The following is a 57671-nucleotide window of genomic DNA, read 5'->3' as shown; positions in this document are numbered from 1 at the left end:
GCTGCTGGATCGTATGGAAGTGATCCGTCTTTTTGGCTACACCGAAGACGAAAAGCTGAACATTGCCCGTCGTCACCTGCTGTCGAAGCAGATTGAACGTAACGCTCTGAAAGAGAGCGAACTGACCGTCGATGATAGCGCGATTATCGGCATCATTCGTTACTACACCCGTGAAGCGGGCGTGCGTAGCCTGGAGCGTGAAATTTCCAAGCTGTGTCGTAAAGCGGTTAAACAGCTGCTGCTCGATAAGTCGTTGAAGCACATTGAAATCACTGGCGACAACCTGCACGAATACCTCGGTGTTCAGCGCTACGACTATGGCCGCGCGGACAGCGAAAACCGCGTCGGACAGGTTACGGGTCTGGCATGGACGGAAGTAGGCGGCGATCTGCTGACCATTGAAACCGCCTGCGTACCGGGTAAAGGTAAGCTGACCTACACCGGCTCGCTGGGTGAAGTGATGCAGGAGTCCATTCAGGCTGCGCTGACCGTGGTGCGCGCCCGCGCGGAAAAACTGGGTATTAATCCGGACTTCTACGAAAAACGCGACATTCACGTTCACGTGCCGGAAGGGGCAACGCCGAAAGATGGCCCAAGCGCCGGTATCGCCATGTGTACCGCGCTGGTCTCTTGCCTGACCGGTAACCCGGTTCGTGCCGATGTGGCAATGACCGGCGAAATCACCCTGCGTGGCCAGGTATTGCCGATTGGCGGTTTGAAAGAGAAACTGCTGGCGGCACACCGCGGTGGCATTAAAACGGTTCTCATTCCGTACGAGAATAAGCGCGATCTGGAAGAGATTCCGGATAACGTTATCGCCGATCTGGATATCCATCCGGTGAAACGTATTGAGGAAGTTCTGACACTTGCGCTGCAGAATGAGCCTTCAGGAATGCAGGTTGTGACCGCAAAATAGTGACCTCGCGCAAAGAGCGTCAATAAAAAAAAGGTTGGTAAGCTATTTCGGGCTTGCCAGCCTTTTTTTGTATAGCTAATTTAGATTGCTGATTGGGCCAGCCATCAACAACGGGTGTTGTAAGGTCATGGCAGGCCTGATATAACTGCTGCGCGGTCGCGTTGTGAAGGATTCAGACGCGATATAAATTATAAAGAGAGGAAGAGAAGAGTGAATAAATCTCAACTGATTGACAAAATTGCTGCGGGTGCTGACATCTCCAAAGCTGCGGCTGGACGTGCGTTAGATGCTTTGATTGCTTCTGTTACCGAATCTCTGCAGGCTGGGGACGACGTAGCGCTGGTAGGTTTTGGTACTTTTGCTGTTAAAGAGCGTGCTGCCCGTACTGGCCGCAACCCTCAGACCGGTAAAGAGATCACCATCGCTGCTGCTAAAGTTCCGGGCTTCCGTGCCGGCAAAGCGCTGAAAGACGCGGTAAACTGATCGCTTTCTTACTTCAGGGAAGTTGAAAAGTACAAGGGCGCATCATTTGATGTGCCTTTTTTGTTTGTCCAGGCCTGATTTATGTGAGTTTATGCGAGTTGTGGGCTGACAATAGCCCCGGTTTCTTGTCACAATACGTCTTTACGCGCTGCGGTCAGGATTCCGCCAGCGTCAGGTCACCAGTCACCTACAGCGGAGTGTGGTTACACCATGATGGACAGCTTACGCACGGCTGCTAACAGTCTCGTGCTCAAGATTATTTTCGGTATCATTATCGTGTCGTTCATATTGACCGGCGTGAGCGGATACCTGATTGGCGGTAGTGCAAACTACGCCGCAAAAGTGAACGACCAGGAAATCAGCCGTGGGCAGTTTGAGAATGCATTTGCCGGTGAACGTAACCGCATGCAGCAACAGTTAGGCGATCGGTTCTCTGAACTGGCGGCGAACGAAGGGTACATGAAGAACCTGCGTCAGCAGACGCTGAACCGTCTTATCGACGAAGCCCTGCTTGATCAGTATGCCCGTGAGCTGGGTCTGAGCATCAGCGATGATCAGGTGAAGAATGCGATTTTCGCTACCCCTGCTTTCCAGAATAACGGCAAATTCGATAACACCCGTTATACCGCCATCGTTAATCAGATGGGGATGACGCCGGATCAATACGCTCAGGCACTGCGCAATCAGCTCACCACTCAGCAGCTTATTAACGCTGTTGTAGGCACCGACTTCATGCTTAAGGGCGAAGCGGACGAGCTGGCGACGCTGGTTGCTCAGCAGCGCGTCGTGCGCGAAGCCACTTTCGACGTTAACGCCCTGGCGGCTAAACAGCAGGCGAGCGACGAAGAGGTGAAAAGCTACTACGAGCAGAACAAAAACAACTTCACCGCCCCGGAACAGTTCCGCGTGAGCTACATCAAGCTGGATGCGGCTGCGATGCAGGAGAACGCCACCGATGCGGAGATCCAGTCTTACTACGATCAGCATCAGGATCAGTTCACTCAGCCACAGCGTAACCGTTACAGCGTGATTCAGACCAAAACGGAAGCCGACGCTAAAGCGGCGCTGGATGAGCTGAACAAAGGCACCGACTTTGCAACGGTCGCAAAAGAGAAGTCCACCGATATCATCTCTGCGAAAAACGGCGGTGACATGGGTTGGCTGGAAGAGGCGACCACCCCGGACGAGCTGAAAAATGCCGGCCTGAAAGAGAAAGGTCAACTTTCTGGCGTGATTAAATCTTCCGTCGGTTTCCTGGTGGCACGTCTGGATGATATTACCCCTGCGACAACCAAACCGCTGGCGGACGTCCATGATGAGATTGCGGCGAAAGTGAAGCAGGAGAAAGCGCTGGATGGCTTCTATGCGTTGCAGCAGAAAGTGAGCGATGCGGCCAGCAACGACAACGAATCCTTGGCGGGCGCTGAGCAGGCTGCGGGCGCGAAAGCTGTCACCACCGGTTGGTTTGATCGTGACAACCTGCCGGAGGAGCTGAACTTCAAGCCAGTGGCGGATGCTATCTTTAGCGGTGGTCTGGTGGGCGAAAACGGCACCCCGGGCAGCAACTCCGACATCATCACCGTGGACGGCGACCGCGCCTTTGTCCTGCGTGTGAGTGAACACAAGCCGGAGGCTGTTAAGCCGCTGGACGAGGTGAAAGATCAGATCGCTGCGCTGGTGAAACATAACAAAGCCGTGCAGCAGGCGAAGCTGGATGCTGAAAAGCTGCTGGCTGAGCTGAAAGCCGGTAAAGGTGATGAGGCGCTGAAAGCGGCTGGCCTGAGCTTTGGCGAGGCGAAGACCCTGAGTCGTACCGGTCAGGATCCGATCAGCCAGGCGGCATTTACCCTGAGCCAGCCTGCGAAAGACAAACCGAGCTTTGGTATCGCCAACGATATGCAGGGCAACGTAGTGATTGTGGCGCTGGATGAAGTCAAAGCGGGCACCATGCCGGAAGCGCAGAAGAAAGCGATGATTCAGGGTATCACCCAGAACAACGCCCAAATCGCTTTCGAAGCGTTGATGAGTAATCTGCGTAAAGAAGCCAAAATTAAGCTGGGCGATATCATTACTCAGCAGTAATTACGTCGCTGGTCGCAAACTTAAGCAACATACTGCAATACCAAAAGGCCGCTTTCGCGGCCTTTTCCATTTCTGCAATCTGCTGTTTGTGCCTGAAAAGCGGCCCGAATAAGGTAAAGGGGCTGTCAACAAACAAGGAGAAAACAGCATGAAACATGGAATCAAAGCCCTTTTCATCACGCTTGCCATCGTAACGGCGGGGTTGAGCCACAGCGCGCTGGCGGCACCCTCGGTCGCGAAAACGCCGGTCACGCAAAGCAAATCTGAGCCGTCGGTCTCCGTCACATCATCACCGCAGTCGAAAGCCGCCGCGAGCAGCAAAAACGGCGAAGAGGAAGGGGTGCGGGTCAGCATTAATTCTGCATCGGCAGAGGAGCTGGCAAAGGTGATGAATGGCGTGGGGATAAAAAAAGCCCAGGCGATCGTCAGTTACCGCGAAGAGTACGGTCCGTTTAAAACTCTGGACGATCTCCGGCAGGTTCCGGGTATGGGTGGGGCGCTGGTGGAACGTAATCTTGCGCACCTGATGCTGTAATAACTTGCACAGTGGTAAAAATTTGCCAGGATAAAGAGGTCGTACCAGTTATGACCTCTGAATCTTATAATTAACTACCCTGAAGGCTATTGCGCTATGCAGACCCAAATCAAAGTTCGCGGTTACCACCTTGATGTTTATCAACACGTTAATAACGCCCGTTATCTGGAGTTCCTCGAAGAGGCGCGCTGGGATGGACTGGAAAACAGCGACAGTTTTCAATGGATGACCGCGCACCGTATCGCTTTTGTGGTGGTGAACATCAATATCAACTATCGCCGGCCCGCAGTGCTCAGCGATCTACTCACCGTGACCAGCCAGCTACAGCAGTTGAACGGGAAAAGTGGGGTATTGAGCCAGGTGATCACCCTGGAGCCGGAAGGACAGGTGGTGGCAGATGCGTTGATTACCTTTGTCTGCATCGATCTGAAAACGCAGAAAGCGCTGCCGCTGGAGGGGGAGTTACGTGAGAAGCTGGAGCTGTTAATCAAATAACCCCGCTTCTGATGCCGGGCGAAGCATCTTTTCACCCGGCAGACCGCTCCGGTCAGCTAAGACCGGTTTTTTTCTTCAGAGCCGCCATCACCCCGGCTTTATCCGCCAGATAGTGATTCAGGCCATTAGCGCGCAGATTACACGCCGCACACTGGCCGCAGCCATCGCCTTTGATGCCGTTGTAGCAGGTGAGCGTTTCGTTACGCACCAGATCCAGCTTGCCCCAGTAGTCGGCCAGCGCCCAGGTTTCGGCTTTATCGAGCCACATTAGCGGCGTTTCGAAACGGATATCTTTAGCCATGCCGAGGTTCACAGCGTGGTTAAGGGCTTTAACAAACTCATCGCGGCAGTCCGGATAGCCCGAGAAGTCGGTTTCGCACACGCCGGTGATGATTGCCTCGGCTTTTACCTGGTAAGCATAGATGGCCGTCAGGGTCAGGAAGAGGATATTACGCCCCGGTACGAAGGTATTCGGGATCCCCTCGGCATCCGGTTCGTAGTCCGGTACCGGAATGCTGTCCCGGGTGAGGCTGCTCACCGCCAGTTCGTTGAGCAGAGTGACATCCAGCACCTTATGCGCCCGTGCGCCGAGTTTCACCGCCAGTTTCTGCGCGACCTCAATCTCTTCGCTATGGCGCTGGCCATAGTCAAAAGTCACACAATGGACTTCATCATATTGCTGCAGAGCCTGAACCAGACAGGTCGTGGAGTCCTGGCCTCCACTGAAGACGACAACGGCACGTTTCATTAATCTTCCCAACTTTGACGGTTAAAGACCTATGGTAGCGTCTGCCCGTGGCGGCGACCAGCTTCTTCACGTTTTCGGCGCCGGCAGCCAGGCCTCGGTAAAGTCAAACCAGCCGCGCGGATTCAGCCGGATACCATTTACCCCCGGCGGGGCGCTGATTTGATACTGATAGTTGAACAGCGGCGTCAGCACGGCACGCTTCATCAGGCGGGAGTAAACCTCTTTCAGCGCCAGATGGCGGGCAGAACCGTCGGGTTGGGTCTGAACGGCATCCAGGGTCGCCATCAGGTGCGCGAACTCCGGTGCGCTGAGCAGATAAGGCCACAGGGCATCACAGCGCAGCCACTGCTCCAGGGTGTATTCTGGCGCCTCGCCAATTAACCTGTCCCCCATCATGATATCCGCCTCCGCCAGGGCGGTGCAGCCGTCCCACGTTTTGGCATCATGAAACATCACTCTGAGCTGACACCCTTCCTGCGCCAGATAGCGTTTCAACTGTTCCGCCATGGTATGCAACTCCACCGGCAGGTGATAAAGCAGAGTGAGCGTTTCCGGCAGAACGGTCTCCTGTTCCCGCGTCCACTGCGGGATTGACCAGCCCGGCAGCAACTCTTGGGTCGGCGTGATGAGATTCTCGTCCAGCGGCAGCGTATGCAGCAGCGACGAGTGATGGATGATCTCGATCACCCGTCGGGCCTGCGCTTCGCTTAGGCGATCGCTCTGTTTCAGCGTGAGGTAGCAAAAACCGAGGCTGATGCTGTTACTGACCAGCCGCAGGCTGGCAAGCTCCTCCGGCTCACCGATGGCAATCTGCACCGGATGACGACAGCTGGTACCTAAATCCTGGTCAAAAAGCTGAGGCGTGATCCAGTATTCGATCGCTTTCAGCAGCGGATGCCCGAGGTGGTACTGCTCGTGGCTTTCCAGCCGGACCAGGTCAGGATCGAAGATTGCCAGGCGAAACGGCCCGCTCCCGGTCAGGGGCTGTTCAGGATGGGCAAGGTGGCTGCAATAGCTTGCCAGCCGGTGCGCCAGCCAGTAGTCGGGATGGTGTAATACAAAAGTCAGGCACTGAGGATGGGTGACCTCAATTTGCCTCACGCTGTTAAACAGCTTGCGCAGCGCGGGCAGGGTAAGCAGCTTCGCCAGCTGGCTCTGGAGCTGGGTTGCCTCGACTTTATCCCCGTTGTGCCAGTGCAGCGTGGAGCGAATGTAGAAATGCCAGCGCAGCCCGTCGGTCGAGATATCCCAGTGATGCGCCAGATCGCCCACGGGTTCGCTGCGGGTATCGTCGAACCGGGTCAGTCCGGAAAAGATCTGTCCCACGAGATGCTGTTCAGCGCGGCCCGGCAGAAAACCAGGCTGGAGCGGATCGAGTGGACGGTAATAGGGAATGCGCAGCGTCGGCGTATCATTCTGCCACTGCCCGCCCAGAAAAGGATGCAGCAGCGCGCGCAGCGCCTGGGGGGCCAGCTGTGCCAGCGCCAGGGCATTCTGCTGATGCCCGCTTTTCAGCGCCTCTTCCATCATCGCGTTACGTAACGATTCCGGCGTGACGTAAAAGCGTAGCTCACCGCGCTTTCCGCGTCCGGACTGCGCATGCCAGCTGAGCCAGCCCGCCTCCTGGGCCTGACGTAGCAGGGTGCGGACATGCCGTTCACTGCAAAAACAGCGGCTCGCCAGCTCTGCCACACTGACCTGCTGTGGCGCACCGGCAGAGGGCTGCCACAGTCGCTGGTACTGATTAAGTCGATTAAGCTGGCGCATCGTAAACCCGGAACAATAATGTCCATCTATTCAGTATTACTTCCGTATATACCAGGCAATACTGTTGCACAAGTTACCTCTTCACATTTTTGGAGTTCTCATGGCGCGGCTGGCGGCATTTGATATGGACGGCACCTTGTTAATGCCGGATCACCGTTTAGGCGATAGGACGCTGAGCGTGCTTAAGCGGCTGCGTGAGCGTGATATCACGCTCACCTTCGCCACGGGTCGTCATGTGCTGGAGATGCGCCACTTAATGGGGGCGCTCTCCCTCGACGCCTTTTTGATTACCGGCAACGGCACGCGCATTCACTCTCTGGAAGGGGATGTGCTTTATCGCCAGGATCTCGCCCCGGATGTGGCAGAACAGGTGCTGCACAGCACATGGGATACGCAGGCCAGCATCCACGTTTTTAACGATACCGGCTGGCTGACAGGCAAGGAAATCCCGGCGCTGCTCGAAGCGCACGTCTATAGCGGCTTCCAGTATCAGGTGACCGATCTGCGCCGTATTCCGGCCCATGCGGTGACGAAAATCTGTTTCTGCGGCGATCATGACGATCTGTGCCGCCTGCGCATTCAGCTCAACGAGGCGCTGGGCGGCCGCGCGCATCTCACCTTCTCGGCCATCGATTGTCTGGAGGTGCTGCCGGTAGGGTGCAACAAAGGCTCCGCGCTGGCGGTGCTGAGCGAACATCTGGGCCTGAGCCTGCAGGAGTGTATGGCGTTTGGCGATGCGATGAACGATCGCGAGATGCTGGGCAGCGTGGGGCGCGGCCTGATTATGGGCAATGCGATGCCGCAGCTGATCGCCGAGCTGGCGCATTTACCGGTTATTGGACACTGCCGCAACGAGGCCGTGTCCCATTTCTTAACCCATTGGCTGGATACACCTGATCTTCCTTATTCCCCCGAATAGTGAGACCCTTCCAGCAAGCCAGACAAGCGTCTGGCTTTTTTTATTTTACCAGCCGGGTGATTTCCGCAAGCCACGGCGCCACATCGCCAATATTCGCTTTTACCCATTCGGCGTTGTAATAGGTCTCCAGATAGCGCTCACCGCTGTCGCACAGCAGCGTCACGACAGAGCCGGTTTGCCCTGCCTCACGCATCCGCGCGGCCAGCTGTAACGCGCCCCACATATTGGTGCCGGTTGAGGCCCCCACCTTGCGGCCCAGCTGCGTTTCCAGCCAGAGGGCGGTGGCGACGCTCGCGGCATCCGGCACGCGGAGCATCTCGTCCACCACATCCGGAATAAACGATGGTTCGACGCGCGGGCGGCCAATCCCTTCTATTTTGCTCCCGACCGGGCTGCGCAGGGCAGGAGCGCGCTGCTGCCAGTAATCCAGGAATACGGAGTTCTGCGGATCCACCACCATAAGACGGGTATCGTATCCCTGGCAGCGAATATAGCGGCCAATGGTGGCCGAGGTGCCTCCGGTGCCAGCGCTCATCACGATATGGGCCGGTACCGGGTTAGGCTCATTCTGCATCTGGCGGAAGATACTGTCGGCAATGTTGTTATTGCCGCGCCAGTCGGTGGCCCGCTCCGCGAAGGTAAACTGGTCCATATAGTGGCCGTTCAGCTCCCGGGCCAGCATCTCTGAGGCGGCATAAATTTCACAGGCGCTTTCCACAAAGTGACAGCGACCACCGTAAAATTCGATCTGTTCGATTTTACGTTTCGCCGTACAGGATGGCATAACGGCGATAAACGGCAGGCCGAGCAGGCGGGCAAAATAGGCCTCAGAGACGGCGGTGGAACCGGAGGAGGATTCAATAATGGTGGTGCCTTCATTGATCCAGCCATTACACAGCCCATACAGGAACAGCGAGCGCGCCAGACGGTGCTTCAGGCTGCCGGTGGGGTGGGTACTTTCGTCTTTCAGATAGAGCTGGATACCCGGAAAACCGGGCAGGGCAAGGCGAATAAGGTGTGTATCCGCCGAGCGCTGATAATCGGCGTTAATTTCACTGATGGCATTTTTAACCCAGGTGCTATTCATCGAAGTTATCCATTTGTCATTGTGTGCCCAGCATAGCGAAAAGCACAGAAAAAATTGTTGCTATCTGGCCTTTAAAATAGAATGACAAGAGAAAAATTTTCTCTGCGGGGTGGTTATGCTAGATAAAATTGACCGTAAGCTGCTCTCCTTACTGCAAAGTGACTGCACCCTCTCTTTGCAGGCGCTGGCGGATGCCGTTAATCTGACCACCACGCCCTGCTGGAAACGCCTGAAACGACTGGAAGACGAAGGCATATTGCTGGGGCGTGTGGCGCTGCTCGATCCCGAAAAACTGGGGCTTGGCCTGACCGCGTTTGTGCTGATAAAAACGCAGCACCACAGCAGCGAATGGTACTGCGGATTCGTTAGCGTGGTTTCACAGATGCCGGAAGTGCTGGGCTTCTGGCGCATGGCGGGCGAATATGACTACCTGATGCGCGTACAGGTAGCAGACATGAAGCGCTATGATGACTTCTATAAACGGCTGGTCAACAGCGTGCCGGGTCTGACGAATGTCACCTCCAGCTTTGCGATGGAACAGATAAAATACACCACCGCCTTACCCATTGAATAACCCGGAATACAATCCTCAGGAAAAGACCGCGTGCGATTATTTGCTCAGTTAAGCTGGTACTTTCGCCGGGAGTGGCAACGCTACCTCGGTGCAGTCGCCCTGCTTATTATTATTGCCATTCTGCAGCTCATCCCACCAAAAGTGGTGGGCTACGTTGTGGATGGCGTTACGGAACAGCATTACACCACCGCACGGGTGATGATGTGGATCGGCACGCTGGTCCTGACGGCGGTGGTGGTCTACCTGCTGCGCTATGTCTGGCGCGTGCTGTTGTTCGGTGCGTCATACCAGCTTGCCGTCGAGCTGCGGGAAGATTTTTACCGCCAGCTCAGCCGCCAGCATCCGGAATTTTATCTGCGCCATCGCACCGGCGACCTGATTGCCCGCGCCACCAATGACGTGGATCGCGTAGTCTTTGCCGCCGGGGAAGGGGTATTAACCCTGGTGGACTCGCTGGTGATGGGCTGCGCGGTGCTGATCGTCATGTCGACCCAAATCAGCTGGCAGTTAACCCTGCTGGCGCTCCTGCCAATGCCCCTGATGGCCCTGGCGATCAAACGCTACGGCGATCAGCTTCACCAGCGCTTCAAGCTGGCGCAGGCGGCGTTCTCCACTCTTAACGACCGTACCCAGGAGAGCCTGACCAGTATCCGGATGATCAAAGCCTTTGGCCTGGAGGATCGTCAGTCGGCGCTGTTTGCCGCCGACGCGGCGGATACCGGGGCCAAAAACCTGCGCGTCGCCCGGATTGACGCCCGTTTTGATCCCACGATTTATATCGCCATCGGCACCGCTAACCTGCTGGCCATTGGCGGCGGAAGCTGGATGGTGATTAACGGCTCGCTGACGCTCGGACAGCTGACCAGCTTTGCCATGTATCTGGGGCTGATGATCTGGCCGATGCTGGCCCTGGCCTGGATGTTTAACATTGTCGAGCGCGGCAGCGCGGCCTACAGCCGGATCCGCGCCATGCTCGCCGAAGCGCCGGTGGTCAACGACGGTAGCGAGACGGTACCGAACGGACGCGGCGAGCTGAATGTCGCCGTCCGCGCCTTTAGCTATCCGCAAACGGAACAGGTCACGCTTGAAAACGTCCACTTTACGCTGCAACCGGGGCAGATGCTGGGCATCTGCGGCCCAACAGGCGCCGGCAAGAGCACCATTCTGTCGCTGATCCAGCGTCACTTCGATATTGCCCAGGGGGAGATCCGCTTCCACGACATTCCGCTGCCGCAGCTGCGGCTGGATAGCTGGCGCAGCCGCCTTGCGGTGGTGAGCCAGACGCCGTTCCTCTTCTCCGATACCGTCGCGAATAATATTGCGCTGGGTTGTCCGCACGCCACACGCGAGGAGATCGAGCACGTCGCGCGTCTCGCCAGCGTCCATGACGATATCCTGCGCCTGCCGCAGGGCTATGAAACCGAAGTGGGCGAACGCGGCGTAATGCTGTCGGGCGGGCAGAAGCAACGTATTTCCATCGCCCGTGCGCTGCTGCTGAATGCCGAAATTTTGATCCTCGACGATGCCCTTTCTGCCGTCGATGGTCGTACTGAACATCAGATCCTGCATAACCTGCGACAGTGGGGGGAGGGGCGCACGGTGATCATCAGCGCCCATCGTCTCTCGGCCCTGACCGAGGCGAGCGAAATTCTGGTGATGCAGCACGGGCACATTGCCCAGCGCGGGCAGCATGAGCAACTGGCGGAACAGCCGGGCTGGTATCGCGATATGTACCGTTATCAACAACTGGAAGCGGCGCTGGATGAGGTGCCGGAAACGGACGAGGAGGCCGCCGATGCGTAGTTTTTCCCAGCTGTGGCCTACCCTGAAGCGCCTGCTGGCCTATGGCTCGCCGTGGCGCAAACCGCTGTCGCTGGCGGTGATATTACTGTGGATTGCGGCGATAGCCGAAGTGACCGGCCCGCTGCTGATCAGCTATTTCATCGACAACATGGTGGCGAAAAACTATCTGCCGCTCGGTTTAGTTACCGGGCTGGCGGTGGCCTATGTCGGGCTACAGTTGCTGGCGGCGGGGCTGCACTACTCCCAGTCGCTGCTCTTTAACCAGGCCGCCGTGGGGGTGGTGCAGCAGTTGCGCACCGACGTGATGGACGCCGCGCTGCGCCAGCCGCTGAGCGCGTTCGATACCCAGCCTGTCGGGCAGATTATCTCCCGCGTGACTAACGATACGGAAGTGATCCGCGATCTCTATGTTACGGTGGTGGCGACGGTGCTGCGCAGCGCCGCGCTGGTCGGCGCTATGCTGGTGGCGATGTTCAGCCTGGAGTGGCGCATGGCGCTGGTGGCGATGGCGATTTTCCCGGCGGTGATGATTGTGATGATCATCTACCAGCGCTACAGCACACCGATTGTGCGCCGGGTGCGAACCTATCTGGCGGATATCAACGATGGCTTTAACGAGGTCATCAATGGCATGAGCGTGATTCAGCAGTTCCGTCAGCAGGCGCGCTTTGGCGAACGGATGGGCGAGGCCAGCCGCTCACACTACATGGCCCGCATGCAGACCCTGCGTCTGGACGGTTTCCTGCTGCGCCCGCTGTTAAGCCTCTTTTCGGCGCTGGTGCTGTGCGGGTTGCTGATGCAGTTTGGCTTTGCCGCCCGTGGCACCATCGAAGTGGGGGTGCTGTATGCCTTTATCAGCTATCTGGGCCGTCTTAATGAGCCGCTGATTGAACTCACCACCCAGCAGTCGATGTTGCAGCAGGCGGTGGTCGCCGGTGAGCGCGTTTTTGAGCTGATGGATCGCCCGCGCCAGGCCTATGGGGATGACGAGCGCGAACTGCAAAGCGGCGAGATTGAATTTGATCAGGTCTCCTTTGCCTATCGCGACGATCGCCTGGTATTGCAGGATATCAACCTGACGGTACCCTCCCGAAGCTTTGTCGCACTGGTGGGGCATACCGGCAGCGGTAAAAGTACCCTCGCCAGCCTGCTGATGGGCTACTATCCGCTCACCGAAGGTGAAATTCGTCTGGATGGGCGCCCGCTGTCGACCCTGAGCCACGCCGTGTTGCGTAAAGGGGTGGCGATGGTGCAGCAGGATCCGGTGGTTCTGGCCGACACCTTCTATGCCAACGTGACGCTGGGGCGGCCGTTTAGCGAAGAGCAGGTGTGGGACGTGCTGGAAAAGGTGCAGCTGGCGGAGCTGGCTCGCGGCCTGCACGACGGTATCCATACCCGGCTGGGCGAGCAGGGTAACAATCTGTCAGTCGGGCAAAAGCAGCTATTAGCGCTGGCCCGGGTGTTGATCGATACGCCGCAGGTGCTCATCCTCGATGAAGCCACCGCCAGCATCGATTCCGGCACCGAGCAGGCTATCCAGCATGCGCTGGCGGCGGTACGCGAACAGACCACCCTGGTGGTGATTGCCCACCGTTTGTCGACCATTGTTGAGGCAGATACCATTCTGGTGCTTCATCGCGGCCAGGCGGTTGAGCGCGGTACCCATAAGCAACTGCTTGAGGCGAAAGGGCGTTACTGGCAAATGTATCAACTGCAGCTCGCTGGCGAAGAGCTGGCCGCCAGTGCGCGGGAGGAGTCCCTCAGCGCCTGATGCACTAAAATCACGCAACCTGCCAGCCGCTGAATCGGTTGGTGCAAAAATGAAACGCGCCCTGCACTGTCATGGTGCGTTTTTTTTCGCCATCTTATCGTGATGCCTCGTATTCACGCCCTTTTCACTTTTGGCACACCCCTTGCAATACCTCCTTCGTTAGCTCGCCAAAACCGAATTCTGACTGGAGGGGATATATGAAGCTGGTTACCGTGGTAATCAAACCATTCAAGCTCGAAGACGTGCGTGAAGCGCTCTCTTCAATGGGTATTCAGGGGCTGACCGTCACCGAGGTGAAAGGCTTTGGTCGACAGAAGGGGCATGCAGAGCTCTACCGAGGCGCGGAATATAGCGTCAACTTTCTGCCAAAGGTGAAGATTGACGTGGCGATCGCCGACGATCAGCTGGAAGAAGTCATCGACGTGATTAGCAAAGCAGCCTACACCGGCAAAATTGGCGACGGCAAAATTTTCGTTGCTGAGCTGCAACGCGTTATTCGCATTCGTACAGGCGAAGCCGACGAAGCGGCACTGTAAAACAGCAGGCACACAGTGATAGGGATCGAGAAAATGAACACAACAACACTTAAAGCAGGTCTGGGGTCTCTGGCGCTGTTGCCGGGGCTGGCAATGGCTGCACCCGCGGTAGCAGACAAAGCCGATAACGCCTTTATGATGATTTGCACCGCGCTGGTGCTGTTTATGACCATTCCGGGGATCGCGCTCTTCTACGGCGGCCTGATCCGCGGCAAAAACGTCCTCTCCATGCTCACCCAGGTGACGGTGACCTTCGCGCTGGTTTGTGTGCTGTGGGTGGTTTATGGCTACTCGCTGGCCTTCGGGGAGGGCAACGCCTTCTTCGGCAGCTTTAACTGGGCGATGCTGAAAAATATCGAGCTGACCGCGGTAATGGGCAGCTTCTATCAGTACATCCACGTGGCGTTCCAGGGCTCTTTCGCCTGTATCACCGTCGGGCTGATTGTCGGGGCGCTGGCGGAACGTATCCGCTTCTCCGCCGTGCTGATCTTCGTGGTGGTGTGGCTCACGCTCTCCTACGTGCCGGTGGCGCATATGGTGTGGGGCGGCGGCCTGCTGGCCTCTCATGGCGCGCTGGACTTTGCGGGCGGTACCGTTGTGCATATCAACGCCGCGGTAGCGGGGCTGGTGGGAGCATACCTGATCGGCAAACGCGTCGGTTTTGGCAAAGAGGCCTTCAAACCGCACAACCTGCCGATGGTCTTTACCGGCACAGCTATCCTCTACTTCGGCTGGTTTGGCTTTAACGCCGGCTCAGCAAGCGCAGCAAACGAAATCGCGGCGCTGGCCTTCGTGAATACCGTTGTGGCGACAGCGGGCGCTATCCTCTCCTGGATCTTTGGCGAGTGGGCGGTACGCGGTAAGCCTTCGCTGCTGGGTGCCTGTTCCGGTGCCATTGCCGGTCTGGTGGGCATCACCCCGGCCTGTGGCTTCGTCGGTGTCGGTGGCGCGCTGATCATTGGTATCGTGGCGGGTCTGGCCGGTCTGTGGGGCGTAACGGCGCTGAAACGTGTTCTGCGTGTGGACGACCCGTGTGATGTCTTTGGCGTGCACGGCGTGTGCGGCATCATCGGCTGTATCATGACCGGTTTCTTCGCCTCAACGTCCCTTGGCGGCGTGGGTTATGCGGAAGGCGTGACCATGGGTCACCAGGTTCTGGTTCAGCTGGAAAGTATCGCCATCACGGTGGTCTGGTCGGGTGTGGTGGCCTTTATCGGCTACAAGCTGGCAGACATGACGGTGGGGCTGCGCGTACCGGAAGAGCAGGAGCGCGAAGGTCTGGACGTCAACAGCCACGGCGAGAACGCATACAACGCGTAAAATTAAAGTATTGCCCGGTGGTGCTACGCTTACCGGGCTTACGGATTGTGCTTTTGTAGGCCGGGTAAGGCGAAGCCGCCACCCGGTTTTTTCATTTCAGCCGCGGTTGCGCATCACCCCTTCCTGCACCGTAGAAGCGACCAGCACGCCATCCTGGGTATAAAACTCACCACGAACAAACCCGCGGGCGCTCGACGCCGAGGTACTCTCCACGCTGTACAGCAGCCACTCATTCATATTAAACGGACGGTGGAACCACATCGAATGGTCGATGGTGGCAACCTGCATCCCTTTCTCAAGGAAGCCCACACCGTGCGGTTGCAGGGCAACCGGCAGGAAGTTGAAGTCGGAGGCATAACCGAGCAGATATTGATGCACGCGGAAATCTTCCGGCATCGCGCCGTTCGCGCGGATCCAGACCTGACGGGCAGGCTCGGCGATATGGCCCTTCATTGGGTTGTGGAACTCAACCGGGCGGATCTCCAGTGGTTTATCGCAAAGAAACTTCTCTTTAACCTGTGGGGGCAGCAGGTGCGCCAGCGCGCGGGCAATGTCCGTCTCGGAACGCAACTCGTCGGGTGCGGGGGCAGGGGGCATCGCTTTCTGATGCTCATAGCCCGGCTCCGGTGCCTGGAATGAGGCGGTCATGTAAAAGATTGGCTTGCCGTTTTGCACCGCCGCCACGCGGCGGGCGCTGAAACTGGTGCCGTCGCGCAGGACTTCAACGTCATACACGATCGGTTTCTGGCTGTCGCCAGGGCGCAGAAAATAGCTGTGAAAGGAGTGCACAAAGCGCTCCTGAGGTACGGTCTCTTTAGCAGCGTAGAGGGCTTGTCCCACAACCTGGCCGCCGAAAACCTGGCGTAATCCCAGATCTTCGCTTTGTCCCCGAAAGAGTCCTTCTTCAATTTTTTCCAGGTTTAATAATGTCAGCAGATTGCTTAGTGCCTGACTCATAGTCGTCCTCAATTAACACGCCGTGGCGAAAGATACGCAGAGTATAACGCAGAAATGCAAGTGGTCCGATGGGTGCAATAATCTGAATAACAGGGGGATTCCAGGCATAAATAATTGATCTGTGCCACACTTAGTCTCGTTATCTTTATGTTAACCACTCATCTGGCGGTATCGATCCCGCTGGTGCATTGATGATAAGGAGAACTCAATGAAACTCGTGCACATGTTAAGTGGTTTAGCGGTAGCGGTTGCTCTCTCTGCCTGCGCGGACAAAAGCGCAGACATTCAGACGCCGGCGCCGAACCCTAACACTGCTGGCGTAGCGACGCAGCCGACCATTCAGCAGCCAAATGTCTCAGGTACAATCTGGATCCGCCAGAAGGTGGCTTTACCGCCGGATGCAGTGTTAACCGTTACTCTGTCTGATGCCTCGCTGGCGGATTCGCCATCGAAGGTTCTGGCGCAGCGGGCGACGCGTACCGAGGGTAAACAGGCGCCATTTAAATTTGAACTGCCGTTTAACCCGGCGGATGTTCAGCCTAACGCCCGCATCCTGCTGAGCGCAGCTATCACCATCGACGATAAGGTTGTCCTGATGACCGATATCGTTAAACCGGTGATCAACCAGGGCGGTACCAAAGCCGATCTGGTCCTGGTGCCGGTACAGCAGACCTCGCTGCCGCTGCAGCCTGGCGGCGGTGCGCCGACAACGGTGCCGTCAACGTCACCAACCCAGGTTAGTCCATCTACGGCTACGCCGGCGCCAACCCAGCTTTAATGCTTCATGCCCCTCTCGTCTGAGAGGGGCTATTCAATACCGCCAGCGATAACGCTGCATATCAATTTGCCCACTTCCCGACACCTGCACACCTTCGCTGAGTAAGGCCTGACGCTGGCGCTGTAAATCTGGCCCGGTTAAGGAGATCGCTCCGTGGCGGTTGACCACCCGATGCCAGGGCAGGGTGCTACCTTCAGGCAGCTTTCTCAGCACACCGCCTACCTGTCGCGCTGCACGGGGAGAACCCGCCAGCTGCGCCACCTCGCCATAGGTGGTGACCGTGCCTTCGGGAATCGAGGCCACTATCTGCCATACCCGCTGGGGAAAAGAGTCGTGCTCGTCCATTTTGTGCTCCTGTGTTAAGGGCATGATAAAGATTTACGGACAAGACAGGAAGAAAGTGCCCACTCTGTAAACGCTTTGCGCAATAAAACATCACCCGGACGCGGTTAACTTGCAATTGCTATCCCGTACAGTGATAATGCGCCAGCGCGTTGGTTAACAACGCTCTCAATGGGGGCTCTGTTGGTTCTCCCGCAACGCTACTCTGTTCACCAGGTCAGGTCCGGAAGGAAGCAGCCAGGGCAGACGACGTGTGTGCCGGGATGTAGCTGGCAGGGCCCCCACCCATTTCTGCTCTCCTCAGCATCGCTTCATATCCATTATCGCCATTATCCCCAATAACAGTACGCATATTATATATTTTTAAACTGACCTGTATATTTCGCAAATTGTCATCATACTGAAACATGGTTGTCATTATTCTGTCATAAATTTTCTGCAGGGTAAGTGTGACATTTTTATGATGTATAAGCAGAGAATATATATCTGGATAATAATGTTAACTTCGTGTATTAATTTAAGAAAAAATAGCCAGGGATGTAAAAACGATGACGACTGCAGTCCTGAATGTAAAAATTGACGAAGCGCTGAAAGAGAAACTTCGTCATTATGCCGAAGTGAATAATGAGAATCTCAGCGTTACCACTGAGAAGCTGTTGCAGATGGCATTTGCTGTAGCAGATGAGGCGGGAGTGACGGAGGAGGATATCGACAATCAGCATACGGAAGAAGAGAGTGTAGCTCCATTTACTCCTAAAGAAATCAAGGCACTAAGAAAAATTCTGAAGAAGAAAAAATGAAACAACATCAACAATCCACCGCCAGCAGCTACTCCGAAGCCTGCACGCTTCTGCGCTCTGGCTATGTCAAACATGTCCGCCTGGGCTGGGACGTTGGCAGTGATGAGTTCTTTCGAATTGCGTCTGACTGGTGTGATACCGGCGCAAAAATAAAGAAAGAAGGCGATAGTTTTGTTATTTCCCTGAAAGGTTTTCCTATTCCTGCTCAGCACTGACCTCCCATGCTGAAAATGTCTGACTGTAACAATTACAGTCAGACATTTTTAAATTGCCCGTTATGCGCGATTATTTGTGCGCCCGCTCACTTTTTTCCCGTAATTAATATCAACGTTGCAGTCGCCCACGGCGAAAAGGCGATTACACCAGGGGACGTTTTACGTTTTGCCCACCGTTAATCAGCGCCAGCCACAGCGGCTTGATCCGCACCAGGGCGTTTTCCAGCGCCATTGGCTCCAGAGAGAAGGGCATGCGCAGGTAGCGGTCAAACGCCCCGGAAAGCCCGAACCGCGTCCCGGTCCCCAGATGAATACCCGCCGCTTCGGCGCGGGTGGCGAGCTGAGTGGCCAGCATATCCGGCAGTTCCACCCAGTAGGATAAGCCCCCTTCCGGCACCTGGAAACGCCAGTCGGGAAAATGTTCCCGCAGTAGCGCGGCGCAGCCATCTCGCCGCTCACGCAGCATCTGCCGTCGGGCAGGTAAAAAGGTTTCGCCCTGCTCAATCAACCACAGGGTCGCCAGCTGTTCCAGCAGCGGCGAGCCGAGATCGAGCGTATCGCGCGTTTGCGCCAGCGTGGCGATGGTACGCGCCGGGGCGCGAACCCAGCCCAGACGCAGGCCGCCCCAGAAACTTTTTCCCGCCGAGCCGAGGGTAATGACATTGCCGTTCGGGCAGAAGGCAGCCAGCGGCGCTGGGGGAGGCGCATCGAACCAGAGATCCACCATGGTTTCATCGACGACCAGCAGAGTGCGGGCCCGGGCAGCCACGGCGGCGATAGCTTGCCGGCTCGTCGCATCCATGCAGCGGCCCGTGGGATTGTGGAAATCCGGCATCAGATAAGCCAGGCGCGGCGCGGTCTGGGCGAGGGTGGCGGCAAAGCCGTCAATATCCCAGCCGGTCTGCGGCAGCGAGACACCTACCGGGCGGCAGGATGCCCCCTGAATCGCCGCAATAGCCAGCGGGTAAGTGGGGTGATCCACCACTACCCGATCGCCTGGCCCGGTGAACATGCGCAGTACCAGCGCCAGCCCGCTGACGGCGCCGTTAACCACCATCACCTCTTCTGCCCGGGTCGGCAGGCCGCGCGCCGTATAGCGTGCGGCAATGGCTTCGCGCAGGGCCAGCAGTCCTAGCTGGTCATAGCCGGTTTGCGTCAGATGTGGCGTCATGGCGGTCAGGGCATGGGTATAGGCCTGATGGATCTCCGGCCCGGCTCCCAGCGCGGCGGTAGAGAGATCCAGCGCCGCACTGGCGTTGGCGCGGGTAGGGGGCGTGCGGCTGTTGGGCAGGATCACCCGTGAGCCGCTACCGTGTCGTCTTTCGAGGTAGCCCTCATCCCGCAGATGGGCAAGGGCGCTGCTGACGGTGGTCCGGCTGACTTCCAGCGTTAAAGCCAGCTCCCGCTCTCCCGGCAGGCGTGTATCCAGCGCCAGCCTGCCGTCCAGGATCAGCAGGCGCAGGGCATCGGCCAGCTGTCGCCACAGCGGGGTACGGGAGGGGCTCTCCTGCCAGTGACCCAGCAGACGCACTAATGATTGACTTCCAAATCGACGTGATGACACAGGCAGTCCACTTTTTGAAAACTGGTCATTAATCATAGGGCCATTTCAGGCAATGATAAAAGCAGAAACCATCGGAGAGCGATCATGTTACGTCGATTACTTCAGCTTTACGTCGGATTAAGCCTCTATGGCCTGTCAACGGCGATGTTTGTACGCGCGGATCTGGGGGCCGATCCGTGGAATGTTTTCCACCTGGGGGTGGCAAAACTGCTGGGAATGGATATTGGCACCGTCATTATTCTGACCGGTGTGCTGGTGCTCCTGCTGTGGATCCCACTGCGCCAGCGCCCGGGGCTCGGCACCATCAGCAACGTGATTGCCATCGGTCTGGCGGCCGATGTCGCGCTGGCGTTTATTCCGGCTATCGATTCGCTGATGGCCCGCTGCGTATTGCTGGTCAGCGCGGTTATCGTAAATGCGCTGGCGACCGGCATGTACATCGGGGCCGGATTTGGCGCCGGGCCGCGTGATGGCCTGATGACTGGTATCAACGCCCGCACCGGCTGGTCGGTTCGCAGCGTGCGCACGGCGATTGAGATTTCAGTTTTGCTGACTGGCTGCCTGCTGGGGGGCACTTTTGGTGTCGGTACCGTGCTCTATGCGTTAAGCATCGGCCCGCTGATCCAGATCTGTCTGCCATGGTTTCGTCAGAGACCGCGCCCGCTAGTCCCGCAGCCTGAGCGCGTTGTCTGATTTTGCGAAGCGCTCACATGCTTTACGCCAGGCGTTATGACAGAATAGGTACCTCTGTCACTGCAACGCGAAGCGCATGAAAGCCATAACGCTCTATGATGTTGCCCGCCTCGCGGGCGTCTCTTATCAAACCGTCTCTCGGGTCATTAATGATGCGGCCCACGTCTCGGCCCGGACCCGGGAGAAAGTGCTGCAGGCGATGGCCGAGCTGCACTATGTTCCCAATCGCGGCGCCCAGCAGTTGGCCGGTAAACGCACCCGCACCCTGGGGTTGATTACCACCGATCTGGCCCTGCATGCCCCCTCGCAGATTGCCTCAGCGGTGAAGACCCGCGCAGGCGAGCGCGGGGCGAGCGTGCTGATCTCGATGGTGGAAAATCCCCAGCAATGCATGGCGGCGCTGCAAGAGCTGCTGGCCCAGCGCGTGGAAGGGCTGCTGGTTAACGTGCCGCTCGAAGAGGCCCAGGCAGAAAGCCTGCAGGCGCAGGCCCTTCCGGTGCCGGTACTGTTTCTTGATGTCTCCCCTGATGCCCGGGTACACAGCCTGGTGTTTGATGCCGGGCAGGGGGCCACTCTGGGGGCGCAACATCTGCTGGCGCTGGGCCATCAGCGGATCGCCCTGCTTGGCGGGCCACAAAGTTCCGTCTCTGCCCGGGCGCGTCTTGCCGGCTGGTTGTCTGCCTTAGGCGAGGCGGGTCTGGAACCGTGTGCGGTCGCGGAGGGGGACTGGAGCGCGGCTTCAGGTTATGAAAAAGGCCATCAGCTGCTGGCGGGGGCGACCCTCCCGCAGGGGATCCTGGTGGCGAACGATCAGATGGCCCTTGGCGTGATGCGCGCCTGTGCCGAAAAAGGTATTGCTGTGCCGGGCCAGATCTCGGTGGTGGGGTTTGACGATACCACCGACAGCGCGTGGTTTACCCCGCCGCTGACCACGGTTCGTCAGGCGTTCCGTGAGGCGGGACTGTGCAGCGTGGAGTGGCTACTGGCGCAACAGGGGACGAGTGACGCAGCCCCGGCACAAACCCGGCTGCCGGTGACGCTTGTCGAGCGCCACTCCACCGCCCGGGAAGAGATCCCGCAGGGAAGTGAGGATCTGGCCCGCCAGCTTAAATCGCTGGCGCTGCTGGCCGAACAGCTGGCGCGTCGTTAACGCTTTTGTGATCGCCATCGCTTCATGACGCTCTCCCCCTTTACCCTGGCAACCTGACAGGGCATTGTAGCCATAAATTGTGAGCGCTTCGCAAAGAGGTAACTATGTCCCATCCTGCTTCGCTGACCCTCAGCACACTACTTGCCCGTCGTGACTGGGAGAATCCCGGCGTCACCCAATGGAACCGACTTCCTGCCCACGTCCCGCTGAGCGGCTGGCGTGATGAGCACGCCGCGCGGGATGAGGAGCCAACCCCGGCCATCCGCTCGCTGAACGGTGACTGGCAGTTCAGCTTCTTTCCTGCACCCGAGCAGGTTCCCGACAGCTGGACGCAGGAGGATTGCGCGGATGCGGTGGTGATGCCCGTTCCCTCCAACTGGCAGATGCAGGGCTTTGATACGCCGATCTACACCAACGTCACCTATCCTATTGCGGTGGATCCGCCCTTTGTCCCGGCTGAGAATCCGACAGGTTGTTACTCGCTCACATTTGAGATGGACGCCAGCTGGCTGGAAGGCGGTCAGACGCGACTGCTCTTTGACGGCGTCAATTCCGCCTTTCACCTCTGGTGCAACGGGCAGTGGGTGGGCTACTCCCAGGATAGCCGTCTGCCTGCGGAGTTTGACGTGTCTGCGTTCCTGCGGGCAGGCAGCAACCGGCTGGCGGTAATGGTGCTGCGCTGGTGCGACGGCAGCTATCTTGAAGACCAGGATATGTGGCGGATGAGCGGTATCTTCCGCGACGTGACCCTGCTGCATAAGCCAGATACCCATATCGCCGACTATCACGTTGTGACGGAGCTGAACGCCGATTATGACCGCGCACAGCTTCAGCTGGGGCTGACCCTTGGCGGGAACGACTACGCAGGCTGTGAGGTGAGCGTCAACCTGTGGCGGGACGGAGAGCGTATCGCCAGCGCCATCGGCACACCGGGCTCTGCGGTTGTCGATGAGCGCGGAAGCTGGCAGGAGAGGGTAAATATTGCACTGAAGGTGGAACACCCGGCGCTGTGGAGTGCGGAAATCCCCGCCCTTTACCGGCTGACCCTGGTGTTGCGTGACGCGCAGGGCCAGATCCTGGACGTAGAAGCCTGCGATGTGGGATTCCGTCGTGTCGAGATCGCAAACGGGCTGTTGAAGCTCAACGGCAAGCCGCTGCTGATCCGTGGCGTAAACCGTCACGAGCATCACCCTGAGCGCGGACAGGTGATGGACGAAGCCACCATGCGCCGCGACATTGAGCTGATGAAGCAGCACAACTTTAACGCCGTGCGCTGCTCGCATTACCCTAACCACCCGCTCTGGTATCGCCTGTGCGATCGCTATGGGCTCTATGTGGTGGATGAGGCCAACATCGAAACTCACGGCATGGTGCCGATGAGCCGCCTGGCTGACGATCCGCGCTGGCTACCCGCCATGAGCGAACGCGTCACCCGCATGGTGCAGCGCGATCGTAACCACCCGTCGATCATCATCTGGTCTCTGGGCAACGAGTCTGGTCATGGCGCCAACCATGACGCCCTTTACCGCTGGGTGAAAACGACCGATCCTGGCCGTCCGGTGCAGTATGAGGGCGGTGGGGCGAATACGGCGGCGACCGACATCGTCTGTCCGATGTATGCCCGCGTCGATCAGGACCAATCCTTCCCGGCAGTACCGAAATGGTCCCTTAAAAAGTGGATCGGTATGCCGGATGAGACGCGTCCGCTGATCCTCTGCGAATACGCGCACGCGATGGGCAACAGCTTTGGCGGGTTCGCTAAATACTGGGAAGCCTTCCGCAAACATCCTCGTCTGCAGGGCGGTTTCGTCTGGGACTGGGTCGACCAGGCGCTGACGAAGCATGACGAACAGGGCAACCCTTTCTGGGCCTACGGTGGTGATTTTGGTGATAAACCGAATGACAGACAGTTTTGTCTGAACGGGCTGGTCTTCCCCGATCGCACGCCGCATCCGGCCCTCTATGAGGCCCAGCGCGCGCAGCAGTTCTTCACCTTTACCCTGCAAAGCCACTCCCCGCTGGTGGTGGAGGTGCAGAGCGATTATCTCTTCCGCACCACGGACAACGAGCAGTTACGCTGGTCGGTGATCCGTGATGGCGAGGTGCTGGCCACCGACATTGTGGCGCTGGACATTCCGCCACAAGGGACGCAACGGCTGGAGCTCGCTCTGCCACAGTGGGCATCTGCACCGGGCGAACTGTGGCTGAACGTTGAGGTTATTCAGCCAGCCGCCACGCCGTGGTCCGCTGAAAACCACCTTTGCGCCTGGGAACAATGGCCCTTGCCAGCGCCGTTATGCATCGCGACACCGAAAGCTGCCGGAACCATTCCACAGCTGATCCATGAGGATGATGCGTTGGTCATAACCCATCAGCAGCAGCGCTGGCAGTTTGATCGCACCAGCGGCAACCTGACGCAATGGTGGCGCGACGGCGTGCCGACGTTGCTTTCGCCGCTGACCGATAACTTTACCCGCGCCCCGCTGGATAACGATATCGGCGTCAGCGAAGCGACCCGCATCGATCCGAATGCCTGGGTGGAACGCTGGAAGGCGGCAGGGATGTACAGCCTGACGCCGCGTTTGCTGCAGTGCGAGGGGGAGCAGCTGGCGCAGGGGGTAACGATCGCCACGCTCCAGGCCTGGGAGCACAACAATCAGGTGCTGTTCCTGAGCCGTAAATGCTGGCGCATCGATAGCCAGGGCGTGCTGCACGGCGACGTTGAGGTGCAGGTGGCGAGTGATATGCCAGAGCCCGCCCGAATCGGGCTGAGCTGTCAGCTGGCGCAGACGCCGCAGACCGTAAGCTGGCAGGGGCTCGGGCCGCATGAGAACTACCCGGATCGCAAGCTCGCTGCCCGTCAGGGACGCTGGGAACTGCCGCTTGCTGAGCTGCACACTCCCTACATTTTCCCGACCGACAACGGCCTGCGCTGCGATACGCGTCAACTGAATGTAGGGCAGCATCAGCTGGAGGGTGATTTTCACTTCTCGGTAAGCCGCTACAGCCAGACGCAGCTGCGCGAGACCTCGCATCACCATCTGTTACGTGAGGAGCCCGGCTGCTGGCTGAACCTTGACGCGTTCCATATGGGCGTTGGGGGCGATGATTCCTGGAGCCCAAGCGTCTCTCCGGAGTTTATCCTGCAGGTGAAAAAGGTGCGTTACGCCTTTAACTGGCAACAGAACTAAACTTAATCGCTGATGCGGCCACACCGCGTGGCCGCACGTTCACTTCGGAGGTTTATCTGATGAAGTATGTCGACGGTTTTGTGGTTGCCGTGCCCGCAGATAATAAGGAGGCTTATCGCGAGCTGGCGGCGAAAGCCGCGCCGCTGTTTAAAGAGTTTGGCGCGCTGCGTATTGTTGAGTGTTGGGCAGATGACGTACCCGACGGCAAATTAACGGACTTTCGCATGGCGGTGAAGGCGGAAGAGAACGAAGAGGTGGTTTTCAGCTGGATCGAATATCCTTCAAAGGCGGTTCGCGACGAGGCGAATCAGAAGATGATGAACGATCCCAGAATGAAAGCGTTTGGCGAAGCCATGCCTTTTGATGGTAAGCGGATGATTTATGGCGGCTTCTCGCCGCTTCTGGACGAATAAGCGTGACGCCCGGCGGCGCTTCCCGCCGGGCGCTAAGCGTGGCTCTCGGGATCGAGATTCGTTTCCGCCCACTGGATAAACGCCTCTTTCGGCAGCGCCTTGCTGTAAAACCAGCCCTGGCCGTACTGCACACCGTGGCGACGAAGCCATGCCAGCTGGCCTTCGGTTTCAATACCTTCTGCTACCATGTCCAGATCGAGCGACCTGGCCATCTCTATGATGTGCGAGGTGACATTTTTATATTCCAGCGCATCCACAAACGATTTATCAATTTTCAGCGTATCGACATCCAGATCCTGCAGGTAGCTGAGGCTGGAGTAACCCGTTCCGAAATCATCAATATAGACAGAGTGCCCGGCACGTCGGAATGCGGCAATGGCCGGGGCGCTGACCGCAGGATCGGCGAACCCGCGCTCGGTGAGCTCCAGTGCAATCTGCGAAGGGTGCAGTTGCCACTGATTCAGCAGGCGGCTCAGCAGCGGAAGCACGGTGCCCGAGATCAAATCCGCCGGCGCCAGGTTTATCGAGATATGGTGGCCCGGATGCTGGCGTAACCATTCGCCCATATCCTCAAACACTTTTTCGATGATAAGTGTCGTCAGCGGGTTGGTCAGGCCCGTCTGTTCCGCCAGGGAGACAAAAATATCGGGTGACAGATAGCTGCCATCCGGCTGCGGCCAGCGTGCGAGGGCTTCCGCACCGGTGAGTCTGCCGCTGTTCAGATTCACAATCGGCTGGAAATGAACCTGGAATTCCCTGGCATTAATCGCATCCATTAAACGATACCGGGGCGATTGCAAACGGCGTAACACGCGCAATATAAACCAGGCTGTCAGCAGACTGATCAGGACACCAAAAGGCAGCCAGAAAATAAGCTGGTGGTGCCAGCTCTTTTGCAAAGGGGTCAGAGAGGACCACGCCACAATGGTGAAGCCCAGGTCAGATACATCGTGCCGGTTGTACATCACGCCGTTATGCTGAAAATTCGCGCGGCCATTGCGCTGCATTTCCTGAAAGACCTGCATATCCAGCTTGTTGCTGCTGGCAAAAACGATATTGCGGCGAAGCCCCACCAGGGCGACATCGATCGGCCATGAGCCAAAGGGGATCACATCGATCAGCGAGGCCGGATCGATCATGACAATGTAGTGCTCTGTACCAATCGCGGCCATATAGCGGTCGAGGCCCAGATCGTTATGCGAGGTGACCCAGGCCCGGTAGCCATCGGAGGTGATGCGCATTGCTGGCGGAAACGGGGCGGCATGGCTCACTTGTTCCAGCGAGGAGCAGCGCGGTTTCAGATCCTCAACGTAAAGAACTTCCTGAATGTAGCGCCAGGAAAAGGAGGCGCGGCGCATCGCCATCGCATGTTCGTAACTGCATGGGGTTCCGTTAAAAGCGTGCATCTCCTTCAGGGCGGATTCCGCCTGGCTAATGACTCTGTCGGTACGTATCTGTACGCGCGAAGAGTAGCTGTTCAGATCATCGACAAACTTATCTTCTGCATTGCGGTGCGCCAGCCAGACACTCAGGCAGACAGGAACAAGGACAGCAATGATGAGTACACAGGTAACCACACTGACCAGGTGTCGGGTTGTCATGCTCCTGTTTCCTTTTATAACGCCGTTGTTGGGCGCCCAAGCCGATGACATTAAAACGAAAACGTCTTTGACATGTAGTGTTATAGCACGCAGTTGATAGTGAGTTCATTTAGCAATTGAGACACTGAATTAAATACCATTTTAAGTGACTTTTTCACAGAGCGAAAACCTGACGAACGCTGCAGGCGCAGGTTGTTTTTGCCTCGCTACTCAGATATGCTAATTGTTATGTTATAACAAATCATAATGAGGTAGGTATGCAGGTTCTGAATTCATTGCGCAGCGCTAAACAACGCCATCCAGATTGTCAGATTGTGAAGCGTAAAGGGCGGTTATACGTGATTTGTAAATCCAATCCGCGCTTTAAGGCGGTGCAGGGGCGTAAGAAGAGACGTTAAGCGGGATAAAGATGCCTGCCGCCGATATTGGCGGCAGGCCAGGAGAGGTTCAGGCGGCCACGCGGGAGAGGGTGAAAACATCGTAGAAAGAGAGCTCGCCTTTCGTGGCGATCATCTTCTGCAGTTTCTCTTTTTGCTGGGACTCGACGTTAGGGGAATGCAGAATGTTTTCGATCAGCTGAGGAGGCACAAAGCGCGTGTTGTACCACTCTCCGTTGTAGCAGACCCGGAAATCAAGCACATCAATATCTTCATAGCGATAACGCGGATTGACGTCAAAGAAGAAGAAGGCGTTAAAGACGATGAACAGGACAACCAGCAACCAGACGGAACCAATCAGCGTTTCGGATTGCAGCATCACTACCAGCGTAGCAAGCCACGCCGCATACATGGCGACAAACAGACCAGGATGTTTGCGAATAAAGCTGATGCTGAAGCGCGGCTTGTTGTCACGCTTTTCGCGAACATTGAGATCATCAATGGTTTGGGTAAGCAGGCGTTGTATCTCGGTCATCTTCTGCCCTTTCTGAATTCGACTCAATACGAAGGATCCGTATATTTTAAGTGACCACAATGTGTGTGGACAGTAACAGTTATGCTAAGAAACATCATAACAGTTACCAGAAAAGGGCGGGTGGGATGAGATGGCTGGCTGTTCAGTACAACGCAATCTTTCCCCTGGCGATAGCGCTAGCCCAGCAATGGAGAACTGCCTGTCACGCAAAGGATGAAACATCTGAACGTAGAATCTTTATCTCTGAGAGTAGTTAGACATAATCAGCGTACAAACTTCCATACAGCGGTCGGGATTTTATCGTACAGCTTATTCATCGTAAGTTCAGCCAGACGATGATCGGCTGCTGAATAGAATACCGCAAGCTCATTATCAGAAAGCTCGTATTTATTTTTTTCAATGACGCGTTCCAGGGTGTCAATGGACTGACAGCGTCGTAAACGCATCAAATAATCAGTCTTGGTTAATGGTTTATCAGACATAAATTCACCTAATTGTTTGTAATAATTTTAACCGGAGAAGCTAACGGGTTAGCTCTGCTTGCATTGACAAAACAACGAAAAAGCCGATTGCCCGATTTACGCCATTTTTGTAAATCCTGTGCGTTAATGCCGTAGCTGCTGAATAACATAAAAGTGTCATCCAGGTATTCGTCAATTTGCTCAATCAACTTATTATCTTCGTTATACTTAATTTTATAATTAAGCGCGAAGGTAGCAATATGTTCAATCAACTCGTTTAACTGCAAGTTAATGGCAGAAGTCGGGTCATTTACCCAGCCATGATTGCTTTCATCGAGATTGGTCAGGCAGTCATGGTACAGGGATTCACAAAGAAATTTCAACTGTGCAATATCTTGCCTTTTAGGCGAGTATTCGTCCATAGCGTATCCCCTTTTTGAGTGATTTTTTACTCACCGAACATCGTTGTCGGGAAGGGTACAACTGACTCAGCGTCAATGACTACTGTTATGCCTCTTGCTTTAACTATAATCTACTCTAATCAGGATTTCACCGCGCTATTACGAAAAATTACAATTACGCAGCATTTTACCGCCTCTGGCGGTTACTATGTTATATATTGTTTTATCCTGATACAGCTCTTTACTTATCACCCTGTGTGATTTCTTAACCAGTCTAAAAATCATTGGTAAGCGCGGGTGAAATCAAAAAACACCAGGAATACTCTTAATACCTAAGACGTGACGCAAAAATTTGGGAATTTCTGTAATAGAACCAGGTTAAATAGGATAAGCCGTTTAAGGGTGACATTAAATATATAAACCCTCAATAAGCTAATTTTATGATTTTTAATTGTTGAAAAAAAGGCCGCATATGCGGCCTTTTTAACGGTTAAACCCGAATGGGGGTCATCACACCGGATGATTGTGTTCGGTCTCGTCGTTCTTACGGCTGAAACGACGACGTACTACCACAAAGAATACCGGCACGAAGAAGATTGCCAGAACGGTAGCCGTCACCATACCGCCCATTACGCCGGTACCTACGGCGTTCTGCGAACCGGAGCCTGCACCTGAACTGATAACCAGCGGCATAACCCCGAGGATAAACGCCAGGGAGGTCATCAGAATCGGACGCAGACGCATACGAACCGCTTCCAGCGTGGCTTCGATAAGCCCTTTGCCCTCTTTATCCATCAGATCTTTGGCGAATTCCACGATAAGTATCGCGTTCTTCGCCGACAAGCCAATGGTTGTCAGCAGGCCCACCTGGAAGTACACGTCATTACCCAGGCCGCGGAACGTGGCCGCCAACAGGGCGCCGATGACCCCCAGTGGCACAACCAGCATAACTGAGAACGGAATCGACCAGCTCTCATACAGCGCCGCCAGACAGAGGAAGACCACAATCAGCGAGATAGCATACAGGGCAGGGGCCTGGTTGCCGGAGAGCCGTTCCTGGTAGGACATCCCCGTCCAGTCGTAGCCGATGCCCGCTGGCAGTTTACCTGCCAGTTCTTCCATCAGGTTCATGGCCTCACCGGTACTTCTGCCCGGTGCCGCCTGACCCAGGATCTCCATGGATGGCAGACCGTTGTAACGTTCCAGACGCGGCGAGCCGTATTCCCAGCGTGAAGTGGAGAAGGCTGAGAATGGCACCATCTGTCCGTTGCTGCCGCGCACATACCAGTTGTTGATATCGCTCGGCAACATACGGTACTGCGCTTCAGACATCACGTAGACCTTCTTCACGCGACCGCGGTCGATGAAGTCGTTGACGTAGCTACCGCCCCAGGCTGCGCCCAGCGTGGTATTGATGTCACTGATAGAGACGCCCAGCGCCTGTGCTTTTTCCTGATCGATATCCACTTTGAACTGCGGTGTATCTTCCAGGCCGTTCGGACGAACGCCAACCAGCAGGTCAGGGTGCTTCGCAACTTCGCCAAACAGCTGGTTACGCGCCTGAGTCAGTTTCTCATGGCCCAGACCACCCTGGTCGATAAGCTGGAAGTCAAAGCCGGTTGCCGTACCCAGTTCAACAATCGCTGGCAGGTTAAAGGCGAAGACCATCGCATCTTTAATCTGCGAGAAAGTGCCCATCGCACGACCCGTAATGGCCTCAACTTTGTTCTCGTCGCCTGGACGCTCAGCCCAGTCTTTCAGAGAGACGAAGGCGATACCGGTGTTCTGGCCACGACCCGCAAAGCCAAAGCCGTTAACCGCAAACACCGATTCAACGTTGGCTTTCTCTTTGTTCAGGTAGTAATCCGTGACCTCATCCAGCACTTTCTGGGTACGTTCCTGGGAAGCACCTGCAGGCAGCTGAGCCATGGTCAGGAATACGCCCTGGTCTTCATCCGGCAGGAACGAGCTTGGCAGACGAACGAACAGGTAAGCCATGCCGACCACGATGATGATATAGAGCAGCAGATAACGACCGGTGCTGCGCAGGATGTTGCCCACGCTGTCGGTGTAGTGGTGCGTGCTCTTATCGAACATACGGTTAAACCAGCCGAAGAAGCCTTTTTTGTTCTCGCCGTGATCGCCTTTTGCCACCGGTTTCAGCATGGTGGCGCACAGGGCCGGCGTCAGGATCAGTGCCACCAGAACCGACAGGGCCATCGCGGAAACGATAGTGATCGAGAACTGACGATAGATCGCACCGGTAGAACCACCAAAGAAGGCCATCGGGATAAATACCGCCGACAGCACCATGGCGATACCGACCAGGGCGCCCTGGATCTGGCCCATCGATTTACGGGTCGCCTCTTTCGGCGGGAGTCCCTCTTCGGACATCACACGCTCGACGTTTTCGACCACCACGATGGCGTCATCCACGAGCAGGCCGATCGCCAGCACCATCCCGAACATCGTCAGGGTGTTTATTGAGAAACCAAAGGCCGCGAGGATGGCAAAGGTTCCGAGCAGAACCACCGGTACGGCGATAGTTGGAATCAACGTCGCACGGAAGTTTTGCAGGAACAGATACATCACCAGGAAGACCAGGATGATCGCTTCTACCAGCGTTTTCACCACTTCGTGGATGGAGATTTTCACGAACGGCGTTGTGTCATACGGGTAAACGATTTTCAGGCCTGACGGGAAGAACGGTTCCATTTTCTTCAGTTCGGCACGGATCGCCGTCGCGGTATCCAGGGCGTTGGCGCCAGTCGCCAGTTTAATCCCCAGACCGGATGCCGGCTGGCCGTTAAACTTCGCGATCACGTCATAGTTTTCACCACCCAGTTCCACCTTCGCCACGTCGCGCAGGCGAACCTGGGAACCGTCCGGATTCACCTTCAACAGGATCTTACTGAACTCATCCGCAGAGGTCAGACGGGTCTGGGCGATGATCGAGGCGTTCAGCTGCTGGCCTTTAACCGGCGGCGTACCGCCTAACTGACCGGCTGCAACCTGGGCGTTCTGCGCTTTAATGGCGTTAATCACATCTACCGGCGTCAGCTGGAAGTTGTTCAGTTTGTTCGGATCCATCCAGATACGCATCGCGTACTGAGAACCGAAGAGCTGAACGTCACCGACACCAGAAGTACGGCTAATAGCGTCCTTCATGTTGGCGCCCACGTAGTCGGAAATATCCTCCTGCGTCATGGTGCCGTTGGTGTTGATAACGCCGACAACCATCAGGAAGCTACTGGAGGATTTCTCCACGCTCACACCCTGCTGTTGTACTTCCTGCGGCAGCAGCGGCATCGCCAGCTGTAGTTTGTTCTGTACCTGAACCTGGGCAATGTCCGCATCCGTACCTGACTCGAAGGTCAGGGTGATCTGAACAGTACCGGTTGAGTCACTGTTGGAGGACATGTACATCAGGTTATCGATACCGTTCATGTTCTGTTCGATAACCTGCGTGACGGTGTCCTGCACCGTTTTTGCATCAGCCCCTGGGTAGGTTGCGGCGATTGAAATTGCTGGCGGCGCAATGGTTGGATATTGCGCGACAGGCAGCTTCAGGATCGCAAGTCCCCCGGCTAGCATGATGATGATGGCGATCACCCACGCGAAAATGGGGCGATCGATAAAGAAATTAGGCATGTCTTAACGGCTCCTGTTTAAGTTAAGACTTAGGTTGTTCTGACTGACCGCCTGCTGAGGCTTGTTGTTGATTGTCAGACGTGACCTCTTGCGCTTTTACCTTGGCGCCCGGGCGAACTTTTTGTAATCCGGTAATGATGACGCGATCGCCATCTTTCAGACCGTCAGTCACCAGCCATTTGTCACCAATCGCCTGGGTTGCCTTGATCTGACGAACTTCGACTTTGTCTTCAGCGCCAATCACCATCGCACTGGCATCGCCGCGCGGAGTACGGGTCACGCCCTGCTGTGGCACCAGCAGTGCGGTTGGGTTGGTCCCTTCTTCCAGGCTGGCGCGAACGAACATACCCGGTAACAGCGTATGGTTCGGGTTCGGGAAGATGGCGCGCAGGGTAATCGAACCGGTGGTCTGATCGACCGTTACGTCTGAGAACTCCAGGCTGCCGGTCTCCGGGAATTTGATGCCGTCGCTGGTGACCAGCTCAACTTTCGCTTTGCCGTTTTCCTGCTTCAGGGTGCCGTTTTCCAGCTCCTGTTTCAGACGCAGGAAATCGTTGCTCGACTGGGTGACATCGACATAGATCGGGTCCAGTTGCTGCACGGTTGCCAGCGCAGTGGTCTGGCCGTTCTGTACCAGCGCACCCTCGGTCACCGCGGATTTACCAATACGGCCGCTGATAGGGGAGGTCACTTTAGTATAGGCCAGGTTGATACGCGCGGTTTCAACGGCAGCCTTCGCAGCGACGACCGCAGCGTTAGCCTGCTGGGCATCCGCCTGCGCACTGTCATATTCCTGTTGGCTGATGTACTGCGTACCCAACAGTTTCTGATAACGGTTGACGGTCAGCTGGGCAATTTTTGCAGCAGCCTGCGCTTTGGCCAGATCGCCTTTCGCGCTTTCGTAGTTCGCCTGATAGGTTGCAGGATCAATCTGATACAGAGACTCGCCCGCTTTAACATCACCGCCTTCAGTAAAATTACGTTTCAGAATGATGCCACTCACCTGTGGACGCACTTCAGCAATACGGTAAGCGCTGGTTCGGCCGGGTAATTCTGTTGTCATCTGGAGAGGTTCGGTTTTGAGCGTCACGACACCAACTTCTGGCACCTGCTGCGCTCCTTGTTGAGCCTGTTTTTCGTCACATCCTGTAAGCGCTAAGCTGCCTGAGAGCATCAGAACGATCGCCAGAGGCGTTAACCCTCTGTTTTTGTTCATATGTAAACCTCGAGTTTCCGATTTCAAATTGATCAATGGATCAAGCGTCCACAAACCCATTGCTGCGTTTATATTATCGTCGTGCTATGGTACATACATTCATAAATGTATGTAAATCTGGCTCCTGTAAATTCACCTGCGCATGGCACGAAAAACCAAACAACAAGCACTTGCAACACGCCAACACATCCTTGATGTCGCTTTACGCTTGTTTTCGCAACAGGGGGTCTCCTCCACCTCTCTGGCTCAGATTGCTCAGGCGGCTGGGGTTACCCGGGGAGCGATTTACTGGCATTTCAAAAATAAGTCAGATTTATTTGGCGAAATTTGGGAGCTGTCAGAATCCAGTATTGGGGATCTTGAGACTGAGTATCGGGCAAAATTCCCTGGCGATCCACTCTCAGTTTTAAGAGAGATTCTGGTCTATATCCTTGAGGCGACGGTTATAGAAGAGCGACGCCGTCTGATGATGGAGATCATCTTCCATAAATGTGAATTTGTTGGGGAGATGGCGGTGGTGCAGCAGGCGCAGCGCAGCCTCTGTCTGGCCAGTTACGACCGAATCGAACAAACCCTGACGCACTGTATTAAAGCCAACATGCTCCCGGCTAATCTGCTGACCCGTCGCGCCGCCATTCTGATGCGCAGTTATATTTCCGGCATTATGGAAAACTGGCTGTTTGCTCCCCAGTCTTTTGATCTGCAACGTGAAGCCCGTGATTATGTCGCGATCCTGCTGGAGATGTACCAGTTCTGTCCCACGCTACGGGCGCAGCCTGAGCCGCTCCTGGCCTGACGCCCAGGAATTATCCGGGAGCCATCAGTTCACGCTATTTTGCTTTCGACGGCCGTGATATTCTTCACGCCGGTCATCCCGGTCATTCATCACACAAATTACACACTACTATGTCGCACTACACACGCCAATCGCATCCTGTTTTTGCCTTTATTTTGCTTCTCTTTTTTGCCTTACTGGCTTCCCCGGTTGCGTTTGCACGTGGTGATAACACCAGTGATACGCCAACCCGGGCAGATATTCAGAGCCAGCTTGATGTCCTGAACAAACAAAAAGAGCTCACTCCGCATGACAAGCTGGTACAAAAAGACCTGACGGAAACCCTCGAGACTATTGATAAGCTTGAGCGGATCAAGGCCGAAACCACACAGTTACGCCAGAAAGTGGCCCAGGCGCCGGAAGCGATGCGTAAGGCGACCGAAAGCCTGAATGCGCTAAGTGATGTGGACAATGATGAAGAAACCCGCAAAACGCTGGCCACGCTCTCATTACGCCAGCTGGAACTGCGCGTATCGCAGTTGCTCGACGACCTACAAACCGCCCAGAGCGATCTCTCAACCTACAACAGCCAGCTGGTTTCCCTGCAAACTCAGCCGGAGCGCGTACAGAACGCAATGTATGCCGCCTCTCAGGAACTGCAGCAGATCCGCAATCGCCTGAACGGCACCACGGTGGGCGAGGCGGCGTTACGCCCCACGCAGCAAACGTTGCTCATGACGCAGCAGCTTCTGCTGAATGCCCAGATCGAACAGCAGCGCAAGAGCCTGGAAGCCAATACCGTCCTGCAGGATACCCTGCAAAAACAGCGCGACTACGTCACCGCGAACATCAACCGTCTGGAGCACCAGCTGCAGCTGCTGCAGGAGGCGGTCAACAACAAACGACTGACCCTGACGGAGAAAACGGCTCAGGAAGCGGTAAACCCGGATGAAACCGCGCGTATCCAGGAAAATCCGCTGGTGAAGCAAGAGCTGGACGTTAACCACCAGCTCAGCCAGCGCCTGATTAAAGCCACTGAAAACGGCAACACCCTGGTTCAGCAGAACATTAAAGTGAAAAACTGGCTGGATCGCGCCCTACAGTCCGAACGCAATATTAAAGAGCAGATCGCCGTCCTGAAAGGCAGCCTGCTGCTGTCGCGTATCCTTTATCAGCAGCAGCAGACTTTACCTTCTGCCGATGAGCTGGAGGACATGACCAACCGCATTGCGGATCTGCGCCTGGAGCAGTTTGAGGTCAACCAGCAGCGCGATGCCTTGTTCCAGAGCGATGCCTTCGTGGCGAAGCTGGAAGAGGGGCACAAGAGCGAGGTCAATGGAGAGGTTCACGATGCGCTGTTGCAGGTGGTGGATATGCGCCGCGAACTGCTTGACCAGATGAATAAACAGCTGGGTAATCAGCTCATGATGGCCATTAACCTGCAGATCAACCAGCAGCAACTGGTGAGCGTATCCAAAAGTCTGCAGGAGATCCTCACCCAGCAAATCTTCTGGGTGAACAGCAATAAACCGATGGACTGGGACTGGATCAAATCCTTCCCGGGCATGCTGAAAGATCAGATTAAGGGGATGAAAATCTCTGTTAACTGGGAAAAAGCAGGCCCTGCGGTGGCGTTTGCTTTCCTGGCGGGTCTGCCGCTGTTGTTGATTGCCGGCCTCATTCGCTGGCGTCTTGGCTGGCTGAAAAAGTATCAGGCGAAGCTGGCGCAGGAAGTGGGGCAGTTGCGTAATGACAGCCAGCTTCATACCCCAAAAGCGATTCTTATCGATCTGATCCGCGCCCTGCCGGTCTGTCTGCTGATCCTCGCCGCCGGCCTGATCCTGTTCACGATGCAGCTCAATATCAGCGATCTGCTGTGGGCCTTCAGCAAAAAGCTGGCGCTGTTCTGGCTGGTCTTTGGCCTGTGCTGGAAAGTGCTGGAGAAGGACGGCGTGGCGGTGAGCCACTTTAATATGCCTGCGCAGCTGACCAGCCACTGGCGCCGCCAGATTGTGCGCATCAGCCTGGCGCTGTTGCCGCTGCACTTCTGGTCGGTGGTGGCGGAGCTCTCTCCGCTCCATCTGATGGATGATGTGCTGGGGCAGTTCGTTATCCTGCTTAACCTGCTGCTGATCAGCGTCCTGATGTGGCCGATATTCCGTGACAGCTGGCGTGACAAAGAGTCGCATACCATTCGTCTGGTGACGGTCACCGTACTCTCTATTATTCCTATCGCCTTGATGGTGCTGACGGCCACCGGCTATTTCTATACCACCCTGCGTCTGTCGGGTCGCTGGATTGAAACCGTCTATCTGGTGATCTTCTGGAACCTGCTCTATCAGACCGTGCTGCGCGGGCTGAGCGTTGCCGCCCGCCGTATTGCCTATCGCCGCGCGCTGGCGCGTCGGCAGAATATGGTGAAGGAGGGGGCCGAAGGCGCTGAACCGCAGGAAGAGCCGACCATTGCCCTGGAGCAGGTTAACCAGCAAACGCTGCGTATCACCATGCTGGTGATGATAGCCCTGTTCGGCGTGATGTTCTGGGCGATCTGGTCTGATTTAATCACCGTCTTTGCCTATCTCGACAGCATTACGCTGTGGCACTACAGCGGCACCGAAGCGGGTGCGGCGGTGATGAAAAATGTCACTATGGGCAGCCTGCTGTTTGCACTGGTCTCGTCGGTGGTGGCATGGGCCTTGATCCGCAACTTACCCGGCCTGCTGGAGGTACTGATCCTCTCGCGCCTGAATATGCGTCAGGGGGCCTCCTACGCCATTACCACCATCCTGAACTATGTGATTCTGGTGGTGGGCGCCATGACCGTCTTCGGTTCGCTCGGGGTGTCGTGGGACAAACTGCAGTGGCTGGCGGCGGCGTTGTCGGTGGGCCTTGGTTTCGGTTTGCAGGAGATCTTCGGTAACTTCGTCTCCGGCCTGATTATTCTGTTCGAACGTCCGGTGCGTATCGGCGATACCGTCACCATCGGTACCTTCTCGGGCACCGTCAGCAAGATCCGTATCCGCGCGACCACCATCACTGATTTCGATCGCAAAGAGGTGATCATCCCGAACAAAGCGTTCGTCACCGAGCGGTTGATCAACTGGTCGCTGTCGGACACCATCACCCGCGTGGTGATCCGCATCGGCGTGGCCTACGGTTCCGATCTGGAGATGGTGAAAAACGTCCTGCTGAAAGCGGCGATGGATCATCCAAAAGTGATGCACGATCCGGAGCCAGCCGTCTTCTTTACGACCTTCGGGCCGAGCACGTTAGATCATGAGCTGCGTCTGTACGTGCGTGAACTGCGCGATCGCAGCTACACGGTGGATGAACTGAACCGAACCATCGAACGTATGTGCCGCGAGAACAATATCAATATCGCCTTTAACCAGCTGGAAGTGCATCTGCGCAATGAAAAGGGCGACGAGCACACTGAAGTGAAACGTGACATTAAGGGTGACGATCCGACCCCGGCGTGATGTGCCCCCTCGCTCTCGCCTTCTCCCTTTCAGGGAGAGGGCAGGGGGGAGGGCAATTTCCCTTCAAAATCCCGCTTCACAATCTCCAGCGCTTTCAGCACTGTTTCAGTGGGGATGCCATGGTTCTCCAGCAACATGATCAGGTCGACGGCCAGCTTGACTTCGTCGGGGGCATTTTCCAGTGACACACACTACTCCTGTTAACGGGTCAGACGCGCGATAACGCGTTCAATATCATCCAGTGCCTTACGACAGCGTTCAAGCCGTCCTTCCAGGGCGGTGATTTCGCGCATCAGCATCTGCTGTTCTTCCAGCGTTTCGGCCTGATTCAGCCGCGCCGCGCGCGCCTTTTTCATTTCACATAGCCGACGTTCAAACTCCTGGTGTTCCAGACGCTTGCGCTGCCATTTTGTGGTGCCGGCAGAGGAACTGTCCCAGACGCGTAGCGGCCAGGCGGCAATCTCCCGATGCAGGGCGGCAATCTGTTCCGCCAGATGACCGGCGAGCCAGGCCACCTGCTCAGATTGCCCCTTTTCCACGGCGTGACGCAGCTCATCCAGGTTGTGCTGGGCTTCATCCAGATAGGCATTCATCACCGTGCTGCGGGTGCGAAACAGCTGCCGGTCAAAGCGCGGCTTCAGCGTGGCGTGCTGCATCAGCGGTGCGGCCTGCGTGCGCAGAGCCGACAGCTGATTTTGCAGCGTTTGTAAAAGCAAGGCTGTTTTCAATCCGCACTCCAGTGGTACAGTAGCCGTTCAGTTTGATACCGATTCGCATTATGCAGCGTACTATTCTAATCATCATTGGCTGGCTTGCGGTAGTGCTCGGCACGCTGGGTGTCGTTTTACCCCTCCTGCCGACTACCCCTTTTATATTGCTGGCGGCGTGGTGCTTCGCCCGCTCCTCGCCGCGTTTTCACCACTGGCTGCTCTACCGCTCATGGTTTGGCGGCTATCTGCGTCACTGGCAACAGTACCGTGCAATGCCGCCCGGGGCTAAGCCGCGGGCCATTGCGCTGATCCTGGTGACCTTCGCCATTTCATTATGGCTGGTCAAAATGATGTGGGTACGGATCCTGCTGCTGGCGATCCTCACCTGCCTGCTCATTTTCATGTGGCGGATCCCCGTTGTTGATGAAAAGCAATAATCATCAGACTGGCTGTTGCATTTCTTGTGCGCAGCCAGTAAATTCGACCGTTTTCGAGCACGGGCGGGCCTGGTTAAAGGTTAAACAATTGTTACTTTGACCAACCCTTTATCCGCTCCGTGAGTAACACCGTTTTCATCAGGCATCCATTTATGACCGCAACTGCGCAGCAGCTTGAATTTCTTAAAAACAGCATCAAAAGCATCCAGGATTATCCAAAGCCTGGCATTCTTTTCCGTGATGTCACCAGCTTGCTGGAAGACCCAAAAGCGTACGCGCTCAGCATTGAACTGCTGGTTGAGCGTTATAAGAACGCTGGGATCACCAAAGTTGTAGGCACCGAGGCCCGTGGTTTCCTCTTTGGCGCCCCGGTTGCGCTGGCAATGGGCGTGGGTTTTGTACCGGTGCGTAAACCGCGTAAACTGCCTCGCGAAACCATCGCCGAGAGCTACGAGCTGGAGTACGGCACCGACCAGCTTGAGATCCACGTTGATGCGATAAAGCCAGGCGACAAAGTGCTGGTGGTTGACGATCTGCTGGCCACCGGCGGCACCATTGAAGCGACCGTGAAGCTGATCCGTCGCCTGGGTGGCGAAGTGACCGATGCGGCCTTTATCATCAACCTGTTCGATCTGGGCGGTGAACAGCGCCTCGAAAAACAGGGCATCACCAGCTACAGCCTCGTGCCATTCCCGGGACATTAATCCTCCCGCCCGCAACCTCGCCCAACGGGTGAGGTTGTGTTAGCATTACCCCCCTGAATATCCACCTTCCAGCGTTGCAGAGCCTGCCCATGAGTTATCAGGTGTTAGCCCGTAAATGGCGACCCCAAACCTTTGCTGACGTTGTCGGCCAGGAACATGTGCTGACCGCCCTGGCGAACAGCTTATCGCTAGGACGTATCCACCACGCCTGGCTTTTTTCCGGCACCCGTGGCGTCGGTAAAACCTCTATTGCCCGTTTGCTGGCGAAAGGCCTTAACTGCGAAACCGGGATCACCGCCACGCCGTGCGGCGTGTGTGATAACTGCCGTGAAATCGAGCAGGGGCGCTTTGTCGATCTGATTGAGATCGATGCCGCATCGCGCACCAAAGTCGAAGATACCCGCGATCTGCTGGATAACGTCCAGTACGCCCCGGCGCGTGGCCGCTTCAAGGTCTATCTGATCGATGAAGTGCACATGCTGTCGCGCCACAGCTTTAACGCCCTGCTGAAAACGCTGGAAGAACCGCCTGCACACGTTAAATTCCTGCTGGCGACCACCGATCCGCAAAAGCTGCCGGTCACTATCTTGTCCCGCTGTCTGCAGTTCCATCTGAAGGCGCTGGACGTCACGCAGATCCGCGATCGGCTCGAATACATCCTGAACGAAGAGCAGGTTGCCCATGAACCGCGGGCGCTGCAGCTGCTGGCGCGTGCCGCAGATGGCAGCCTGCGCGATGCGCTCAGCCTCACCGATCAGGCGATTGCCAGCGGCGAAGGCAAGCTGACGACCCAGGCGGTGAGCACCATGCTCGGCACGCTGGATGACGATCAGGCGCTGTCGCTGATTGAAGCGGTTGTCGAGGCCAACGGCGAGCGGGTGATGGAGCTGGTCAACGCCTCAGCCTCACGCGGCGTGGAGTGGGAAGCCCTGCTGGTAGAGATGCTCAGCCTGCTGCACCGGATCGCGATGGTGCAGCTCTCCCCGGCGGCGCTGGGCCCGGATATGGCGGCCATTGAACAGCGGATCCGCGAGCTGGCCCGCACCATTCCGCCAACGGATGTACAGCTTTACTACCAAACCCTGTTAATTGGTCGTAAGGAACTGCCGTTCGCGCCCGACAGACGTATGGGGGTTGAGATGACCCTGCTGCGCGCGCTGGCGTTCCATCCGCGCATGCCGTTGCCGGAACCCGAGGTGCAGCCGCAGTCTTTCGCACCGGCCGCGCCGACGGCGGTTATGTCACCGCAGCAGGTGCCTGTACAGCCGGCAGCGCCATCGCCGCAAAATGTGCCTCTGTCGGACGCCACCAGTTCGGTGCTTGCTGCCCGCAGCCAGCTACAGCGCGCGCAGGGAGCACCCAGACCAAAAAAGAGTGAACCGGCAGCGCCTGCAAGAGCGCGGCCGGTAAATAACGCCGCGCTTGAACGTCTGGCTTCGGTCACGGATCGTGTCCAGTCGCGTTCGGCATCGGTCACTTCTGAGCCTAAGGCGCCGGTTAAGCAAGAAGCCTATCGCTGGAAAGCCACCACCGTCACCGAAGAGGTGAAGGTAGAGATTGCCACGCCGAAGGCGCTGAAAAAGGCGCTGGAGCATGAGAAAACGCCGGAGCTCTCCGCGAAGCTTGCGGAAGAGTCGCTTGCGCGCGATGCCTGGGCGGCAGAGGTCAGTAAACTGAAGCTGCCGAAGCTGGTGGAGCAGGTCGCCCTCAACGCCTGGCGTGAGCAGGAGGGCAACCGCATCTGCCTGCATCTGCGTCCGGGCCAGCGTCACCTGAACTCGGCGAGCGCGCAGCAGGTGCTGAGTGAGGCGCTCTCCACATTACAGGGCGCGCCGGTTGAATTGACTATCATTGAAGATGATAATCCGGCGGTCCGTACCCCGCTGGAGTGGCGTCAGGCCATTTATGAAGAGAAGCTCGCGCAGGCGCGTGAGGCGATTATCGCGGATAATAACATTCAGACCCTGCAGCGTTACTTCGATGCAGAACTGGATGAAGAGAGTATTCGACCCATTTGATCGTGAGTCTGACTTACGGTTGTTATCTTTAACGTGAAAGAAGAGAGAAGCCTATGTTTGGTGGTAAAGGCGGTCTGGGTGGTCTGATGAAGCAGGCCCAGCAGATGCAGGAAAAAATGCAGAAGATGCAGGAAGAGATCGCGCAGATGGAAGTCACTGGCGAATCGGGCGCAGGTCTGGTCAAAGTGACCATCAACGGCGCACACAACTGCCGTCGCGTGGAGATCGACCCAAGCCTGCTCGAAGACGACAAAGAGATGCTGGAAGATCTAGTCGCCGCTGCGTTTAACGATGCTGCGCGCCGTATCGACGAAACTCAGAAAGAAAAAATGGCCTCTGTATCCTCCGGAATGCAGCTGCCGCCGGGCTTTAAGATGCCATTCTGATGCAAACCAGTCCGCTGCTTACGCAGTTAATGGAAGCGCTACGCTGCCTGCCGGGCGTAGGCCCGAAGTCGGCGCAGCGCATGGCGTTTACCCTGCTGCAACGCGATCGTAGCGGCGGCATGCGTCTGGCGCAGGCCCTGACCCGCGCCATGTCAGAAATTGGCCACTGTGCCGACTGCCGCACCTTTACCGAGCAGGAGGTGTGTAACATCTGCGCCAATCCGCGTCGTCAGGAAAATGGTCAGATCTGCGTGGTGGAGAGTCCTGCGGACATCTACGCCATCGAGCAGACCGGGCAGTTTTCCGGCCGCTATTTTGTGCTGATGGGGCATCTCTCGCCGCTGGACGGCATTGGTCCGGATGATATCGGCCTGGACCGTCTTGAACAGCGCCTGAAATCGGAAACGATCAACGAGGTGATCCTCGCCACCAACCCAACGGTGGAAGGGGAGGCGACAGCCAACTATATCGCCGAGCTGTGTGCGGAGTCGGGCGTTGATGCCAGTCGAATTGCCCACGGCGTGCCGGTGGGCGGTGAGCTGGAAATGGTCGATGGCACCACGCTGTCCCACTCTCTGGCAGGTCGTCACAAGATTAATTTCTGACCAAACGGAGGCTGCAGTCGTGGCCTCCGCTTGAAAAAATTCCCCCCTGGCCCCATCTCTCCCTCAACGCTTTTAAACCCCATTAAATGGCATTGTTGAGGTCGACTTAGTATGAAAGGACAAGAAACCCGTGGTTTCCAGTCAGAGGTAAAACAGCTTCTGCACCTGATGATCCATTCTCTTTATTCCAATAAAGAAATTTTCCTGCGCGAGCTTATCTCTAACGCCTCTGATGCGGCAGACAAGCTGCGTTTTCGTGCGCTCTCGAAGCCAGAGCTGTATGAAGGTGACGGCGAACTGCGCGTGCGCGTCTCATTTGATAAAGAGAACCGCACCCTGACCATCGCCGACAACGGCATCGGTATGACCCGTGATGAAGCCATTGACCATCTCGGCACCATCGCCAAATCCGGCACCAAAGCGTTCCTGCAGTCGATGGGTTCCGATCAGGCCAAAGACAGCCAGCTGATCGGCCAGTTCGGCGTGGGCTTCTACTCCGCCTTCATCGTGGCGGATAAAGTTACCGTGCGCACCCGTGCGGCAGGCGAAAGCGCTGAAAGCGGCGTATTCTGGGAATCCCACGGCGAAGGTGAATACACCGTTGCCGACATCACCAAAGCCGATCGCGGCACCGAGATCACCCTGCACCTGCGCGAAGGGGAGGACGATTTCCTCAACGACTGGCGCGTACGCTCCATCATCAGCAAATATTCTGACCATATCGCCCTGCCGGTAGAGATCGAAAAACAGGAAGAGAAAGATGGCGAAACCGTCATCTCCTGGGAGAAGATCAACAAGGCGCAGGCGCTGTGGACGCGTAACAAGTCTGAAATCAAAGACGACGAATACAACGAGTTCTACAAGCACATCGCCCACGACTTTACCGATCCGCTGACCTGGAGCCACAACCGCGTGGAAGGGAAGCAGGAGTACACCAGCCTGCTCTACATCCCGGCGCAGGCACCGTGGGATATGTGGAACCGCGATCACAAGCACGGCCTGAAGCTGTACGTGCAGCGCGTGTTCATCATGGACGAAGCTGAACAGTTCATGCCGAACTACCTGCGCTTTGTGCGCGGCCTGATTGACTCCAACGATCTGCCGCTGAACGTCTCCCGTGAGATCCTGCAGGACAGCACCGTCACCCGTAATCTGCGCACCGCGCTGAGCAAGCGTGCGCTGCAGATGCTGGATAAGCTGGCGAAAGACGACGCCGAAAAATACCAGACTTTCTGGAAACAGTTCGGCCTGGTGCTGAAAGAGGGCCCGGCGGAAGATCCATCCAACGTCGAAGCCATTGCCAAACTGCTGCGCTTCGCCTCCACACACAACGACTCTTCCGAGCAGAATGTGTCGCTGGAAGAGTACATCTCCCGCATGAAAGAAGGGCAGGAGAAGATCTACTACATCACCGCCGACAGCTATGCCGCGGCGAAGAGCAGCCCGCACCTGGAGCTGCTGCGTAAGAAAGGCATCGAAGTGCTGCTGCTTTCCGATCGCATCGATGAGTGGATGATGAACTACCTGACCGAGTTCAGCGGCAAAGCGTTCCAGTCCGTTGCCAAAGCCGATGAGTCCATCGACAAGCTGGCAGATGAAGTGGACGATACCGCGAAAGAGGCGGAAAAAGCGCTGGAGCCGTTTGTTGAGCGCGTGAAAACCCATCTGGGCGATCGCGTGAAAGAGGTGCGTTTCACCCACCGTCTGACCGATACCCCTGCCATCGTCACCACTGATGCTGACGAGATGAGCACCCAGATGGCGAAGCTGTTCGCCGCTGCGGGCCAGGCAGTGCCGGAGGTGAAATACATCTTTGAACTGAACCCGGACCACGCGCTGGTGAAACGTGCAGCCGAGACCCAGGATGAAGCCCGCTTCGCCGAGTGGGTTGAACTGCTGCTGGATCAGTCCCTGCTGGCTGAACGCGGCACGCTGGAAGATCCAAACCAGTTCATCAAACGCGTGAATGCGTTGCTGCTGGCGTAAATCACTTCCCTCTCTTCGCTGAAGAGAGGATAAGGGTGCAGGTTATCTGCCTGCACCCACTAATAAATTCCCCTCATTAACCGTTTCAGCCTGCCCGCCTTTCTTGAGCGATACCCGTTCTGGTGGTATTGTTTAGCGCTTTTTGAAAAATTGAATCGACTTTTGAGGGGATTTTCGCAATGCGTATTATTCTGCTTGGCGCTCCGGGCGCGGGTAAAGGAACTCAGGCTCAGTTCATCATGGAGAAATACGGTATTCCGCAAATCTCTACGGGTGACATGCTGCGTGCCGCTGTTAAATCTGGCTCCGAGCTGGGTAAACAGGCGAAAGACATTATGGACGCCGGCAAACTGGTGACCGACGAGCTGGTTATCGCTCTGGTTAAAGAACGCATTTCTCAGGAAGATTGCCGTAACGGTTTCCTGCTGGACGGCTTCCCACGTACCATTCCGCAGGCGGATGCCATGAAAGAAGCGGGCATCAACGTAGACTACGTGCTGGAGTTCGACGTACCGGACGAACTGATCGTTGACCGTATCATCGGTCGTCGCGTACACGCCGCTTCCGGCCGCGTTTACCACGTTAAGTTCAATCCGCCGCAGGTGGAAGGCAAAGACGACGTGACCGGCGAAGAGCTGACCACCCGTAAAGACGATCAGGAAGAGACCGTGCGTAAGCGCCTGGTAGAATACCATCAGATGACCGCGCCGCTGATCGGCTACTACTCTAAAGAAGCGCAGGCGGGTAACACCAAATACGCAAAAGTCGACGGTACTAAGCCTGTCGCTGACGTTCGTGCGGAGCTGGAAAAGATCCTCGGCTAATCGCACCACCACTTAACGTGGTTCTCACCCGGGTCCCCGGGTGAGAAAAATTCTCATTTTACCTTTTGCTGCAATTGGTTCCGTTTACGTACTTTTCAGATACACTTATCAGCCTGTTAAAAGGTTATGAGGCGTGAATGAGTCAGGCGAAAACCGGCATCCTGCTTGCCAATCTGGGAACCCCCGAAGCACCTACTCCAGCGGCGGTAAAACGCTACCTGCGACAATTTTTAAGCGATACGCGCGTTGTGGATACCCCACGCCTGCTGTGGTGGCCTTTGCTGCGCGGCGTGATTCTGCCGATCCGTTCGCCGCGCGTGGCAAAGCTCTATCAGTCCGTCTGGATGGAAGAGGGCTCACCGCTGATGGTCTACAGCCGTCGTCAGGAGAAGGCGCTGGCCGCCCGTCTGCCGGATATGCCGGTAGCGCTGGGCATGAGCTACGGCAAACCTTCCTTGAAAAGCGCCGTCGATGAACTGCTGGCGCAGGGCGTTGAGCACATTGTGGTGCTGACGCTCTATCCGCAGTATTCCTGCTCCACTGTGGCAGCCGTCTGGGATGAGCTGGCGCGCATTCTGGCAACCCGTCGTCGCATTCCGGGTGTGACCTTTATTCGCGACTACGCGGATAACGAGCTCTATATCAACGCCCTTGCCAGCAGCGCCCGCGCGTCGTTTGAGAAACACGGCGAGCCGGATCTGCTGCTGCTCTCCTATCACGGCATCCCGCAGCGATTCGCCAACGAAGGGGACGACTATCCGCAGCGCTGCCGCGATACCACCCGTGAGCTGGTATCCGCCCTCGGCCTGCCGCCCGAGAAGGTGATGATGACCTTCCAGTCGCGCTTTGGCCGCGAGCCGTGGCTGACCCCTTATACCGATGAGACCCTCAAAATGCTGGGTGAGAAGGGGGTGAAGCATATCCAGGTGATGTCGCCGGGCTTTGCGTCAGACTGTCTGGAAACCCTGGAAGAGATCGCGGTGCAAAACCGGGAGTTCTTCCTCGAAGCGGGTGGGACGAAGTACGAGTATATTCCGGCCCTTAACGACAATCCTGAGCACATCGAGATGATGGCGTCACTGGTGACCCGCAGCCGCTGATCGCACTCTGCGCCGGGTTTGTGCTACCATTCCCGGCCCATCCGTCACTCATAGCTCAGAACATGAAATTTCCCGGTAAACGTAAATCCAAACACTACTTTCCCGTTAACGCCCGCGATCCGCTGCTGCAGCAAATTCAGCCGGAAAATGAGTCCAGTGCCGCCTGGGTGGTGGGTATCGACCAGACGCTGGTGGATATTGAAGCAAAAGTGGACGATGCGTTTGTCGAACGTTACGGCCTGAGCGCCGGGCACTCTCTGGTGATTGAAGACGACGTAGCGGAAGCGCTCTATCAGGAGCTGGTGCGGGATAACCTGATCACCCATCAGTTTGCCGGGGGGACCATCGGCAATACCATGCACAACTACTCCGTGCTGGCGGACGACCGCTCCGTACTGCTGGGCGTGATGTGCAGCAATGTCGAAATCGGCAGTTACGCCTACCGTTATCTCTGCAACACCTCCAGCCGGACCGATCTGAACTACCTGCAAGGGGTGGACGGGGCGATTGGCCGCTGCTTTACGCTGATCGGTGAATCCGGCGAGCGGACCTTCGCCATCAGCCCTGGCCATATGAACCAGCTGCGCGCCGACAGCATTCCTGAAGAGGTGATCGCCGGGGCATCGGCACTGGTGCTGACCTCCTATCTGGTGCGCTGCAAGCCCGGTGAGCCGATGCCGGAAGCGACCATGAAGGCCGTGGAATACGCGAAGAAATACAACGTGCCGGTGGTCCTTACCCTGGGCACCAAATTTGTCATCGCCGATAACCCGGAGTGGTGGCAGGCGTTCCTGAAGGAGCACGTCTCGATTCTGGCGATGAACGAAGAAGAGGCCGAAGCCCTGACCGGGGAGAGCGATCCGCTCCTGGCATCCGATAAGGCGCTGGACTGGGTCGATCTGGTGCTCTGCACCGCCGGGCCGGTAGGGTTGTATATGGCGGGCTTCACCGAAGAAGAGGCAAAACGCAAGACCCAGCATCCGCTGCTGCCGGGGGCGATTGCCGAGTTCAACCAGTTTGAATTCAGCCGCGCCATGCGCCATAAGGACTGCGTAAATCCGCTGCGTATCTTCTCGCATATCGCCCCGTACATGGGCGGCCCGGAGAAGATCATGAACACCAACGGCGCAGGCGATGGCGCGCTGGCGGCGTTGCTGCACGATATCACCGCTAACGCATTCCACCGTACCAACGTGCCGAACTCCAGCAAACACAAGTTCAACTGGCTGACCTACTCGTCGCTGGCGCAGGTGTGTAAGTACGCAAACCGCGTGAGCTATCAGGTGTTGAACCAGCACTCACCGCGCTTAACGCGCGGCCTGCCGGAGCGGGAAGACAGTCTGGAAGAGTCCTACTGGGACAGATAAGTCCATTCCCCGGCAGCGCTGCGCTTGCCGGGGCGACGTCCAGGCCTGCTAAGCGAAGCGCCAGCAGGCTTTTTTTTTACCCCATCACCGGCGCCTCAACCGGCGGTTTATCCAGCAGCGCCAGCATCGTATTGGCAATTTCACGCTCACCCATCACCACCTGATTCGCGCCACGCTCGGTGATGTAATCCACCTCGTCGTCGTAATGGGCGCGGGCAATAATTTCAATATCCGGACACTTTTCGCGCGCCGAGGCGACAATCTCACCCGCTTCATAGCCGTTGGGAATGGTCAGCAGCAGCCAGCGCGCGCAGTCCAGATGCGCCAGATTCATGATCTCTTCGTTCGCCGCATTCCCCAGCACCGCCCGGATCCCGCGTGCGCGCAGCTCATCCACGCGGGTACGGGAGTTTTCAATCACCACCAGCGGAATGCCCTGTGCCATCAGCTTCTCACCCAGCAGGCTGCCGACGCGGCCAAAACCCACCAGCAGGGCGTGGTTACATATATCCACCGGGATCTGCTTCTCATCCTCAATGGCCTCTTCCAGCGTCTGATCGTCCAGGGTTTCGGTTTTATCGAGGTATTTTTCCAGCAGCGCGAACAGTATCGGGTTCAGCATGATTGAGAGGATCGCCCCCGCCAGCACCAGGTTTTGCCCGGCCTGCGGCAGCAGATCCAGCGCCATGCCCAGCCCGGCGAGAATAAAGGCAAATTCACCAATCTGGGCGAGACTGGCGGCGATGGTCAGCGCGGTACGCGGCGAGTGGCCGAACATGCGCACCAGGAAGAAAGCGGCGAGTGACTTACCGAAGATAATGATGGCCAGCGTGCCGAGTACCGCCAGCGGCTGTTCAATGAGGATCATCGGATTGAACAGCATCCCTACCGAGACGAAGAACAGCACCGCAAAGGCGTCGCGCAGGGGCAGGGTATCGTGGGCGGCACGGTGGCTCAGCTCCGATTCGTTCAGCACCATCCCGGCAAAGAAGGCCCCCAGCGCGAAGGAGACATCGAATAGCTCCACGGCTCCGAACGCAATACCCAGCGCCAGGGCCAGCACCGAGAGGGTGAACAGTTCACGCGAGCCGGTCGCTGCGCTACGGGCGAGGATCCACGGTACCAGGCGGCGGCCCACCAGCATCATAATGGCGATAAACGCCACTACCTTACCGATGGTAATACTCATATCCAGTGCCAGCGAGGCTAAACCGACGTTCTCTTTTTCCAGCATGCCGGCGACCGCAGGCAGCAGCACCAGGGTCAAGACCATCACCAGATCTTCAACAATCAGCCAGCCGATGGCGATCTGCCCCCGCTGGCTGTCAATGAGCTGTCTCTCTTCAAGCGCGCGCAGCAGCACCACGGTACTGGCGGTAGAAAGACAGAGCCCAAACACGATGCCGGTCATCAGCGGCCAGCCCAGCACCGCGGAAAGCGCCATACCCAACAACGTCGCCACGGCTATCTGGGCGATCGCGCCGGGAATGGCGATGGACTTTACCGCCATCAAATCCTTCAGGGAGAAATGCAAACCCACACCGAACATCAGCAGGATCACGCCAAGCTCTGCCAGCTCCGGGGCGAGTTTCGTATCAGCAACAAAACCTGGGGTAAAAGGTCCGGCTAACACGCCCGCCAATAAATAGCCCACCAGAGGGGAAATACGCAGTTTGTTGGCAATCATGCCGAGAATAAAAGCGAGTACAAGTCCACCAACAATGGTGGTGATAAGCGGTGTGGCGTGGTGCATTCCGTCTCCTTTCGTTGCTGTATGACGCCATTTTTGGTCGGGAAACCAAAAAGCTGTGTAATAGTTTATGACAAAATTAATGATTACGTTTATGAATAATCATTGGATTTTGGTAAAAACAGCAATAAAGGAGAAACGGAAGCCTGGGCGGGGAATTTTCAGAAGGAAAGTAAAGAAAGGCAGATGGTATAAGGAGAGGGCGCGGCCAAACCGGAAGTTTGACCGCCAATAAATCAGGCATTATGCCGGTTATCAGGCAGGAATATAGTCAACATCCCGAGAAGCGGCAGGAAAGCGCAGATTTTGTAGACCAGGAAGATGCTGGTATGGTCTGCAATCAGGCCTAATACCGCTGCACCAAGGCCACCCATGCCAAAAGCAAATCCAAAAAACAGCCCGGAAACCATGCCGATACGGCCCGGAAGCAGCTCCTGGGCATAGACCAGAATGGCAGAAAACGCAGAGGCGAGGATAAAACCAATGATCACGGTTAAAATACCCGTCCACCACAGGGTTGCGTAGGGCAAAATAAGCGTGAAGGGCGCAACGCCAAGGATAGAGCCCCAAATCACATATTTACGCCCGATTTTGTCACCCAGTGGCCCACCAATAACGGTTCCGGCGGCAACGGCAAACAGGAAGGCGAAGAGATGAAACTGGGCGTTTTGTACCGATAATCCGAATTTTTCCATCAGGTAAAAGGTGTAATAGCTGCTGATGCTCGCCATATAGAAATATTTGGAGAAAATCAGCATCAGCAGAATGCCGACCGCCAGAATAACCTTGTTACGGGGAAGGGGATTGATAACCGGCGCTTTTGGTTTGCCCTTATTAACCCGGTGCTGGGCGGCGTACCAGCGGCTGATTTGCGCCAGCACCACAATCGCCAGCAGCGCAGCCAGCACAAACCAGGCCACGTTTCCTTTGCCATAGGGGGCAATAATTACCGCCGCCAACAGCGGGCCGAGGGAGCTGCCGAAGTTACCGCCCACCTGGAACAGCGACTGCGCCAGCCCGTGACGGCCACCGGAGGCCATACGCGCCACGCGGGACGACTCCGGGTGAAATACCGACGAGCCGGTGCCCACCAGCGCGGCGGCCACCAGTACCCCTTCAAAGCTCCCGGCCATCGCCAGCAGGATCAGGCCGCTCAGGGTAAAGCACATACCAATGGGCAGCGACCACGGCATCGGGTATTTGTCCGTCCAGTAGCCCACCACCGGTTGTAGCAGCGATGACGCCAGCTGGAAGGTGAGGGTGATCATGCCGATCTGCACGAAGGTAAGAGAGAACTCGGACTGCAATAAGGGGTAGATCGCCAGAATAAGCGACTGGATCATATCGTTCAGCAGATGCGAAAGACTGATTGCGCCAAGAATACCAAATGAGGTGCGAGCCTTAGCAGCCGACACCGGTGGAGTAGATTCACTGATTGCCATAAATACCACGTCGATTGTTATAGGAAGTGCAGGATGTAATTATTATCCGCCTAACATACCTTTCCCCGACATTTGAGGAAAGTCGCAATTCTGAAAACATATTTGTCTATTCTGATTACTCATTGTAATTTTTGCGTTTGTCTATGCATCAGGGAGTGAAGAAATGAAGTTAATGAAGCGAGGCGTCGCGCTGGCAATCATTGCGGCGTGTGGGCTGATCAGCCTGCCGGCCCAGGCCTGGGAAAAAGATAAAACCTATAACATCACCATCCTGCATACCAACGATCACCACGGCCACTTCTGGCGCAGCGAATATGGCGAATATGGCCTTTCTGCACAGAAAACGCTGGTGGATGGGATCCGTAAAGAGGTGGCGGCAAAGGGGGGTAGCGTGCTGCTCCTCTCCGGCGGCGACATTAATACCGGCGTGCCGGAATCAGATTTACAGGACGCTGAACCCGATTTCCGCGGCATGAATTTGATTGGCTACGATGCGATGGCCGTGGGCAACCATGAGTTTGATAATCCCATCGAAGTATTACGCCAGCAGGAGAAATGGGCCAAATTCCCGTTCCTCTCCGCCAATATTTATCAGAAAAGCACCGGCGAACGCTTATTTAAACCCTGGGCCATTTTCAAACGCCAGGATATTAAAATTGCGGTGGTGGGGCTGACCACCGACGACACGGCGAAAATTGGCAACCCGGAATATTTCACCGATATCGAATTCCGTAAGCCGGCTGACGAAGCGAAGCTGGTGATCCAGGAGTTGCAGCAGAACGAAAAGCCGGACGTGATTATCGCCACTACCCATATGGGTCATTACGATAATGGCGAGCACGGCTCGAACGCGCCAGGGGATGTCGAGATGGCGCGTAGCCTGCCGGCGGGCTCCCTGGCGATGATCGTGGGCGGTCACTCCCAGGATCCGGTCTGCATGGCCTCGGAGAATAAAAAGCAGGTGGACTATGTGCCAGGCACGCCGTGCGCGCCCGATAAGCAGAACGGGATCTGGATTGTGCAGGCGCACGAGTGGGGCAAATATGTGGGCCGGGCCGATTTCGAATTCCGTAACGGCGAGATGAAGCTGGTTCACTACCAGCTCATCCCGGTCAACCTGAAGAAGAAGGTGACCTACGATAATGGCCAGAGCGAGCGCGTTCTCTATACGCCAGAAATTGCGGAAAACCCACAGATGCTCTCCCTGCTGACACCGTTCCAGAATAAAGGTAAAGCGCAGCTGGATGTGAAGATCGGTACGCTCAATGGCAGACTGGAAGGCGATCGCAGCAAGGTGCGCTTCGTGCAGACCAATATGGGCCATCTGATCCTGGCCGCCCAGATGGCGCGCACCAATGCCGATTTTGCGGTGATGAGCGGCGGCGGCATCCGCGACTCCATCGAAGGGGGCGATATCACCTATAAAGATGTCCTCAAGGTGCAGCCGTTCGGCAACGTGCTGGTCTATGTCGATATGAGCGGTAAAGAGGTTACCGACTATCTCACCGCGGTGGCGCAGATGAAACCGGACTCCGGCGCCTATCCGCAGTTTGCCAACGTGAGCTTTGTGGCGAAGGGCGGCGTGCTCAACGACCTGAAGATCAAAGGCGAACCGGTTGATCCGGCGAAAACCTACCGTATGGCGACCCTGAGCTTTAACGCCACCGGCGGCGATGGTTATCCGCATATCGACGACAAACCAGGCTATGTGAATACCGGCTTTATTGATGCCGAGGTGCTGAAGCAATACATCCAGCAGAACTCACCGCTGGATGTAAATGCCTATGAACCGCAGGGTGAAGTGAGCTGGCAGTAAGCGCCGTCAGCGCCGGGTGGCAGTTTCGCCTTACCCGGCCTACGGTTCGAACGGTTTTGGGTTTTGTAGGCCGGGTAAGCGCAGCGCCACCCGGCGTTTTTTTAATCCCGACGCGCGATATCCGCAAACTGCGCATCCAGCATTTTCGCCAGATCGCTCGCCGCCAGCTCAATATCCATCCCGCGCTTGCCGCCGGAAATATAGATCGTCTCAAACGCCTGTGAAGGTGCATCAATCAGTGTCGGCAGGCGCTTCTTCTGCCCCAGCGGGCTAATTCCCCCCACCAGATACCCCGTGGTGCGTTGCGCCACCATCGGGTCGGCCATATCCACTTTTTTGGCGCCCAGCGCTTTGGCCACTTTCTTCAGATCCAGTTGGCTGGCAACCGGCGTCACCGCCACGGCGAGGTGTTTCATATCGCCATTCACCGCGACCAGCAACGTTTTATAGACCTGATCCGCATTCAGACCCAGTTTACGCACCACTTCATCACCAAAATTGGTTTCAGCCGGATCGTGGTCATAGCTGTGGATCCGAAACGGAATCTTGTTTTTTTCGAGTAATTTAACGGCGGGAGTCATAGCAATCCTTATTAGCCCGGACAATAAACGCCTTAAGAATACGCCTCAAAAGCGGCTAAAAAATAGCACCATCTTGCGCAATAGTGTTGGCAGTGATGGTCACTTTGAGCGACAATCTGCTGAACCGGAGGTCTCCTCCGGCATAATAACAATGATGAAATTCCTCTTTGACGGGCCAATAGAAATATTGGCCACTTTTTTATCTCAGCAGCGACGGCAAATTCCCCTCGCCGTACAGATGCAACGCCCCCACCGCCACCACATACCGCCCAGCCGGCAACGCGTGCAGCTTTTCGCACCACGCCTGATTACGCTCATGCATCAGCACATCATACAGCGACTCGCTGAAGGTCGCCGGAAGCGCCAGCTTGTCGACGACAGGGGGGGAATCCAGCCACCAGCTCACCATGGTTTGCAGCAGGCGGGCATTGGTGTGCCAGTGGGTCAGGGTATCTTCCAGCAGCAGCAAACCGTCGTCTGGCATCTGGCGCAGCAGGGCGATCTGGCTGGCCGCCCCTTCCAGCTCAATGACCGGTAGGTTCTGCGTGCGCGCGGCATTCAGCAATTGGTAATCGATGCCGTAATCTCCCCGCAGCCCCAACCGCTGCGCCTGGGTAGCCTGCAATACCATAGCGATCTGCCACAGCGGCTGGCTCTCAAGCTGATTAAGCGATAATCCAAGCTCCCCGGCGACCCGTTGCAGTTCCGTAAGCTGGGTCGGGCTGAGACGCTCCGCCAGCGGAGGCGGGATTGCAAGTCCTGCGAAGGGCGACTCATCCCCGGAGATATCCGCTTCGACGATCAGCGCGTCGGCATGATGCAAGCGGGTAACCAGGCCATCGGGCAGGGGAGACATATCCCGCGTACCCATATGGATACTGCCGACCAGATGCAGATGCTGTCCGCCGGGAAGGGTGATATCAAGACCAGGCCAGCGATAGCGGCGGGGGAAGAGGGCGCGAAACGATGCTTTCAGACGTTGAAACAGACCCATACGCGCTCCCTGATGAAAAATTCATGCTAGCGCGTGGGGAGGAGTGGCGCAAGACGTCCTTGTCCTGCGACCACCTCAGGCTTTAGGTTTAAAGCGCAACAGGCGGTTGGCGTTGCTGACCACGGTAATAGAGGAGAGGGCCATGGCGGCACCCGCCACCACCGGATTGAGCAGCGTGCCGGTCAGCGGCCATAAGATCCCGGCGGCGACAGGAATACCGAAGGCGTTGTAGATAAAGGCCCCCAGCAAATTCTGCTTCATGTTGCGCAGCGTCGCTTTCGAGATGGCGAGCGCGTCGGCCACGCCGGTCAGACTGTGGCGCATCAGGGTTATCGCCGCCGTTTCGATGGCGACATCGCTGCCGCCGCCCATGGCAATCCCGACATCGGCCTGTGCCAGCGCCGGGGCATCGTTGATGCCGTCGCCAACCATCGCCACCCGGCGCCCCTGCTTCTGCAGTTTGATAATCGCCTCCGCCTTGCCATCCGGCAGGACGCCCGCAATCACCTCATCAATGCCAGCTTCCCTGGCGATAGCCTGTGCGGTAGTGGCGTTATCGCCGGTCAACATCACCAGACGATAACCCTCCCGGTGCAGGCGTTGCAGTGCGGTCACGCTGTCTGCGCGCAGCGGATCGCGGATGGCAAACAGCGCCGCGGCCCGCCCGTCAATCGCCAGCAACACCGGCGTTGCGCCCCTGGTGGCCCAGGTGTGCAGATGTTCATCCAGCGCGCTGGTATCAATGCCATTTTCCGCAAGCAGCGCCTGATTACCGAGCAGCAGGGTGCGGTTGTCCACCTCGCCGCTGACGCCAAGGCCACGCAGGGTGCGGAAGTTATCTACCTGGGCGAGCGCGCGCTCCGCTTTATCCAGAATCGCCCGGGCCAGCGGGTGGCTGGAACCCTGCTCAAGTGCGCCTGCCAGATTGAGGGCGGCAGCTTCGTCGATCCCACCCAGGGTATGGACGGCAACCACCTGCGGTTTACCTTCGGTCAGGGTGCCGGTTTTATCAAAGACCAGCGTATCCAGAGTGCCGGCGCGTTGCAGGGCGTCGGCGTCGCGCACCAGCACGCCCGACTCCGCGGCACGTCCGACGCCGGAGATAATCGACATCGGCGTCGCCAGCCCCAGGGCGCAAGGGCAGGCGATAATCAGCACCGTGGTGGCGATCACCAGGGTGTAAACAATCTGCGGCGCGGGGCCAAAAAAGTACCAGATAGCGGCGCTGAACAGGGCGATACCCACCACCACCGGCACGAAAATGGCAGAGATTTTATCCGCCAGCTTGCCGATCTCCGGTTTGCTGCTCTGGGCCTGGCGCACCATCCGAATAATGCGCGACAGCGTGGTGTGACTGCCGACGGCGCTTGCGCGGAACAGCACGCTGCCATCCTGCACGACAGTACCGGCATGAATGCTCTCCCCGTCGCTTTTCTGCTGCGGTACCGGCTCGCCGGTGAGCATCGCCTCGTCAAACCAGGCTTCGCCCTGGGTGATCTCCCCGTCCACCGGGACGCGATCCCCGGTGGTCAGGCGCAGGATCATGCCTGCTTCAACCTCTGCCAGCGGCACGCTTTGTTCGCCGCTCTCCGTTACCACCCGGGCGGTGGGCGGTGTTAAATCGAGTAATCTTTCCAGCGCTTTCGACGAACGCTGCCGGGCCCGCGCCTCCAGCATATGGCCTAAGTTGATCAGGCCGATGATCATGGCGCTGGCTTCATAGTAGAGATGGCGCGCTTCCATCGGGAACCACTGTGGCCAGAGGTTTACGCTCATCGAGTAGAGCCACGCCGCGCCGGTACCCAGCGCCACCAGCGTGTCCATGGTGGCGGTGCGGTTTTTCAGGCTCTTCCAGGCGCTGGTATAAAAGTGGCCGCCGGCGACGATCATCACACCGAGGGTGAGCACGCCGATCGCCAGCCACAGCGTGCGGTTATCGTCGGTGACCATCATGTTGTCGCCGAGCATACCCCAGCCCATCACCGGGATACCTACCAGCAGGGCGACAATCGCCTGCCAGCGAAAACGTTTCATGGTGGCGATGGCCGTCTCCTGCTGGCGCGCCCGCCGTTCGACGTCATCCTCAATCGCTTCGGCGCCGTAGCCCGCTTTCTCAACGGCCTGCACTAAATCAGCGGCGGAAGCACTGCCCATCACCAGCGCAGTGCGTTCCGCCAGATTGACCCGTGCCTGTGCCACACCCGGAACCGCCTGCAGGGCATCCTGCACCCGGGTGACGCAGCTGGCGCAGCTCATGCCGTTGATCAACAGCTGTTGGCTGTCATCACTATCGTGAGCTGCCGGAAGCTCAGAGGGGTCCGCTGTCAGTGCTTCCGACGGAGTTGTTGACGCTGTCAGCGGATCAGCCTTTGGGTGGCTTAACGCCGCACCGTAACCGGCCTGTTTGATGGTGTCGATCAGGGCATCGGCGCTGGCGCTGCCGGTGACGACCGCGTGCTCGATGGTCACCTCTGCATGCTCAACGTCCGGGCGTTGCTCCAGACTCTCTTTAACGCGTTTGACACAGTGGCCGCAGGAGAGGCCGTCCAGTGTCAGATCGATGGTTTGAGACATAATTAGCTCCTTATAAATCTCCAGCCAGATATTGACCGGAGAGACACTTTCATCTAACTGTTATCAAGGTTAAACCTTCCATCAAGGGGAAGGTCAAGGGGGAAACGTGAATATCAGTGATGTTGCCAAAAAAACTGGCTTAACCAGCAAAGCGATTCGTTTTTATGAAGAGAAAGGGCTGGTGACACCGCCGCTGCGCAGTGAGAACGGCTACCGGAGCTATACGCAAAAGCACCTTGATGAACTGACGCTACTGCGCCAGGCGCGGCAGGTGGGGTTCAATCTGGATGAGTGCGGCGATCTGGTGACGCTGTTTAACGATCCTGCCCGCCACAGCGCCGACGTTAAAAGCCGGACGCTGGATAAGGTGGCTGAAATTGAGCGGCATATTGTAGAGCTACAGGCGATGCGCGATCGGCTGCTGGCCCTGGCCGAGAGCTGCCCGGGGGATGAGAGCGCTGACTGTCCGATCATCGATAATCTCTCCGGCTGCTGTCATCGTAAGGTGAAGGCTTAACGCCGGGCCGGGTTGAGCATAAACACCACCGTCCCGCGATACCAGGGAGATTTTCGCAGTTGCGCTTCGGCCTGCACATCCCGATGACCGTTTTGTACCAGCCCGAGCTTAAAGGGAATGCGCAGCCGGGCAAGCGCGGGCAGATAGGCCTGATAATTGTCTACCGTGTGGCGGCCCTGATAGCTCTGGATCACCAGCTCATCCACTGCCAGGCTATTCAGCGTG

At 56.8% G+C, this 57671-nt stretch carries 51 protein-coding genes, 1 other RNA gene, 1 pseudogene and 1 other annotated feature (1 of these 54 running past the window's edge); of the genes and pseudogenes, 33 read left to right on the top strand and 20 right to left on the bottom strand.

Annotated features, from left to right (window positions below):
- From lon to fadM, 5 genes are all read left to right on the top strand, one after another.
- Positions 1-916: the 3' portion of an endopeptidase La gene (gene lon, locus WFM46_RS03040; RefSeq protein WP_336997045.1), read on the top strand. The gene continues 1439 nt to the left of window position 1, outside the view; the window shows 916 of its 2355 coding nt (coding positions 1440-2355); the start codon falls outside the window, past its left edge; its stop codon occupies positions 914-916.
- A 210-nt stretch (positions 917-1126) separates the two neighbouring features.
- Complete coding sequence (gene hupB, locus WFM46_RS03035; RefSeq protein ID WP_002444653.1) at positions 1127-1399, top strand: nucleoid-associated protein HU-beta; 273 nt, start codon at positions 1127-1129, stop codon at positions 1397-1399.
- Between the two features lie 210 nt (positions 1400-1609).
- On the top strand, positions 1610-3481 hold the full coding sequence (gene ppiD, locus WFM46_RS03030; protein WP_214421674.1) for a peptidylprolyl isomerase: 1872 nt from the start codon (positions 1610-1612) through the stop codon (positions 3479-3481).
- Between the two features lie 148 nt (positions 3482-3629).
- Positions 3630-4016, top strand: a complete 387-nt coding sequence (locus WFM46_RS03025) for a helix-hairpin-helix domain-containing protein (RefSeq protein ID WP_103178485.1) — start codon at positions 3630-3632, stop codon at positions 4014-4016.
- A gap of 96 nt (positions 4017-4112) precedes the next feature.
- Positions 4113-4511, top strand: coding sequence for a long-chain acyl-CoA thioesterase FadM (gene fadM, locus WFM46_RS03020; protein WP_103178486.1), 399 nt, complete (start codon positions 4113-4115; stop codon positions 4509-4511).
- 52 nt (positions 4512-4563) lie between these two features.
- Here fadM and queC read toward each other — a convergent pair whose 3' ends face one another.
- Entirely contained in the window at positions 4564-5259 is a 696-nt protein-coding gene (gene queC / locus WFM46_RS03015) for a 7-cyano-7-deazaguanine synthase QueC (RefSeq protein WP_336997044.1), read from the bottom strand.
- A 66-nt stretch (positions 5260-5325) separates the two neighbouring features.
- A complete protein-coding gene (locus WFM46_RS03010; protein WP_336997043.1) occupies positions 5326-7026 on the bottom strand; it encodes an SgrR family transcriptional regulator in 1701 nt (566 codons plus the stop codon).
- A 100-nt stretch (positions 7027-7126) separates the two neighbouring features.
- On the opposite strand from WFM46_RS03010, the gene cof reads away from it, so the two are divergent.
- On the top strand, positions 7127-7945 hold the full coding sequence (gene cof, locus WFM46_RS03005; RefSeq protein ID WP_103178489.1) for an HMP-PP phosphatase: 819 nt from the start codon (positions 7127-7129) through the stop codon (positions 7943-7945).
- Between the two features lie 40 nt (positions 7946-7985).
- On the opposite strand, the gene WFM46_RS03000 is transcribed toward cof, so the two are convergent.
- Positions 7986-9032 (bottom strand): PLP-dependent cysteine synthase family protein, encoded by a 1047-nt coding sequence (locus WFM46_RS03000; RefSeq protein ID WP_336997042.1) that lies wholly within the window; start codon positions 9030-9032, stop codon positions 7986-7988.
- Positions 9033-9147: 115 nt separating this feature from the next.
- Here WFM46_RS03000 and WFM46_RS02995 point away from each other — a divergent pair, with 115 nt between their 5' ends.
- The 5 genes from WFM46_RS02995 to amtB all read left to right on the top strand — a co-directional run bounded on the left by WFM46_RS02995 (position 9148) and on the right by amtB (position 15036).
- Positions 9148-9606, top strand: a complete 459-nt coding sequence (locus tag WFM46_RS02995; RefSeq protein ID WP_168192003.1) for an Lrp/AsnC family transcriptional regulator — start codon at positions 9148-9150, stop codon at positions 9604-9606.
- Between the two features lie 30 nt (positions 9607-9636).
- Entirely contained in the window at positions 9637-11409 is a 1773-nt protein-coding gene (locus WFM46_RS02990) for a SmdA family multidrug ABC transporter permease/ATP-binding protein (protein WP_336997041.1), read from the top strand.
- On the top strand, positions 11402-13180 hold the full coding sequence (locus tag WFM46_RS02985) for a SmdB family multidrug efflux ABC transporter permease/ATP-binding protein (protein ID WP_336997040.1): 1779 nt from the start codon (positions 11402-11404) through the stop codon (positions 13178-13180). The genes WFM46_RS02990 and WFM46_RS02985 overlap by 8 nt, the downstream gene beginning before the upstream one ends.
- Before the next feature lie 197 nt (positions 13181-13377).
- Complete coding sequence (glnK, locus tag WFM46_RS02980) at positions 13378-13716, top strand: P-II family nitrogen regulator (RefSeq protein ID WP_103178493.1); 339 nt, start codon at positions 13378-13380, stop codon at positions 13714-13716.
- Positions 13717-13749: 33 nt separating this feature from the next.
- Positions 13750-15036, top strand: a complete 1287-nt coding sequence (gene amtB, locus WFM46_RS02975) for an ammonium transporter AmtB (protein WP_032616850.1) — start codon at positions 13750-13752, stop codon at positions 15034-15036.
- A gap of 96 nt (positions 15037-15132) precedes the next feature.
- On the opposite strand, the gene tesB is transcribed toward amtB, so the two are convergent.
- Positions 15133-15993, bottom strand: a complete 861-nt coding sequence (gene tesB, locus WFM46_RS02970) for an acyl-CoA thioesterase II (protein WP_336997039.1) — start codon at positions 15991-15993, stop codon at positions 15133-15135.
- Between the two features lie 208 nt (positions 15994-16201).
- Between tesB and WFM46_RS02965 the strand changes: the two genes are divergently transcribed.
- Positions 16202-16771, top strand: coding sequence for a YbaY family lipoprotein (locus WFM46_RS02965; protein ID WP_103178495.1), 570 nt, complete (start codon positions 16202-16204; stop codon positions 16769-16771).
- A gap of 33 nt (positions 16772-16804) precedes the next feature.
- Here the strand turns inward: WFM46_RS02965 and WFM46_RS02960 are convergent, their stop codons facing one another.
- The gene (locus tag WFM46_RS02960; protein WP_442913440.1) at positions 16805-17116 is read right to left on the bottom strand and encodes an MGMT family protein; all 312 of its coding nucleotides are present in this window, start codon (positions 17114-17116) and stop codon (positions 16805-16807) included.
- 178 nt (positions 17117-17294) lie between these two features.
- On the opposite strand from WFM46_RS02960, the gene ffs reads away from it, so the two are divergent.
- From ffs to WFM46_RS02945, 3 genes are all read left to right on the top strand, one after another.
- Positions 17295-17391: signal recognition particle sRNA small type (gene ffs / locus WFM46_RS02955), an RNA gene on the top strand.
- 270 nt (positions 17392-17661) lie between these two features.
- A complete protein-coding gene (locus WFM46_RS02950; protein WP_039032396.1) occupies positions 17662-17913 on the top strand; it encodes a hypothetical protein in 252 nt (83 codons plus the stop codon).
- The gene (locus WFM46_RS02945) at positions 17910-18128 is read left to right on the top strand and encodes a hypothetical protein (RefSeq protein WP_032616855.1); all 219 of its coding nucleotides are present in this window, start codon (positions 17910-17912) and stop codon (positions 18126-18128) included. The genes WFM46_RS02950 and WFM46_RS02945 overlap by 4 nt, the downstream gene beginning before the upstream one ends.
- A gap of 142 nt (positions 18129-18270) precedes the next feature.
- On the opposite strand, the gene yczR is transcribed toward WFM46_RS02945, so the two are convergent.
- On the bottom strand, positions 18271-19692 hold the full coding sequence (gene yczR / locus WFM46_RS02940) for a MocR-like transcription factor YczR (protein ID WP_336997038.1): 1422 nt from the start codon (positions 19690-19692) through the stop codon (positions 18271-18273).
- Positions 19693-19776: 84 nt separating this feature from the next.
- Between yczR and yczE the strand changes: the two genes are divergently transcribed.
- The 4 genes from yczE (at position 19777) to WFM46_RS02920 (ending at position 25139) form a co-directional block, all read left to right on the top strand.
- Positions 19777-20385: a membrane protein YczE gene (gene yczE / locus WFM46_RS02935; RefSeq protein WP_103178497.1), complete on the top strand. Its 609-nt coding sequence runs from the start codon at positions 19777-19779 to the stop codon at positions 20383-20385.
- Positions 20386-20461: 76 nt separating this feature from the next.
- The gene (locus tag WFM46_RS02930; protein WP_336997037.1) at positions 20462-21535 is read left to right on the top strand and encodes a LacI family DNA-binding transcriptional regulator; all 1074 of its coding nucleotides are present in this window, start codon (positions 20462-20464) and stop codon (positions 21533-21535) included.
- 104 nt (positions 21536-21639) lie between these two features.
- The gene (locus WFM46_RS02925; RefSeq protein ID WP_336997036.1) at positions 21640-24726 is read left to right on the top strand and encodes a beta-galactosidase; all 3087 of its coding nucleotides are present in this window, start codon (positions 21640-21642) and stop codon (positions 24724-24726) included.
- A gap of 59 nt (positions 24727-24785) precedes the next feature.
- Entirely contained in the window at positions 24786-25139 is a 354-nt protein-coding gene (locus tag WFM46_RS02920; RefSeq protein WP_103178500.1) for a DUF1428 domain-containing protein, read from the top strand.
- Positions 25140-25171: 32 nt separating this feature from the next.
- Here WFM46_RS02920 and WFM46_RS02915 read toward each other — a convergent pair whose 3' ends face one another.
- The gene (locus WFM46_RS02915) at positions 25172-26740 is read right to left on the bottom strand and encodes an EAL domain-containing protein (RefSeq protein WP_336997035.1); all 1569 of its coding nucleotides are present in this window, start codon (positions 26738-26740) and stop codon (positions 25172-25174) included.
- A gap of 257 nt (positions 26741-26997) precedes the next feature.
- Between WFM46_RS02915 and ykgO the strand changes: the two genes are divergently transcribed.
- On the top strand, positions 26998-27138 hold the full coding sequence (gene ykgO / locus WFM46_RS02910; protein WP_003859006.1) for a type B 50S ribosomal protein L36: 141 nt from the start codon (positions 26998-27000) through the stop codon (positions 27136-27138).
- A 49-nt stretch (positions 27139-27187) separates the two neighbouring features.
- Here ykgO and WFM46_RS02905 read toward each other — a convergent pair whose 3' ends face one another.
- The 5 genes from WFM46_RS02905 to acrA all read right to left on the bottom strand — a co-directional run bounded on the left by WFM46_RS02905 (position 27188) and on the right by acrA (position 33381).
- Positions 27188-27652, bottom strand: a complete 465-nt coding sequence (locus tag WFM46_RS02905) for a YlaC family protein (protein ID WP_336997034.1) — start codon at positions 27650-27652, stop codon at positions 27188-27190.
- A 263-nt stretch (positions 27653-27915) separates the two neighbouring features.
- Positions 27916-28134 carry an HHA domain-containing protein gene (locus WFM46_RS02900; RefSeq protein WP_032616864.1) on the bottom strand — a complete coding sequence of 73 codons (219 nt, stop codon included), beginning with the start codon at positions 28132-28134 and terminating at the stop codon, positions 27916-27918.
- Between the two features lie 8 nt (positions 28135-28142).
- Positions 28143-28535 (bottom strand): Hha toxicity modulator TomB, encoded by a 393-nt coding sequence (gene tomB / locus WFM46_RS02895; RefSeq protein WP_180208997.1) that lies wholly within the window; start codon positions 28533-28535, stop codon positions 28143-28145.
- Between the two features lie 489 nt (positions 28536-29024).
- The gene (gene acrB / locus WFM46_RS02890; RefSeq protein ID WP_336997033.1) at positions 29025-32165 is read right to left on the bottom strand and encodes a multidrug efflux RND transporter permease subunit AcrB; all 3141 of its coding nucleotides are present in this window, start codon (positions 32163-32165) and stop codon (positions 29025-29027) included.
- A gap of 22 nt (positions 32166-32187) precedes the next feature.
- Positions 32188-33381, bottom strand: coding sequence for a multidrug efflux RND transporter periplasmic adaptor subunit AcrA (acrA, locus tag WFM46_RS02885; RefSeq protein ID WP_156654007.1), 1194 nt, complete (start codon positions 33379-33381; stop codon positions 32188-32190).
- 142 nt (positions 33382-33523) lie between these two features.
- On the opposite strand from acrA, the gene acrR reads away from it, so the two are divergent.
- Complete coding sequence (gene acrR / locus WFM46_RS02880; protein WP_336997032.1) at positions 33524-34177, top strand: multidrug efflux transporter transcriptional repressor AcrR; 654 nt, start codon at positions 33524-33526, stop codon at positions 34175-34177.
- 110 nt (positions 34178-34287) lie between these two features.
- On the top strand, positions 34288-37635 hold the full coding sequence (gene mscK / locus WFM46_RS02875) for a mechanosensitive channel MscK (protein ID WP_336997031.1): 3348 nt from the start codon (positions 34288-34290) through the stop codon (positions 37633-37635).
- 29 nt (positions 37636-37664) lie between these two features.
- Here the strand turns inward: mscK and rsmS are convergent, their stop codons facing one another.
- Both rsmS and priC read right to left on the bottom strand, forming a co-directional pair.
- A complete protein-coding gene (gene rsmS, locus WFM46_RS02870; RefSeq protein WP_103178508.1) occupies positions 37665-37823 on the bottom strand; it encodes a pleiotropic regulatory protein RsmS in 159 nt (52 codons plus the stop codon).
- 12 nt (positions 37824-37835) lie between these two features.
- The gene (gene priC, locus WFM46_RS02865; protein WP_103178509.1) at positions 37836-38363 is read right to left on the bottom strand and encodes a primosomal replication protein N''; all 528 of its coding nucleotides are present in this window, start codon (positions 38361-38363) and stop codon (positions 37836-37838) included.
- A 50-nt stretch (positions 38364-38413) separates the two neighbouring features.
- Here priC and WFM46_RS02860 point away from each other — a divergent pair, with 50 nt between their 5' ends.
- The 9 genes from WFM46_RS02860 to WFM46_RS02820 all read left to right on the top strand — a co-directional run bounded on the left by WFM46_RS02860 (position 38414) and on the right by WFM46_RS02820 (position 47772).
- A complete protein-coding gene (locus WFM46_RS02860) occupies positions 38414-38782 on the top strand; it encodes a DUF454 family protein (RefSeq protein WP_103178510.1) in 369 nt (122 codons plus the stop codon).
- A gap of 152 nt (positions 38783-38934) precedes the next feature.
- The gene (gene apt / locus WFM46_RS02855) at positions 38935-39486 is read left to right on the top strand and encodes an adenine phosphoribosyltransferase (protein ID WP_010428187.1); all 552 of its coding nucleotides are present in this window, start codon (positions 38935-38937) and stop codon (positions 39484-39486) included.
- A gap of 89 nt (positions 39487-39575) precedes the next feature.
- On the top strand, positions 39576-41504 hold the full coding sequence (gene dnaX / locus WFM46_RS02850; RefSeq protein WP_336997030.1) for a DNA polymerase III subunit gamma/tau: 1929 nt from the start codon (positions 39576-39578) through the stop codon (positions 41502-41504).
- Positions 40834-40898 (top strand) — a sequence feature (DnaX frameshifting element). It overlaps the preceding gene by 65 nt.
- Positions 41505-41557: 53 nt before the next feature.
- Positions 41558-41890 (top strand): YbaB/EbfC family nucleoid-associated protein, encoded by a 333-nt coding sequence (locus WFM46_RS02845; RefSeq protein WP_014882811.1) that lies wholly within the window; start codon positions 41558-41560, stop codon positions 41888-41890.
- Positions 41890-42495, top strand: coding sequence for a recombination mediator RecR (gene recR, locus WFM46_RS02840; RefSeq protein ID WP_103178512.1), 606 nt, complete (start codon positions 41890-41892; stop codon positions 42493-42495). The genes WFM46_RS02845 and recR overlap by 1 nt, the downstream gene beginning before the upstream one ends.
- A gap of 111 nt (positions 42496-42606) precedes the next feature.
- On the top strand, positions 42607-44481 hold the full coding sequence (gene htpG, locus WFM46_RS02835) for a molecular chaperone HtpG (RefSeq protein WP_103178513.1): 1875 nt from the start codon (positions 42607-42609) through the stop codon (positions 44479-44481).
- Between the two features lie 179 nt (positions 44482-44660).
- Positions 44661-45305, top strand: a complete 645-nt coding sequence (gene adk, locus WFM46_RS02830) for an adenylate kinase (protein WP_103824075.1) — start codon at positions 44661-44663, stop codon at positions 45303-45305.
- Between the two features lie 137 nt (positions 45306-45442).
- The gene (gene hemH, locus WFM46_RS02825) at positions 45443-46405 is read left to right on the top strand and encodes a ferrochelatase (RefSeq protein ID WP_103178515.1); all 963 of its coding nucleotides are present in this window, start codon (positions 45443-45445) and stop codon (positions 46403-46405) included.
- 62 nt (positions 46406-46467) lie between these two features.
- Positions 46468-47772, top strand: coding sequence for an inosine/guanosine kinase (locus tag WFM46_RS02820; protein ID WP_103178516.1), 1305 nt, complete (start codon positions 46468-46470; stop codon positions 47770-47772).
- A 76-nt stretch (positions 47773-47848) separates the two neighbouring features.
- Here WFM46_RS02820 and ybaL read toward each other — a convergent pair whose 3' ends face one another.
- Both ybaL and WFM46_RS02810 read right to left on the bottom strand, forming a co-directional pair.
- Positions 47849-49525 carry a YbaL family putative K(+) efflux transporter gene (gene ybaL, locus WFM46_RS02815; RefSeq protein ID WP_180208994.1) on the bottom strand — a complete coding sequence of 559 codons (1677 nt, stop codon included), beginning with the start codon at positions 49523-49525 and terminating at the stop codon, positions 47849-47851.
- 233 nt (positions 49526-49758) lie between these two features.
- Positions 49759-50964, bottom strand: a complete 1206-nt coding sequence (locus tag WFM46_RS02810; protein ID WP_103178518.1) for an MFS transporter — start codon at positions 50962-50964, stop codon at positions 49759-49761.
- 163 nt (positions 50965-51127) lie between these two features.
- Here WFM46_RS02810 and ushA point away from each other — a divergent pair, with 163 nt between their 5' ends.
- Entirely contained in the window at positions 51128-52780 is a 1653-nt protein-coding gene (gene ushA, locus WFM46_RS02805) for a bifunctional UDP-sugar hydrolase/5'-nucleotidase UshA (RefSeq protein WP_103178519.1), read from the top strand.
- A gap of 101 nt (positions 52781-52881) precedes the next feature.
- Here the strand turns inward: ushA and ybaK are convergent, their stop codons facing one another.
- The 3 genes from ybaK to copA form a co-directional block, all read right to left on the bottom strand.
- The gene (ybaK, locus tag WFM46_RS02800) at positions 52882-53361 is read right to left on the bottom strand and encodes a Cys-tRNA(Pro)/Cys-tRNA(Cys) deacylase YbaK (RefSeq protein ID WP_103178520.1); all 480 of its coding nucleotides are present in this window, start codon (positions 53359-53361) and stop codon (positions 52882-52884) included.
- Positions 53362-53560: 199 nt separating this feature from the next.
- A complete protein-coding gene (locus WFM46_RS02795; RefSeq protein WP_103824082.1) occupies positions 53561-54355 on the bottom strand; it encodes a TraB/GumN family protein in 795 nt (264 codons plus the stop codon).
- A 75-nt stretch (positions 54356-54430) separates the two neighbouring features.
- Positions 54431-56929 (bottom strand): copper-exporting P-type ATPase CopA, encoded by a 2499-nt coding sequence (copA, locus tag WFM46_RS02790; protein ID WP_336997029.1) that lies wholly within the window; start codon positions 56927-56929, stop codon positions 54431-54433.
- A 106-nt stretch (positions 56930-57035) separates the two neighbouring features.
- Between copA and cueR the strand changes: the two genes are divergently transcribed.
- Positions 57036-57446 (top strand): Cu(I)-responsive transcriptional regulator, encoded by a 411-nt coding sequence (gene cueR / locus WFM46_RS02785; protein WP_103824084.1) that lies wholly within the window; start codon positions 57036-57038, stop codon positions 57444-57446.
- On the opposite strand, the pseudogene WFM46_RS02780 reads toward cueR, so the two are convergent.
- A pseudogene (locus WFM46_RS02780) lies at positions 57443-57671 on the bottom strand (DUF3142 domain-containing protein); the annotation flags it as partial. The gene cueR and the pseudogene WFM46_RS02780 sit on opposite strands and share 4 nt — an antisense overlap.

This window comes from Leclercia sp. M50 (genome assembly GCF_037150775.1).
Lineage (GTDB): Bacteria > Pseudomonadota > Gammaproteobacteria > Enterobacterales > Enterobacteriaceae > Enterobacter.
Note: the sequence above shows the minus strand (reverse complement) of the source record. Positions and strands in the feature narration are given on the sequence as shown.

What these genes read in the sequence shown, in the direction of transcription:
- ppiD (WP_214421674.1), top strand. Translation starts at nt 1,610, where the DNA reads ATGATGGACAGCTTACGCACGGCTGCTAACAGTCTCGTGCTCAAGATT.
- WFM46_RS03025 (WP_103178485.1), top strand. Translation starts at nt 3,630, where the DNA reads ATGAAACATGGAATCAAAGCCCTTTTCATCACGCTTGCCATCGTAACG.
- fadM (WP_103178486.1), top strand. Translation starts at nt 4,113, where the DNA reads ATGCAGACCCAAATCAAAGTTCGCGGTTACCACCTTGATGTTTATCAA.
- queC (WP_336997044.1), bottom strand. Translation starts at nt 5,259, where the DNA reads ATGAAACGTGCCGTTGTCGTCTTCAGTGGAGGCCAGGACTCCACGACC.
- WFM46_RS03010 (WP_336997043.1), bottom strand. Translation starts at nt 7,026, where the DNA reads ATGCGCCAGCTTAATCGACTTAATCAGTACCAGCGACTGTGGCAGCCC.
- cof (WP_103178489.1), top strand. Translation starts at nt 7,127, where the DNA reads ATGGCGCGGCTGGCGGCATTTGATATGGACGGCACCTTGTTAATGCCG.
- WFM46_RS03000 (WP_336997042.1), bottom strand. Translation starts at nt 9,032, where the DNA reads ATGAATAGCACCTGGGTTAAAAATGCCATCAGTGAAATTAACGCCGAT.
- WFM46_RS02995 (WP_168192003.1), top strand. Translation starts at nt 9,148, where the DNA reads ATGCTAGATAAAATTGACCGTAAGCTGCTCTCCTTACTGCAAAGTGAC.
- WFM46_RS02985 (WP_336997040.1), top strand. Translation starts at nt 11,402, where the DNA reads ATGCGTAGTTTTTCCCAGCTGTGGCCTACCCTGAAGCGCCTGCTGGCC.
- glnK (WP_103178493.1), top strand. Translation starts at nt 13,378, where the DNA reads ATGAAGCTGGTTACCGTGGTAATCAAACCATTCAAGCTCGAAGACGTG.
- amtB (WP_032616850.1), top strand. Translation starts at nt 13,750, where the DNA reads ATGAACACAACAACACTTAAAGCAGGTCTGGGGTCTCTGGCGCTGTTG.
- tesB (WP_336997039.1), bottom strand. Translation starts at nt 15,993, where the DNA reads ATGAGTCAGGCACTAAGCAATCTGCTGACATTATTAAACCTGGAAAAA.
- WFM46_RS02965 (WP_103178495.1), top strand. Translation starts at nt 16,202, where the DNA reads ATGAAACTCGTGCACATGTTAAGTGGTTTAGCGGTAGCGGTTGCTCTC.
- WFM46_RS02960 (WP_442913440.1), bottom strand. Translation starts at nt 17,116, where the DNA reads ATGGACGAGCACGACTCTTTTCCCCAGCGGGTATGGCAGATAGTGGCC.
- WFM46_RS02950 (WP_039032396.1), top strand. Translation starts at nt 17,662, where the DNA reads ATGACGACTGCAGTCCTGAATGTAAAAATTGACGAAGCGCTGAAAGAG.
- WFM46_RS02945 (WP_032616855.1), top strand. Translation starts at nt 17,910, where the DNA reads ATGAAACAACATCAACAATCCACCGCCAGCAGCTACTCCGAAGCCTGC.
- yczE (WP_103178497.1), top strand. Translation starts at nt 19,777, where the DNA reads ATGTTACGTCGATTACTTCAGCTTTACGTCGGATTAAGCCTCTATGGC.
- WFM46_RS02930 (WP_336997037.1), top strand. Translation starts at nt 20,462, where the DNA reads ATGAAAGCCATAACGCTCTATGATGTTGCCCGCCTCGCGGGCGTCTCT.
- WFM46_RS02925 (WP_336997036.1), top strand. Translation starts at nt 21,640, where the DNA reads ATGTCCCATCCTGCTTCGCTGACCCTCAGCACACTACTTGCCCGTCGT.
- WFM46_RS02920 (WP_103178500.1), top strand. Translation starts at nt 24,786, where the DNA reads ATGAAGTATGTCGACGGTTTTGTGGTTGCCGTGCCCGCAGATAATAAG.
- WFM46_RS02915 (WP_336997035.1), bottom strand. Translation starts at nt 26,740, where the DNA reads ATGACAACCCGACACCTGGTCAGTGTGGTTACCTGTGTACTCATCATT.
- ykgO (WP_003859006.1), top strand. Translation starts at nt 26,998, where the DNA reads ATGCAGGTTCTGAATTCATTGCGCAGCGCTAAACAACGCCATCCAGAT.
- WFM46_RS02905 (WP_336997034.1), bottom strand. Translation starts at nt 27,652, where the DNA reads ATGACCGAGATACAACGCCTGCTTACCCAAACCATTGATGATCTCAAT.
- WFM46_RS02900 (WP_032616864.1), bottom strand. Translation starts at nt 28,134, where the DNA reads ATGTCTGATAAACCATTAACCAAGACTGATTATTTGATGCGTTTACGA.
- tomB (WP_180208997.1), bottom strand. Translation starts at nt 28,535, where the DNA reads ATGGACGAATACTCGCCTAAAAGGCAAGATATTGCACAGTTGAAATTT.
- acrB (WP_336997033.1), bottom strand. Translation starts at nt 32,165, where the DNA reads ATGCCTAATTTCTTTATCGATCGCCCCATTTTCGCGTGGGTGATCGCC.
- acrA (WP_156654007.1), bottom strand. Translation starts at nt 33,381, where the DNA reads ATGAACAAAAACAGAGGGTTAACGCCTCTGGCGATCGTTCTGATGCTC.
- acrR (WP_336997032.1), top strand. Translation starts at nt 33,524, where the DNA reads ATGGCACGAAAAACCAAACAACAAGCACTTGCAACACGCCAACACATC.
- mscK (WP_336997031.1), top strand. Translation starts at nt 34,288, where the DNA reads ATGTCGCACTACACACGCCAATCGCATCCTGTTTTTGCCTTTATTTTG.
- WFM46_RS02860 (WP_103178510.1), top strand. Translation starts at nt 38,414, where the DNA reads ATGCAGCGTACTATTCTAATCATCATTGGCTGGCTTGCGGTAGTGCTC.
- apt (WP_010428187.1), top strand. Translation starts at nt 38,935, where the DNA reads ATGACCGCAACTGCGCAGCAGCTTGAATTTCTTAAAAACAGCATCAAA.
- dnaX (WP_336997030.1), top strand. Translation starts at nt 39,576, where the DNA reads ATGAGTTATCAGGTGTTAGCCCGTAAATGGCGACCCCAAACCTTTGCT.
- WFM46_RS02845 (WP_014882811.1), top strand. Translation starts at nt 41,558, where the DNA reads ATGTTTGGTGGTAAAGGCGGTCTGGGTGGTCTGATGAAGCAGGCCCAG.
- recR (WP_103178512.1), top strand. Translation starts at nt 41,890, where the DNA reads ATGCAAACCAGTCCGCTGCTTACGCAGTTAATGGAAGCGCTACGCTGC.
- htpG (WP_103178513.1), top strand. Translation starts at nt 42,607, where the DNA reads ATGAAAGGACAAGAAACCCGTGGTTTCCAGTCAGAGGTAAAACAGCTT.
- adk (WP_103824075.1), top strand. Translation starts at nt 44,661, where the DNA reads ATGCGTATTATTCTGCTTGGCGCTCCGGGCGCGGGTAAAGGAACTCAG.
- hemH (WP_103178515.1), top strand. Translation starts at nt 45,443, where the DNA reads ATGAGTCAGGCGAAAACCGGCATCCTGCTTGCCAATCTGGGAACCCCC.
- WFM46_RS02820 (WP_103178516.1), top strand. Translation starts at nt 46,468, where the DNA reads ATGAAATTTCCCGGTAAACGTAAATCCAAACACTACTTTCCCGTTAAC.
- ybaL (WP_180208994.1), bottom strand. Translation starts at nt 49,525, where the DNA reads ATGCACCACGCCACACCGCTTATCACCACCATTGTTGGTGGACTTGTA.
- WFM46_RS02810 (WP_103178518.1), bottom strand. Translation starts at nt 50,964, where the DNA reads ATGGCAATCAGTGAATCTACTCCACCGGTGTCGGCTGCTAAGGCTCGC.
- ushA (WP_103178519.1), top strand. Translation starts at nt 51,128, where the DNA reads ATGAAGTTAATGAAGCGAGGCGTCGCGCTGGCAATCATTGCGGCGTGT.
- ybaK (WP_103178520.1), bottom strand. Translation starts at nt 53,361, where the DNA reads ATGACTCCCGCCGTTAAATTACTCGAAAAAAACAAGATTCCGTTTCGG.
- WFM46_RS02795 (WP_103824082.1), bottom strand. Translation starts at nt 54,355, where the DNA reads ATGGGTCTGTTTCAACGTCTGAAAGCATCGTTTCGCGCCCTCTTCCCC.
- copA (WP_336997029.1), bottom strand. Translation starts at nt 56,929, where the DNA reads ATGTCTCAAACCATCGATCTGACACTGGACGGCCTCTCCTGCGGCCAC.